The 56,886-nt window shown below is 48.6% G+C and carries 58 protein-coding genes and 1 riboswitch (2 of these 59 running past the window's edge); of the genes, 25 read left to right on the top strand and 33 right to left on the bottom strand.

The window, feature by feature from the left end; genetic code table 11:
• A riboswitch (SAM riboswitch) is annotated at positions 1-3 on the top strand (it extends 104 nt beyond the left edge of the window).
• Positions 4-92: 89 nt separating this feature from the next.
• The 10 genes from KB186_RS19085 to KB186_RS19040 all read left to right on the top strand — a co-directional run bounded on the left by KB186_RS19085 (position 93) and on the right by KB186_RS19040 (position 11,210).
• Complete coding sequence (locus KB186_RS19085; protein WP_232774179.1) at positions 93-1,397, top strand: homocysteine synthase; 1,305 nt, start codon at positions 93-95, stop codon at positions 1,395-1,397.
• Between the two features lie 153 nt (positions 1,398-1,550).
• On the top strand, positions 1,551-2,600 hold the full coding sequence (locus tag KB186_RS19080) for an ArsR/SmtB family transcription factor (protein ID WP_232774178.1): 1,050 nt from the start codon (positions 1,551-1,553) through the stop codon (positions 2,598-2,600).
• Positions 2,597-3,823: an MFS transporter gene (locus KB186_RS19075; protein WP_232774177.1), complete on the top strand. Its 1,227-nt coding sequence runs from the start codon at positions 2,597-2,599 to the stop codon at positions 3,821-3,823. The genes KB186_RS19080 and KB186_RS19075 overlap by 4 nt, the downstream gene beginning before the upstream one ends.
• A 48-nt stretch (positions 3,824-3,871) precedes the next feature.
• The gene (locus KB186_RS19070; protein ID WP_232774176.1) at positions 3,872-4,810 is read left to right on the top strand and encodes an AAA family ATPase; all 939 of its coding nucleotides are present in this window, start codon (positions 3,872-3,874) and stop codon (positions 4,808-4,810) included.
• Between the two features lie 4 nt (positions 4,811-4,814).
• On the top strand, positions 4,815-6,005 hold the full coding sequence (locus tag KB186_RS19065; RefSeq protein ID WP_232774175.1) for a DUF58 domain-containing protein: 1,191 nt from the start codon (positions 4,815-4,817) through the stop codon (positions 6,003-6,005).
• Positions 6,002-7,330, top strand: coding sequence for a DUF4129 domain-containing protein (locus KB186_RS19060; RefSeq protein WP_232774174.1), 1,329 nt, complete (start codon positions 6,002-6,004; stop codon positions 7,328-7,330). The genes KB186_RS19065 and KB186_RS19060 overlap by 4 nt, the downstream gene beginning before the upstream one ends.
• A 151-nt stretch (positions 7,331-7,481) precedes the next feature.
• The gene (locus KB186_RS19055; RefSeq protein ID WP_173611883.1) at positions 7,482-8,579 is read left to right on the top strand and encodes an ArsR/SmtB family transcription factor; all 1,098 of its coding nucleotides are present in this window, start codon (positions 7,482-7,484) and stop codon (positions 8,577-8,579) included.
• Between the two features lies 1 nt (position 8,580).
• On the top strand, positions 8,581-9,390 hold the full coding sequence (locus KB186_RS19050) for an ABC transporter permease (protein ID WP_173611882.1): 810 nt from the start codon (positions 8,581-8,583) through the stop codon (positions 9,388-9,390).
• Positions 9,391-9,411: 21 nt separating this feature from the next.
• Positions 9,412-10,398 (top strand): ABC transporter ATP-binding protein, encoded by a 987-nt coding sequence (locus KB186_RS19045; protein ID WP_232774173.1) that lies wholly within the window; start codon positions 9,412-9,414, stop codon positions 10,396-10,398.
• Entirely contained in the window at positions 10,395-11,210 is an 816-nt protein-coding gene (locus tag KB186_RS19040) for an ABC transporter permease (RefSeq protein WP_173611880.1), read from the top strand. Before KB186_RS19045 ends, KB186_RS19040 begins: the two co-directional genes overlap by 4 nt.
• Before the next feature lie 66 nt (positions 11,211-11,276).
• Here the strand turns inward: KB186_RS19040 and KB186_RS19035 are convergent, their stop codons facing one another.
• The 9 genes from KB186_RS19035 to KB186_RS18995 all read right to left on the bottom strand — a co-directional run bounded on the left by KB186_RS19035 (position 11,277) and on the right by KB186_RS18995 (position 21,413).
• Positions 11,277-11,972, bottom strand: coding sequence for a M24 family metallopeptidase (locus tag KB186_RS19035; RefSeq protein WP_232774172.1), 696 nt, complete (start codon positions 11,970-11,972; stop codon positions 11,277-11,279).
• Positions 11,973-11,992: 20 nt separating this feature from the next.
• A complete protein-coding gene (locus tag KB186_RS19030) occupies positions 11,993-12,766 on the bottom strand; it encodes an HAD-IIB family hydrolase (RefSeq protein ID WP_232774171.1) in 774 nt (257 codons plus the stop codon).
• A 103-nt stretch (positions 12,767-12,869) separates the two neighbouring features.
• Positions 12,870-14,255, bottom strand: a complete 1,386-nt coding sequence (gene pdxR / locus KB186_RS19025; protein ID WP_232774170.1) for a MocR-like pyridoxine biosynthesis transcription factor PdxR — start codon at positions 14,253-14,255, stop codon at positions 12,870-12,872.
• Between the two features lie 71 nt (positions 14,256-14,326).
• Complete coding sequence (locus KB186_RS19020; RefSeq protein WP_232774169.1) at positions 14,327-15,706, bottom strand: MFS transporter; 1,380 nt, start codon at positions 15,704-15,706, stop codon at positions 14,327-14,329.
• Between the two features lie 74 nt (positions 15,707-15,780).
• Positions 15,781-16,371 (bottom strand): TetR/AcrR family transcriptional regulator, encoded by a 591-nt coding sequence (locus KB186_RS19015; RefSeq protein ID WP_229087916.1) that lies wholly within the window; start codon positions 16,369-16,371, stop codon positions 15,781-15,783.
• A gap of 147 nt (positions 16,372-16,518) precedes the next feature.
• A complete protein-coding gene (locus KB186_RS19010; protein WP_232774168.1) occupies positions 16,519-17,547 on the bottom strand; it encodes an NADH:flavin oxidoreductase/NADH oxidase in 1,029 nt (342 codons plus the stop codon).
• A 559-nt stretch (positions 17,548-18,106) separates the two neighbouring features.
• Complete coding sequence (locus KB186_RS19005) at positions 18,107-19,210, bottom strand: citrate synthase/methylcitrate synthase (protein WP_232774188.1); 1,104 nt, start codon at positions 19,208-19,210, stop codon at positions 18,107-18,109.
• 99 nt (positions 19,211-19,309) lie between these two features.
• Positions 19,310-20,392 carry a DUF418 domain-containing protein gene (locus KB186_RS19000; RefSeq protein ID WP_232774167.1) on the bottom strand — a complete coding sequence of 361 codons (1,083 nt, stop codon included), beginning with the start codon at positions 20,390-20,392 and terminating at the stop codon, positions 19,310-19,312.
• Between the two features lie 106 nt (positions 20,393-20,498).
• Positions 20,499-21,413 carry a LysR family transcriptional regulator gene (locus KB186_RS18995; RefSeq protein ID WP_173611872.1) on the bottom strand — a complete coding sequence of 305 codons (915 nt, stop codon included), beginning with the start codon at positions 21,411-21,413 and terminating at the stop codon, positions 20,499-20,501.
• 214 nt (positions 21,414-21,627) lie between these two features.
• Between KB186_RS18995 and KB186_RS18990 the strand changes: the two genes are divergently transcribed.
• Positions 21,628-23,277 carry a DUF6583 family protein gene (locus tag KB186_RS18990; protein WP_232774166.1) on the top strand — a complete coding sequence of 550 codons (1,650 nt, stop codon included), beginning with the start codon at positions 21,628-21,630 and terminating at the stop codon, positions 23,275-23,277.
• A 165-nt stretch (positions 23,278-23,442) separates the two neighbouring features.
• Here the strand turns inward: KB186_RS18990 and KB186_RS18985 are convergent, their stop codons facing one another.
• From KB186_RS18985 to KB186_RS18975, 3 genes are all read right to left on the bottom strand, one after another.
• Complete coding sequence (locus tag KB186_RS18985; RefSeq protein ID WP_047073891.1) at positions 23,443-23,877, bottom strand: metal-dependent hydrolase; 435 nt, start codon at positions 23,875-23,877, stop codon at positions 23,443-23,445.
• 89 nt (positions 23,878-23,966) lie between these two features.
• On the bottom strand, positions 23,967-24,329 hold the full coding sequence (locus tag KB186_RS18980) for a cupin (RefSeq protein WP_173611869.1): 363 nt from the start codon (positions 24,327-24,329) through the stop codon (positions 23,967-23,969).
• A gap of 78 nt (positions 24,330-24,407) precedes the next feature.
• On the bottom strand, positions 24,408-26,264 hold the full coding sequence (locus KB186_RS18975; protein WP_232774165.1) for an SgrR family transcriptional regulator: 1,857 nt from the start codon (positions 26,262-26,264) through the stop codon (positions 24,408-24,410).
• A 72-nt stretch (positions 26,265-26,336) separates the two neighbouring features.
• On the opposite strand from KB186_RS18975, the gene KB186_RS18970 reads away from it, so the two are divergent.
• Positions 26,337-27,575, top strand: coding sequence for an MFS transporter (locus KB186_RS18970; RefSeq protein ID WP_232774164.1), 1,239 nt, complete (start codon positions 26,337-26,339; stop codon positions 27,573-27,575).
• Positions 27,576-27,636: 61 nt separating this feature from the next.
• Here KB186_RS18970 and KB186_RS28475 read toward each other — a convergent pair whose 3' ends face one another.
• Positions 27,637-29,322, bottom strand: coding sequence for a methyl-accepting chemotaxis protein (locus KB186_RS28475; RefSeq protein ID WP_232774163.1), 1,686 nt, complete (start codon positions 29,320-29,322; stop codon positions 27,637-27,639).
• Positions 29,323-29,515: 193 nt separating this feature from the next.
• On the opposite strand from KB186_RS28475, the gene KB186_RS18960 reads away from it, so the two are divergent.
• The 3 genes from KB186_RS18960 (at position 29,516) to KB186_RS18950 (ending at position 31,066) form a co-directional block, all read left to right on the top strand.
• Positions 29,516-29,929: a hypothetical protein gene (locus tag KB186_RS18960; protein WP_232774162.1), complete on the top strand. Its 414-nt coding sequence runs from the start codon at positions 29,516-29,518 to the stop codon at positions 29,927-29,929.
• Positions 29,860-30,330, top strand: coding sequence for a hypothetical protein (locus KB186_RS18955; RefSeq protein ID WP_232774161.1), 471 nt, complete (start codon positions 29,860-29,862; stop codon positions 30,328-30,330). The genes KB186_RS18960 and KB186_RS18955 overlap by 70 nt, the downstream gene beginning before the upstream one ends.
• Positions 30,331-30,430: 100 nt before the next feature.
• The gene (locus tag KB186_RS18950) at positions 30,431-31,066 is read left to right on the top strand and encodes a hypothetical protein (RefSeq protein WP_232774160.1); all 636 of its coding nucleotides are present in this window, start codon (positions 30,431-30,433) and stop codon (positions 31,064-31,066) included.
• Between the two features lie 113 nt (positions 31,067-31,179).
• Here the strand turns inward: KB186_RS18950 and clpP are convergent, their stop codons facing one another.
• The 4 genes from clpP to KB186_RS18930 all read right to left on the bottom strand — a co-directional run bounded on the left by clpP (position 31,180) and on the right by KB186_RS18930 (position 33,554).
• The gene (clpP, locus tag KB186_RS18945; RefSeq protein WP_007726172.1) at positions 31,180-31,761 is read right to left on the bottom strand and encodes an ATP-dependent Clp endopeptidase proteolytic subunit ClpP; all 582 of its coding nucleotides are present in this window, start codon (positions 31,759-31,761) and stop codon (positions 31,180-31,182) included.
• Between the two features lie 35 nt (positions 31,762-31,796).
• Positions 31,797-32,054 (bottom strand): hypothetical protein, encoded by a 258-nt coding sequence (locus KB186_RS18940; RefSeq protein WP_173611864.1) that lies wholly within the window; start codon positions 32,052-32,054, stop codon positions 31,797-31,799.
• Positions 32,051-32,644 carry a winged helix-turn-helix domain-containing protein gene (locus KB186_RS18935; protein WP_007726169.1) on the bottom strand — a complete coding sequence of 198 codons (594 nt, stop codon included), beginning with the start codon at positions 32,642-32,644 and terminating at the stop codon, positions 32,051-32,053. Before KB186_RS18935 ends, KB186_RS18940 begins: the two co-directional genes overlap by 4 nt.
• A gap of 151 nt (positions 32,645-32,795) precedes the next feature.
• Complete coding sequence (locus KB186_RS18930) at positions 32,796-33,554, bottom strand: MBL fold metallo-hydrolase (protein ID WP_232774159.1); 759 nt, start codon at positions 33,552-33,554, stop codon at positions 32,796-32,798.
• Between the two features lie 118 nt (positions 33,555-33,672).
• Between KB186_RS18930 and KB186_RS18925 the strand changes: the two genes are divergently transcribed.
• The 3 genes from KB186_RS18925 to KB186_RS28300 all read left to right on the top strand — a co-directional run bounded on the left by KB186_RS18925 (position 33,673) and on the right by KB186_RS28300 (position 34,636).
• Entirely contained in the window at positions 33,673-34,086 is a 414-nt protein-coding gene (locus KB186_RS18925; protein ID WP_173611862.1) for an Lrp/AsnC family transcriptional regulator, read from the top strand.
• 98 nt (positions 34,087-34,184) lie between these two features.
• A complete protein-coding gene (locus KB186_RS18920) occupies positions 34,185-34,475 on the top strand; it encodes a hypothetical protein (protein ID WP_173611861.1) in 291 nt (96 codons plus the stop codon).
• A gap of 26 nt (positions 34,476-34,501) precedes the next feature.
• Positions 34,502-34,636: a hypothetical protein gene (locus KB186_RS28300; protein ID WP_012684166.1), complete on the top strand. Its 135-nt coding sequence runs from the start codon at positions 34,502-34,504 to the stop codon at positions 34,634-34,636.
• A 50-nt stretch (positions 34,637-34,686) separates the two neighbouring features.
• Here the strand turns inward: KB186_RS28300 and KB186_RS18915 are convergent, their stop codons facing one another.
• The gene (locus KB186_RS18915) at positions 34,687-35,031 is read right to left on the bottom strand and encodes a cupin domain-containing protein (protein ID WP_173611860.1); all 345 of its coding nucleotides are present in this window, start codon (positions 35,029-35,031) and stop codon (positions 34,687-34,689) included.
• Positions 35,032-35,261: 230 nt separating this feature from the next.
• On the opposite strand from KB186_RS18915, the gene KB186_RS18910 reads away from it, so the two are divergent.
• A complete protein-coding gene (locus KB186_RS18910; protein WP_173611859.1) occupies positions 35,262-36,425 on the top strand; it encodes a cation:proton antiporter in 1,164 nt (387 codons plus the stop codon).
• A gap of 93 nt (positions 36,426-36,518) precedes the next feature.
• Positions 36,519-37,652 carry a glycerate kinase gene (locus KB186_RS18905; RefSeq protein ID WP_173611858.1) on the top strand — a complete coding sequence of 378 codons (1,134 nt, stop codon included), beginning with the start codon at positions 36,519-36,521 and terminating at the stop codon, positions 37,650-37,652.
• A gap of 11 nt (positions 37,653-37,663) precedes the next feature.
• On the opposite strand, the gene KB186_RS18900 is transcribed toward KB186_RS18905, so the two are convergent.
• The 4 genes from KB186_RS18900 to KB186_RS18885 all read right to left on the bottom strand — a co-directional run bounded on the left by KB186_RS18900 (position 37,664) and on the right by KB186_RS18885 (position 41,743).
• A complete protein-coding gene (locus KB186_RS18900; RefSeq protein ID WP_221866661.1) occupies positions 37,664-39,100 on the bottom strand; it encodes a glycosyltransferase family 4 protein in 1,437 nt (478 codons plus the stop codon).
• A gap of 134 nt (positions 39,101-39,234) precedes the next feature.
• On the bottom strand, positions 39,235-39,384 hold the full coding sequence (gene rpmG, locus KB186_RS18895; RefSeq protein ID WP_012684162.1) for a 50S ribosomal protein L33: 150 nt from the start codon (positions 39,382-39,384) through the stop codon (positions 39,235-39,237).
• Between the two features lie 24 nt (positions 39,385-39,408).
• Entirely contained in the window at positions 39,409-40,623 is a 1,215-nt protein-coding gene (locus KB186_RS18890; protein ID WP_232774158.1) for a GTP-binding protein, read from the bottom strand.
• A gap of 163 nt (positions 40,624-40,786) precedes the next feature.
• Positions 40,787-41,743, bottom strand: a complete 957-nt coding sequence (locus tag KB186_RS18885) for a hypothetical protein (protein WP_221866663.1) — start codon at positions 41,741-41,743, stop codon at positions 40,787-40,789.
• Between the two features lie 254 nt (positions 41,744-41,997).
• Here KB186_RS18885 and KB186_RS18880 point away from each other — a divergent pair, with 254 nt between their 5' ends.
• The 3 genes from KB186_RS18880 to KB186_RS18870 are packed head-to-tail and all read left to right on the top strand — an operon-like array spanning position 41,998 to position 45,489.
• Positions 41,998-43,362 carry a VCBS repeat-containing protein gene (locus KB186_RS18880; RefSeq protein WP_173611854.1) on the top strand — a complete coding sequence of 455 codons (1,365 nt, stop codon included), beginning with the start codon at positions 41,998-42,000 and terminating at the stop codon, positions 43,360-43,362.
• 38 nt (positions 43,363-43,400) lie between these two features.
• Complete coding sequence (locus tag KB186_RS18875; protein WP_173611853.1) at positions 43,401-44,108, top strand: response regulator transcription factor; 708 nt, start codon at positions 43,401-43,403, stop codon at positions 44,106-44,108.
• A complete protein-coding gene (locus KB186_RS18870; protein WP_229087909.1) occupies positions 44,095-45,489 on the top strand; it encodes a sensor histidine kinase in 1,395 nt (464 codons plus the stop codon). The genes KB186_RS18875 and KB186_RS18870 overlap by 14 nt, the downstream gene beginning before the upstream one ends.
• Positions 45,490-45,595: 106 nt before the next feature.
• Here the strand turns inward: KB186_RS18870 and KB186_RS18865 are convergent, their stop codons facing one another.
• Entirely contained in the window at positions 45,596-46,228 is a 633-nt protein-coding gene (locus KB186_RS18865) for a nitroreductase family protein (RefSeq protein WP_173611851.1), read from the bottom strand.
• Between the two features lie 127 nt (positions 46,229-46,355).
• On the opposite strand from KB186_RS18865, the gene KB186_RS18860 reads away from it, so the two are divergent.
• Positions 46,356-47,111: an SDR family NAD(P)-dependent oxidoreductase gene (locus tag KB186_RS18860; RefSeq protein ID WP_232774157.1), complete on the top strand. Its 756-nt coding sequence runs from the start codon at positions 46,356-46,358 to the stop codon at positions 47,109-47,111.
• 223 nt (positions 47,112-47,334) lie between these two features.
• Here KB186_RS18860 and KB186_RS18855 read toward each other — a convergent pair whose 3' ends face one another.
• From KB186_RS18855 to KB186_RS18825, 7 genes are all read right to left on the bottom strand, one after another.
• Complete coding sequence (locus tag KB186_RS18855) at positions 47,335-49,008, bottom strand: b(o/a)3-type cytochrome-c oxidase subunit 1 (RefSeq protein ID WP_221866666.1); 1,674 nt, start codon at positions 49,006-49,008, stop codon at positions 47,335-47,337.
• Positions 49,009-49,023: 15 nt separating this feature from the next.
• Positions 49,024-49,491: a cytochrome c oxidase subunit II gene (locus KB186_RS18850; protein ID WP_144618062.1), complete on the bottom strand. Its 468-nt coding sequence runs from the start codon at positions 49,489-49,491 to the stop codon at positions 49,024-49,026.
• A 23-nt stretch (positions 49,492-49,514) separates the two neighbouring features.
• Complete coding sequence (locus KB186_RS18845) at positions 49,515-49,682, bottom strand: cytochrome c oxidase subunit 2A (RefSeq protein ID WP_173611848.1); 168 nt, start codon at positions 49,680-49,682, stop codon at positions 49,515-49,517.
• A 254-nt stretch (positions 49,683-49,936) separates the two neighbouring features.
• Positions 49,937-50,719 carry an aldo-keto reductase family protein gene (locus tag KB186_RS18840; RefSeq protein WP_173611847.1) on the bottom strand — a complete coding sequence of 261 codons (783 nt, stop codon included), beginning with the start codon at positions 50,717-50,719 and terminating at the stop codon, positions 49,937-49,939.
• Positions 50,720-50,765: 46 nt separating this feature from the next.
• Positions 50,766-51,170: a hypothetical protein gene (locus KB186_RS18835; protein WP_221866667.1), complete on the bottom strand. Its 405-nt coding sequence runs from the start codon at positions 51,168-51,170 to the stop codon at positions 50,766-50,768.
• Between the two features lie 551 nt (positions 51,171-51,721).
• Positions 51,722-52,378 (bottom strand): response regulator transcription factor, encoded by a 657-nt coding sequence (locus tag KB186_RS18830; RefSeq protein WP_012684149.1) that lies wholly within the window; start codon positions 52,376-52,378, stop codon positions 51,722-51,724.
• On the bottom strand, positions 52,353-53,423 hold the full coding sequence (locus tag KB186_RS18825) for a PAS domain-containing sensor histidine kinase (RefSeq protein ID WP_229087904.1): 1,071 nt from the start codon (positions 53,421-53,423) through the stop codon (positions 52,353-52,355). The genes KB186_RS18830 and KB186_RS18825 overlap by 26 nt, the downstream gene beginning before the upstream one ends.
• A gap of 159 nt (positions 53,424-53,582) precedes the next feature.
• Here KB186_RS18825 and KB186_RS18820 point away from each other — a divergent pair, with 159 nt between their 5' ends.
• Positions 53,583-54,104 (top strand): GNAT family N-acetyltransferase, encoded by a 522-nt coding sequence (locus KB186_RS18820; RefSeq protein ID WP_232774156.1) that lies wholly within the window; start codon positions 53,583-53,585, stop codon positions 54,102-54,104.
• 41 nt (positions 54,105-54,145) lie between these two features.
• On the opposite strand, the gene KB186_RS18815 is transcribed toward KB186_RS18820, so the two are convergent.
• The 3 genes from KB186_RS18815 to KB186_RS18805 all read right to left on the bottom strand — a co-directional run.
• Positions 54,146-55,120 carry a copper amine oxidase N-terminal domain-containing protein gene (locus KB186_RS18815; RefSeq protein ID WP_232774155.1) on the bottom strand — a complete coding sequence of 325 codons (975 nt, stop codon included), beginning with the start codon at positions 55,118-55,120 and terminating at the stop codon, positions 54,146-54,148.
• A gap of 126 nt (positions 55,121-55,246) precedes the next feature.
• The gene (gene yunB, locus KB186_RS18810) at positions 55,247-55,948 is read right to left on the bottom strand and encodes a sporulation protein YunB (protein ID WP_221866669.1); all 702 of its coding nucleotides are present in this window, start codon (positions 55,946-55,948) and stop codon (positions 55,247-55,249) included.
• 30 nt (positions 55,949-55,978) lie between these two features.
• Positions 55,979-56,886: the final stretch of a calcium-translocating P-type ATPase, SERCA-type gene (locus tag KB186_RS18805; RefSeq protein ID WP_221866670.1), read on the bottom strand. The gene runs 1,897 nt beyond the window's last position; only the last 908 of its 2,805 coding nucleotides appear in the window; its start codon lies off the right edge, out of view — the gene reads right to left on this strand; the stop codon is at positions 55,979-55,981.

Raw genomic sequence — 56,886 nt, 5'->3', positions numbered from 1 at the left:
ACAAAAGCCCGTGCATGATGGAGCTTCTTCTTCTCAGGAGAATGCTCCGTTTTTTTATTTGCCGATTCCCCATAGTAAAAGGAGAGATGGACATGTCCGACCAACAACAATGGAAGCCAGAAACACTTGCGGTACACGGTGGACAGGAGGTTGACCCTGTAACAGGCTCGCGTGCTGTTCCGATCTATCAGACGACCTCCTATGTTTTCCGCGATACGGAGCATGCAGCCAACCTGTTTGGCTTAAAAGAGTTTGGGAACATCTATACACGTATCATGAATCCCACGCAGGATGTGTTTGAGAAGCGCGTTGCCTTACTTGAAGGTGGTGTTGGCGCACTCGCAACCGCATCCGGGCAAGCTGCCATCACATTCGCGATCTTAAATATTGCGCATGCAGGAGACGAGATCGTCGCTTCCAGCAGCCTCTACGGCGGTACCTACAACCTGTTCGCCCACACGCTTCCCCGCCTTGGAATCAAGGTTCATTTTGCAGATCAATCCAATCCGGAAAATTTCCGGTCCTATATCAATGAAAAGACAAAAGCCGTGTTTTGCGAGACAATCGGAAACCCGCGCATTGATGTCGCTGATATCGAGGCGATCGCCCATATTGCTCACGAAAATGGCGTGCCTTTGATCGTGGACAACACCTTTGCAACTCCGATTTTGTGCCGTCCTTTTGAGCACGGGGCCGATATCGTCGTGCACTCCACCACCAAATTCATCGGCGGCCACGGAACGGCAATTGGCGGTATCATTGTAGACTCTGGAAAATTCGACTGGAACAACGGAAAATTCCCAGGTCTGACTACACCAGACCCTAGCTATCATGGCGTCGTCTATACAGAAGCAGTCGGTCCGCTTGCCTATATTATCAAGGCCCGTGTTCAGCTCCAGCGCGATATCGGAGCAGCAGTCGCCCCGATCAACTCCTTCTTGTTCCTGCAAGGATTAGAAACTCTGCATCTGCGCATCGAGCGGCATAGCCAAAACGCCTTGGCAGTAGCCCAGTTTCTCGCCAATCACTCTGCCGTAGAGTGGGTGAGTTATCCGGGATTGGAGTCAGACTCCCAGCGTGAATTGGCACAAAAATATTTGCCAAAAGGTGCTGGCGCGATTCTGACCTTTGGCATTCGCGGCGGCGTTGAGGCAGGAAAAACATTGATCGAGTCAGTGAAGCTGTTCTCTCATCTCGCAAATGTCGGAGACTCCAAGTCACTCATCATTCACCCAGCCAGCACAACACATCAGCAGATGACGGAAGAAGAGCAGGCAGCAGCCGGAGTGACCCCGGGACTTATTCGCCTCTCCGTCGGCACAGAATCCATTGACGATATCATTTCCGATTTGGAGCAAGCCCTGCAGCGTGCGTTGCAATTATCCACGGTAGGTTAACCATACCTTTACAGAAAGAAGAATCACGTCATCTCTTTGGATAGAGATTTTGTGATTCTTCTTTTCCTTTTCTATTTTCGTTCGAAAAAGATTGAATTTAACATTCGGTATTTATAAAATACAATCATGCACAAATTTTGGAAGGATGATCACATGAAGATTTTGAACATTGGCAGTGAACGAACGACCTACCGGGTTGAGCTTTCGTATTCTCCTTTATTCGAAGCTGCCCTGGGAATCGCTGCCGCTACCTACGATCAATTGCATCACACGATGGAACACCCTCCTGCCTACTGGCGCCAACTGTTGGACGAGCTATCACCTTCTGTACGGCAAGAGGTTGAATATGCGAAGGAGCACAACACGTGGAAGACGCTTTTGCAACTGCTCGATCTTTGCCCTTTCGCTGATCTGGATTCCTTTCTCTCGTATGTCAGAGAGCTCTCAACAGAACAGCTCCGATACGAAGCCCTCCCTTATCTCGGTGAAAATATGCAGGAAGCACGGCGGAAGGCTGCACAAGGAAGCGAAGATGATTGCGCCGCTTTGCAGGAAGCGTGCCGTGCGCACCTCTTTTTTGAATCGTATATCGGCCATATTACTTCCGTTGATGCAGAAGAGCTGCGGGGCCATATTCTCCAATTGATGGAAGGCTGGTATACCACTCACATCAAGCCGCATGAGGAAGAAATCGTTCGCATGCTAGAACGGGATTGGTCGCAAAAGCAAAACAAGCTAGGAAAGCTCACCCCGGAAGCCTTGGTAGAGTATGCGACGGGTTCGAACTACCTCCCTGAGCCTGCCGTGACACGCGTCCTGCTGATTCCACAAGCGATCTATCGCCCGTGGACCGTACAGGCCGATGCTGTCGGGACGAAAATTTTTTATTACCCTGTGGCCGACGAAAATTTGCACGATGCTGTAGATCCTTATCAGCCACCCCCTTCACTGGTGCAAGCCTTAAAAGCACTCGGAGACGAGCACAGGCTACGCATGGTCAAATTGCTGGCGGAAAAGGACCTGAGTCTGCAAGAGATAACCGATCAACTCTCCATGGCGAAATCGACCGTGCACCATCACCTGTCCATGCTGCGGTCTGCCCATCTCGTTGAACAAGCAGGCTCCCGTTACAGACTACGCCGTCATACACTGGACAAGCTTCCCCTGATGTGGGATGACTTCCTGGACAGGAGCAACCCATGAACCAAACCGCGGTACAAGCCTCTGTCTGGCAGCAGCGTTCTTACCGTTGGATTCTTTTCGGTCAGCTCATTTCAGAACTCGGCGCCTCACTTGGTACCCTCGCCAATAGCTGGATAATCTATCAGGCAACAGGCTCACAAGGTGCGGTCGGACAGATGTGGCTTCTGTATTTTTTGCCGTCGCTCGCGATTCAGTTGGTAGCCGGGCCGTACATCGACCGATTCGATAAGAAGCGTGTCATGCTTTTTTCTCAATGGATGCGAGCTGCTGCGTTTTGTTTGTCCTTTGCAGTCATTACTTCCGGGACAGAATCGCTCTGGCCGCTGTATTTCACTGCTTTGATCAACGGTCTCGTCCAACCGCTGTATGTGCCAGCCAGTCAGTCGCTCCTCCCTACTCTGGTCAAAAGAGAGCAACTCCTCCAAGCCAATGCCTATTTGGATAGCGTCCTGCGAATTGCCTTGATTACGGGTCCGCCTTTGGCTGGGATTCTCGTGGCGAGTATTGGTGGTGAGGCCGTACTCGCATTGGTCGCGATCAGCTATGCGCTCAGCGGTTTCTTTCTGGTTCTTTGTCCAATCGCCCCAGCGGATACTGCCAACAAGAAGCAATCCTGGTTCGTCATGTTTAAGGCTGGTCTAGCGATTTTTTGGCAGAAACCCCTTCTGCTCTGGCTTGGCCTGTACTCAGCTCTCGTCCAATTCGCTGTCGGAGTCACACTCGTACTAAACCTGCCTTTTGTAGCCGGAGAGCTGCAAGGCACCTCGTTTCATGTAGGCTTGTTCTTGGCTGGCTATCCATTGGGATATTTCTTCGGCTCCTTGCTCGTCCCTCGCTTCCGTAGCAGCTTCGGACAGCCCCTGATCATGTTGGGATCACTGGTACTAGGTGGCTTGAGCTTTGTTGCAATAGGCTTTACCCATGACATCTGGCTCGCAATCACCATCGAACTACTGGCTGGTCTGTTTGCTCCGTTTTTCCAAGTACACAGTACTAGCCTGTATCAGCTTCACGTTCCTTCCGAGCTAATGGGGCGTGTACTGTCTGTCCGCTTGCTCATCGTGCGTGCGACGATGCCCGTCGGTATTTGGCTTGGCGGACAGCTGAGCGATCAGGTAGGGATTCGCCCTCTTTACATCTCTGTAGGTGCCGTCATCGTGATCGCTGCGCTTACGGGAATATTATTTCGAAAATTTGTAACTAACAGGATATTCCATATATAATAAAAACCGTACGACTCCTCAATTTTGAATGGGAAAAGGAGAATTTTCATGACTCATCCGACATTGGATAACCTTCAGCATGCTGTCAGCAGCGTCATCGTGGGCAAGGAAAGTCAGATCCGCCTATTAGTAACTGCATTGCTCGCTCGTGGACACGTATTGCTGGAGGACTTGCCCGGAATGGGAAAAACCGTGCTTGCCAAAACATTGGCGCAAGCAATTGGTGGCTCTTACAACCGTCTGCAATTCACCGCGGATCTACTGCCATCTGATGTCGTCGGTCTACACGTGTTCAATCAACGAACAAGTGAATTCGAACTGCGCAAGGGACCTGTTTTTGCGGATGTCTTGCTCGCAGATGAAATAAACCGGGCCACTCCCAGGACTCAATCCGGCTTGCTGGAATGCATGGAGGAACGCCAGGTTACGATTGAAGGCGTCACCCTGCCACTCCCATCGACCATGCTGGTTATTGCTACCCAAAATCCGATTGAATCGGAGGGGACCTATCCACTGCCAGAAGCACAGTTGGACCGCTTCCTTTTCAAGCTGTCTCTTGGCTACGGTACAAGAGAGGATGCCAAAGAAATTTTGCGGAGATTCCGCAGCGACTCCCCATTAGAGGCGGTCGAGCCGGTCATCACTGTCGAACAAATTGCGGCTCTGCAACGCGAGGTCACAACCGTTCACGTCAGCCAACCAGTGGAAGACTATATCATCGACCTGACGGAAGCGACTCGCCAGCATCGCTCGGTTGAGGTGGGCATCAGTCCACGCGCCATGCTCGCCCTGTTGCGCTCCGCCCAGGCTTACGCGTTCGTTTCTGGTCGTACTTTTGTCTTGCCAGATGATGTAAAAGTGGTGTTTCCAAGTCTGGCAGCTCACCGCATCCGCCTCTCTATGGAAGCAGAGCTGCATGTGACGGAGCAGGAAGTCGTGGAGCAAATCTTGACCAGCGTCCCCGCTCCCGTCGAAGAAAGCGTGTAGTGCTATGATCACCAAGCAAACCTTTCACGTAATCGGTTTTGTCTTGCTGCTCTTCGCCGTTTTTTCGGGCCACTGGTTTTTCTTTCTGTTTGGGGGCTTTTTCTTTTTTCTCCCCGCTGCACAAGACTGGTGGGCCAAGTCCATGTCCAAGTGGGTGTCGCTCGAATGGTCCAGTGATCAAACGCGCGTCCTGTCAGGGACACCCGTGCCCATTACAGTTCGCTTGCACAATCGTTCGTGGCTGCCTTTGCCTGCTACCTGGCTTCGCTTCACACTGCCGGAGCATGTTTCGGTGGAAGGCGCAGACGAGGTGCGACTCCTCAATCATCGGACTAGCGTTCGCCTGCGGTTTGATCTGCCGATGCGGCAAAGTGCTACACGCACCTTGATTCTCGTCCCGAACAAACGCGGAACAGTTTGGCTGAGAGATGTTCAATCCGAGACTTTGCCGTTATTGGGTGAGGAGCCTACCGCCATGACATTGTCGGTTTCCTTTTCCTTGCTGGTCTATCCGTTGCCTCTTGCTCTTTCTCCCGTCGTGCTCGCTGAATCGGAACCGGACGGGAATCGGCTCTCTCGTCAGCGCCAACAGGACGACCCCACTTTTCAGCGTGGTGTTCGGTCATACATGCCAGGCGACCGTTTCAAGCACATCCATTGGAAGGCAACCGCCAAAACAGGTTCACTGGAGACGCGTCTTTTCGAGTATACAGCCCATCCGAACTGGCGGATCGTCGGGCATATCCTGCCCTCCTATGAACCAATGATGCAAAAGTATAACGATATGACCAATGAACGGACGATCTCCTGTCTTGCGGCTTTGGCTGGCCTGTGCAGGAGAAAATCGGTCGGATACGAGCTGTACCTTACCGTAAAGCAACGAGGACGAGAGCATTTTCATTTGCCTGCGGGAAATGGCAAGGCACATCACTTGCACGTCATGACCCAGCTGGCGCAAATTCACCATTTTGTGACGACGCCACTGGCTCCTGTTCTTCGTCGGTTAGAGGGGGCACATGGGGAGGAAGCCATTCTCATTGTGACACCACGAATGGACCCATCCGTACAAGCCTCAGCGGAGCGCTTGATTCAATACGGTCATCAGGTTGCGGTACTGGATGTTTCTTCTGACCCTGTCACCATCCAGCGTTTTGAGCATGCTCGCTTGAAAAAAAGGAGCGTGGTGATGGGATGACACTCTCGTTGATGGGGCGTTGGACGCTCGCGTTTTGGCTGGAGGCCATGCTGACGGGCGTTTTCCTGATCTTGTTTGGGTATATGACAGCAGGCTTTACTCAACTCCTCACGTTTTGCCTGGTCGCAGCGATCCTGCTCATGGTGGGGGGCTGGTTGTACTATAGTGGTGGCGGTCGATTTACGCTCCATCTGTTGCTGTACCCCCTTGTGTTTTTCATAGGAATGGGCTGCTTCTATCTCTACGATTCTTGGCTCATCGCGCTTGTACTGGCTGCTGTTTATTTTTGGAGAGTACAAAGTGCCGCATCGAAAGGTTATCGACATGACAGTCTGCAACGCAGATTTGTTCTGGCGCTGATGGCAGGCCTGATTCAGCTCGTGATAGCAGTACTTTACACTTCCATTGTTGACCCGGGTTCCTATTCGCTCGCAGCCTCTTTTTCCATGCTCGTCCTCATTACTCTCAGCTATATGTTGGTGGCGACTGTGGCGTTCGTGCTGCGGGAAGGATCACTTTCTACGAGGCTGCCTGCACGCATTAGCTTGATGCTCGGCAGTCAAGTGCTCGGCACTCGTATTCTTTTGATCGCGGGTTATGTGGCTGTCAGCTCTATCGCACTTGGACTCATCTATTGGATCTGGAGTTGGATAAAAGGACCTGTCAGCAATGGGCTGTATACGCTCTTTGAGCCTGTGCTTATTTTCATTGTGGAAATGTTGGAACATTTGTACGAGAAGGCGAGCCAAAAACAGGCAGGCATGCAGATACTCATGGAAAATGCAGGACAAAAAGTAGATAATCCCGAAGCACAGATACCGCTCGGAGAGTCACTCTTTTCTGTTCTGCAGCCATACTTAATCATTGCCTTCATCCTCACCTGTGTGATCCTGCTCGGCCGATACATATGGAAAAAACGCTTCAAGGGGACGATTACGCTGGAAAAAGAAGTCGCGGCTGCGCAAAATACCGTGTTGTCCACTGTTCCTCCCTCTTCCAGTAAAGAAAGTTCTGAGGATGACTCTGCCAAATGGCTCAAACAGCCCGTCGGCCCAGAGGATGATCCCACTAGATACGCCTACTATCAATTCCTCGTCCTCATGGAGAAGCAAGGAGTTCCAATCAAGCTGCATGAGACACCCCAAGAGTTTTTCAATCGCCTGCGTGAACAGCTTTTGCTAGATGCAGGTCAGCTATATGCAGTCGCTCGCATCACACGTTACTATCAGCAATATCGCTATCAGGAAAAGTCGCTTCCCGAAGCGGATTTGACTGCGATGCAGCAAGCCGTGCAGACGCTCGGCTCACGTTTTTCCGAGACGTAATACATCCCACAACCACGCGCTATGTGTTAGCCGTGGTTGTTTTCTTTTTCTCTTGACATCGGGATGCCCCTCCGGCATAATTTCTTCAATTTTGCCCACTCCCAAAATGAATTCACCAAATGGTTAATTGAACAAGAAAGGAGGATGCTCGGTGCAAGATTTGCCTGATTGGCTGCGTAAGCATCTTCATGTCGCATACATACCCGGCTATGAGTTTTTCTTAAGTCTCCACGTGCTTGCAAAGCCGGAGCATCATACCTCCCGCTTGCATTGGGCGGAGGAGCTGCTCATTGCTTTACCTGCCTCGCTCTTGAAAAAGCTTCACTATTTTAGTTCCATGTCCAATCAGTTTCTCGATGCCATGGACTTCCTGGCGCCTTGGGAGGAGTGCTTTGAGCATTCTGTTGAGGCCGCATTGGAGCGCGTACAGGCGATGGATGCTGGTGAGTTTGTCCAGCTCATGATCGGTCCCGTCTATCATCCCAAACAACTTCATGCTTGGATGCAAGGGCGTACGGACGAGATTTTTGACGAACTGAAACCGGAGCATCGGGAGCTTTTGCGCCATCCGCTCTCGACTAAGCGCAGTTTTCTGGAGTTTTGCTACGACTACCTGCCTTTTTTCCAGACGGAAGAACGGCGGATTGAACCGTGGCTCGTTCGCGCCGTACATGAAGCACAAGAGCAGATCAAGCTGGAACCGATTCCGTTTTTGTCGCAGGTACATCCGCGCTTGAAGGTGCACGAGAACTTCTTGCAATTTCATAAGGCAAAAACGTACACATTTGGCTATTCGGAGCTGGCTCGTATCCATTTGCGTGTCTCTACTTTTGTCGCGCCGCATTTGTTGCTCGGCATTTACGACGACCATATCTCCGTGTGCCTATCCGTTGATGTTCCCGGCACCAGAGCCACCTCGGTGATTCCCACTGACTTCATCAGCAAAATGAAGGTGTTCAGTGACCCGACACGGACGGCGATTCTCAAATCGTTATTGGCTCATCCTTACTGCACGCAGCAGTTGGCTGACCTGCACAACATCAGTGAGCCTGCCGTCAACAAGCACTTGAATCTGTTGGTAGACACAGGCTTTATCTGGAGTGAACGGCGAGGACGGTATGTGTTTTACCGCGCGATTGCATCACGGCTGGAACAACTCGCCGTCGATCTGCATGAGTTCATCGATATGCCCGTTCCCGGACTTGTCTCTCCACCTGCTTCATCACATCTCCCAGAACGGAGGAAATAACGTGTTTCATGTCGCCAAAGCTACCTTTATCCGCAATACCCGCGTAATGATTCGTGCCTATCCGTGGTCGTTTGTCATCGGCCACATTTTTTCCGGGGTGTATACGGTGCTGTTCGCCTTTTTCGCCTATCACTATTTATTTGCCGGGCAGTTGGACGAAAATTTCGCATATCTCACCGGCTCGTCCGATTACTTGTCGTACGCCATCCTCGGCGGAGCTTTTTATGCGTTTGCCGTCTCTACCTTGATGAATGTCAGCCGTTCTCTCATTACGGAGCTACGGGAAGGGACCTTGGAGGCGGTTTTGCTCACCCCTTCCTTGCGCAGAGGATACTTTTTGGGGAATGTCGCTCAACAGCTCATGCGTACTCTGTTTGAATTTTCAGTGATTGTGTTGGTAGGGGCGCTGTTCGGACTCACGCTCTCTCACACGAACGTATGGAGCGCCGTTCTTGTCTGGATATTGTCTACAGGGGCTTTCTTTTGCCAGGCGCTCGTTTTGGGCAGTCTCATGCTTTGGTTCCGCGATACGTACATCACACAAAACACGCTGTTTGCCGTGATGGCCTTTGTCAGTGGGGTAACGTTTCCGATTCCGTATTTGCCTGAATGGGTGCAACCACTCGGTCTCATCATGCCGCTCGCGCCTGCGTTGGATGCTTTTCGGCAATGCGTGATTCAAGGAGCCCCGCTGCATGCTGTTTCCCCACAGCTATTTCATATGGCAGCCCTGTCCCTCGTCTATCTCGTCATCGGGGTGTGGGGCATACGTCGGATGGAAAAACGCGTCATGGAATCGATTTTTGGATAACAAACGAGGAGGTCAACAATCATGCTGATTGCAGAAAATGTACGGAAGGTATACCGGGTGAAGGAGAAAAAAGGTTGGTTTCGCCAACAATGGACAGAGGTCGAGGCAGTCGCTGATCTGTCCTTTCGCATGGTACCCGGCAAAATTATTGGATTGTTAGGCATTAATGGTGCAGGAAAAACAACAACGATCAAGATGTGCTCCACACTACTCACCCCGACCAGCGGCACGATCACGGTAGACGGATATGACGCGGTAAAGGACGATCGTTTCGTCAAAGCCAAGGTCAACATGATCGCCGGTGGAGAGCGCATGCTGTACTGGCGGCTGACAGGACGGGAAAACCTGCAATATTTCGGAAGTCTATACGGTTTGCAAGGGCAGGAACTGCGCCATCGGATCGATGCATTGCTTTTGCAGGTTGGCCTGTATGAGGCCGCCAACACCCCTGTCGAGCGTTATTCCAAAGGCATGAAGCAACGACTGCAAATCGCCCGTGGCCTGATCAATGACCCGCGTTACCTGTTTCTGGACGAACCGACTCTCGGCTTGGACGCCCCCATCGCCCGACAGCTTCGCAAGCATGTAAGTGAACTCGCTTCCCAGCACGGAAAAGCCATTCTGTTGACCAGCCACTACATTCATGAGGTAGAAGAGCTTTGTGACGAGGTATACATCATCGATAAAGGAAAGCTCGTGGCGCATGATACACCGGAGCACCTGACCAAATCGCTCCACCTGGATACAGCCTTACAGGTAGTGATCCCCTCTCTTTCCGACTCGCTCGATTACGATCTGCGCCAGCTGGCTCAAGATTACGGCGGCTCGCGTGAAATCGCAGAAACAGACGAGCAGACCTGGGAAGTGACATTACGAGGAAAAACGGATATGACAACTCCGCTGCTTTCCCTCTTGGCTGCTCACCAGTCCCCTGTCTTGCGTCTCTCTACCCAACAGCCATCACTGGAGGACGTCATCCTGCACATGGCAGATCGGAGGGGCGCATGAAACAGCTAGGCAGCCTGCTTTTGGCCGAAATCATCAAGGAGCATCGCCATTCGTTTCACAGCAAAATGATCTACTTCTCGCTCTTGGTCTGGCCTGTCATTAATTTCGTGACCGCTTATTATTCGTTTGCACCGTTCCGTATGGGAGCTGATTCCCCACTAGCCCGGTTCATCAGCTACGAGCAGTTGCCGCTGTTCCTGTTGACTGGTTATTTAGGCTACATCTTTTATTGGTGCTTGGTGCAGTCGTCCTGGCAAATGAGCTTTGAACGGCAAGCGGGAACCATGGAAATGATCTTCATCAGCCCGGTCAACCGACTCGCTTTTCTGTACGGGCGTTCACTTTCCTCGCTGATCGAAGGGGTCTGGCTGTTCTTTTGCTTCGCCCTGTTAGCCTTGTTTTTTGTCGATGGCATTCAATTGAGCGGCTGGTGGGCGCCTCCACTCGCCTTCCTCATTTTGCTTGTATCGGCCATCGTCTGGGGCGGCTTTCTCTGTGTGCTCTTTCTGTTTTCACGCGACGCGAGCTTTTTGTACACCGTTTTGGATGAGCCGATGCTGATCTTTTCTGGTGTCCGTCTGCCCCCGATGGCCTTTCCGGTTTGGGCCAAGGTCATTTCCTTTTGCTTTCCCTTGACCTACGCGCTTCAGTTGATTCGCGAGCTGCTGATGGAGGGAGCGTCATTGCAAACCATGCTGCCGAGTATGGGACTTCTCGCCGCTGTATTGCTGGTGCTCGTGACAGCGACCGTCTTGTTATTGAAGCAAGCGGAAAAGCATATGAAAAAGACCGGTAACATGGTGATGTATTAGTTAGACAAAGGAGAGTTACATATTAAACGCCCTTTCCTGATTGGAAAAGGCGTTTTTTTATTCCTCTTACTCCACCGTCAACAGCTTCTCCACAAATCCCCCGATTTCCCGTTCCCGATCAATAAAATGAACCTCCAAGATCCAATCGCGCGGCTGACCGTGCCGATCTGGTTCTCTCATCGGCTTGTGGTTGTCTGGATGAATGTAGTTATCGATATCATCACCTTGAATTTTTTCATGCGGGAATTCGCCGATGAGATGTCCTGCGTGTGGACCGCCGTACTCCCAACCATATGCTTTGGCAAGCTCGCACATGTAGGCAAACAGCTCGCTGCTCGTAATATCCGGCTTGGACAAAAAGTAAGTCTTGCCCTCGTCCCACGCTTTTTCAATATCGTCGCGCAGCTTCTGTTTTACCGGATCATTTCCAAGCACATACGTCCGACCAAGATCCGCTTCCCAGTCCTCAAAAATGGGCCCGAAATCGAGAAAGACAATATCTTCAGGGGAGACAGTCAAATTCGGTGGGTTTTCTCTGTACGGATACAGCGTGTTTCTGCCCGCTCGCACAATTCGCTTATGCCAATATTTTTTGATCCCGAACAATTGAAAGGCCAGCTCGTAAATCTCCTTGTTTATCTCTTTTTCCGTCACACCGCTGCGAATGATTCCCTTCTCTTCGATGGTGGCAAATAAAAACTCTGCTTTGGTCTCTGCTTCGCGCAGTGCCTGATGTCTCTTCTCCAATAATGGATTCATCATTTGATAGCCTCCTTTTCCGTTTACGGAAGAGCTAACTCATACTTCTCTCCTAGTTCTCGCAATTTTGCGACAATGGATTGCTCCACTTGATCATCCATCGTAATTTTTTCCTTTGCCAGTGGAAGAAGCGGCTCATACTCGCCAATCAATACGGAATGATGCGCTTTTTCAAACAGCGGCAAATCATTCATGTCATTGCCAAAGCAAATGAACGGCTCCCCTGCCACATCGAAACGATTCAGGGCAGCCCATTTATTCACTCCCCGATATGTGAGGTCGAGAATGCCTTCTGCGGAATGATAATGCAGCGTAACGTCTAGTTCCTTGATTCTCGTCATCAATTCTTCGTGACGGTCACACGATAAAATCAGGATTTTCAGCACGGCATTCAGTTGATCCACGTCCACGCGGCTGGCTGTCCGATTGGAATCGATATTGCTCAAAAAAGGATGCGTCGACACACAATTATGTGCGTAATTCCACGAGTCATCGATGAAATACTGCGCGCGAAAATCCTCAAGAATGCTGATGATTTCTTGCGCCAGACGATCCGGGATCGGCACGCTGCCCTGCAAGCTCCCTTGGTGATGTGTCATCGCTCCATTCGCGCCAATGAGGAGATGGTTGGCAAACCGCTCATCGAGGACAGGCAGCATGTCACGGCACGGTCTTGCGGAGGCAAAACCTACGGCATGTCCCGCCTGTTCGAGTGCAAGCAGGCTATCCAAAATGTTTGTAGAGATCGGTTGACCCTTGAAGCAGATCGTCCCGTCCAGATCAAAAATAAATTTCATTTTTCCCACCCTTTCTAATCGCTGTCCCATCCATCGTAATGGATAGCCGTCCGAGGCCAAAGGGACAGATTGTTCAAGATGAGTGGGACAGAAAGCTGCTCTGTTACTCGAACCAGGCGCTGGCCAACAAGCGAATGCCCTCCTGAATATCTTCGGGGGGCAATGCTCCGTACCCTAGTAATACCGTCGGATGCTCCCGTGTATCATGCAGCCAGTATCGGGCAGTTCCGTAGACTTTTACGCCTTTTTGATAGGCACGCTCCATGAGTTCCGCTTCTGTACACTGACTTTTTACGGTCAAAAATACATGCAGCCCCGTATCCTTGCCTTCTATTTCCACACGTCTGTCCATGTAGCGAGCGACTGCCTGAAGAAACACCTCTCGCTTTTCCACATAGTTTTTTCGCATGTGCTGCAAGTGTCTATGCCAATAGCCATCGGACAAATACGCCGCTAGCGTCAATTGGTCCAGGCGGGAAACAGGCTGATCGTATTCAGATACCCGCTGGTGAAAACGCGATAACAGCTCGTAAGGAAGGACAACGTAGCTGACGTTTACGAGCGGCAGCAATGCTTTGGAAAGTCGCCCAATGTAAACAACTTTTTGGGAAGACAGACTCTGGATCGAAGGAATGTAGCTTTCTTGATATTTGAACTCCCATTCGTAGTCATCCTCCACTAAATACGAATGCGCGATAGATTGCGCCCATAGAGTCAATTGCTTTCTTTTCTCCAAAGGCATCGTCATTTTGTTGATGAATTGCTGGGAAGGACTCACGTACATAATGTTTGCCCCGCTTTGTCTCAGCTCTTCGATGGATACACCGTCTGCTTCCAAAGAAATACCGTGTACCCGGTAGCCACCGTTGAGAAACGTATTTCTCGCACCATCATAGCCCGGATTTTCGACGCCAATCACATGCTTCTCTCTGTCCAGAAGCTGGACGATCATCGACACCAACTGTTGCGGAGTGGCTCCAATAATGATCTGCTCCGGCGTAGCGAGGACTCCTCTCGTTTCATGCAGCAATTTCGAGAGTTCTTTTCGCAAGGAGTATTCGCCCTGTGCCAGCCCCTCCACCATATACGTTCGCTGATGGTAGGCAATGAGCTTGTTGCGCAGCTTATTCCACGGATGAAAGGGGAATGCCCCCAGCTCGATGTTGCCGTAGCGAAAATCATAGCGAATCGGCGATATACGAGGGTCATCTCGTTCTGTTACATGCTGCCCGAAAGGAGGTTCTGCCTTGTACGTCACCTGATACCCTTTTTTCGGAATGCTAGTGACGTACCCTTCCGATACCAGTAGCTGATACGCGACTTCTACCGTGTTTTTGCTGACAGCAAGCGATTGGGCACAGCTTCTGATCGAGGGTAGAAACTCTTCATACGCGATTTGGTTACGCAATATTTCGTCTTTGATAAAGTGATAGATTTGGATGAACAATGGCTCTCCCTCTGTAAAACGAATGGCAGCAAGTTCTCGCACCGAGCAGGAACCCCCTTCCTTTTTTGCTTTAGTCTATCACATAAAGTATTTAAGCCTAAATGAACAAAAGATCAGCTATCCGCCAGAAGGCTATGTCTTTTAGCCCTACCGAACTGAAAGTAGTAGAAGACCATCAGACACACGTGCATCAGGGTCATCATCCAATAAATATTGCTGTAAATATAGCCGCTCGTATAAGGATTCACCGGGTTCCAATTGGTTGTCGCGCCAAGATCGATCACTTTGCTGTATACCGCAGACGCGATCCCCATGGAAATGAAACTCAGCATCGAAAAGATCCCCATGCCTACTCCTGCCTGCTCCTTCGTCAACGTCCTCGAGATCGAGTTCGCCATCGAGATTTGCATAAAAGACTGCCCCACATTGCCAAGGATCAAAAAGAATGCAATGCCTAAAACTGCGGTGCTTGTGAAAGTAGACAACAACCCAAAGCAGCTAATCAGTAAGCTAGACGCAACGAAATACAGAAAAGCATTCCCCCGCCTGTCCGCGAGCTTTCCTCCCACACGACCAAGCAATGCCGAAGCGATGGCCGCTGGAACCATCACAAAGCCGATCCAGCTCGTCGATAGCTGCTGCACCTGAGCCAAGAGCAGCGGGCTGAGATAATAAAGCGATATCCCCATTCCATTTATGAGAAATGCCATCAGAATCCCGATTGTATACTGCTTGTTGGTAAAAACCTTCGGCTGGACAAACGGATCAGCTACCGAACGAATTCGTACGACGAACAGAAGCAATGTAACCAAACTGCCCAATGCAAACCACCACGACCCATTCGTTACTCCCAAAAGCAGTGACGTCACGCTGATCGCAAGCAAGGAGCCACCCACCCAATCAAACTTCCCACCAGCTGCGATCTCTTCATCCTCCAAATATTTACGGTAGAACGGCAGCGTAAGCAAGATCAGGAGCGGTATGGAAAACAGCCAGCGCCAATGAGCAAAGCTGACGATTAAAGCCGCGACGACAGGACCAAGTGCACCGCCAAGAGCCAATCCTACTGCCGTTCTTCCTAAAACAGAACCTCTGCTCTCGGGCGGGAAATATCGCAAAGGAATGAGCATCGCAGTAGCCGGAATGACAGCCGCCCCTACTGCCTGCAAGCACCTCCCGAAAAGAGCCATCGCAAAGGAATCGGAGACCAAACCGAAAAACGAACCCGCCGTAAACACCATGAGTCCAAACGTCAACAAATTCTTGAGCTTGTATCGATCCGCCAGCTTGCCATACGTCACAGTTCCGATCGCGTATAACAATCCATATGCAGTCGATAGCCAGCTCACCTGCGCTATGCTCAAACCAAACTCCTTGCTAATTTCCGGGAGTGCAATGTTAAACACCAAAGCACTCATGGAGGATATGACCAGGGTAAACATCAAGATTCGGATTAATATGTCCCTGTTCTGCTGCGTTTTTGTCGCTTCCATGCCGCATCTTTCCTTTCACTTTGTTATTCACGTTCTGACTGTCAGTACTGACTGACATTTGGGTTGTTAAAAAACTAGGGAGTCAAACCCCTAGCGAAAACCTCTACACTCTCTTCGATAAATACATCTAGGGATACCCCTGAAAAATTGCTAGTGCCATCCAGATCGTTCAAAAACGCCCCGAAATTCATAACCATAAAGGCAGTTGCCTGTGCCTCCGGGTTTGTTTGGATCATCTTGCCCTTTTTGCCCATCTCTTTGAAGTAATCTGTAAAAAGTACCATCAATTGTCGCGGGTGCTTTTGGGTCCGCTCGCGGAATCCGGGCAAATGGGCCTCATCCTTAATGCTAATCAAAATCATTTTCCGATTGCGGTTCATCATTTCGTGATACGTTCGGCTGATTAAAAGCAAATCCTCGCGCAAATTCCACGTAAGCTTCTCCGCGAAAAGCTTTGTCAGTCCTTCCGTGTAATGAAAACGGTCAAAGGCGCTCTCCAGCAAATTCCGCTTGCTGCCGAAGTGACGAAACAACGTCTTCTCGCTCAATCCTGCCGCAGTGGCAATTTCTTGCGTGGTTACGCCGTTGTAACCTCTTTCCGCGATGAGATCGATTGCGGCTATCATCAGTTTTTCACTGCTTGTAAGACTTTTGCTGCTGCTCATTGCTATCCTCATCCCCGGGAGTGATTGTCAGTACTGACTGACATTTATCTTAAACCGACTGTAAATAAGTGTCAAGGATTCACCATAGAAAAGGGCTCTCCCCCGACCCATGCAGTCGAAAGGAAAGCCCAGCGCTCTTTTACCTGATTAAAACGCTCTCGAATATTGCTTCGGTGGCTGCAACTCATCCGCCGACAGCTCATGAATCGCATGCAGTGCCCAATAAGGATCACGCAGCATGCCGCGTCCGACTGCTACCAAATCCGTATCGCCATTGCCAATCGATGCTTCCGCTACTTTCGGATCATCGAGGTTGCCGACAGCAATGACCGGGATATCCAATGCCTGCTTAATTGTGCGTGCCAATGGTACTTGATAGCCAGGATGAACACCTGGGCGACCTGCTGAACCAATCGGTCCTTCCCCGCCGCTGGATATATGGAAAATATCCACGCCAGCTTCCTTGTAACGGCGGCAAAGCTCTGTGCTGTAATCCAGCCCATACCCACCATCCACGTACTCTACGGCTGAGACGCGCATGATCAGCGGCATGTCAGCTGGAATGACCTCTTTGATCGCCTGAATAATTTCCACGCCAAACAGCGCTTTATCCCGCCCGTACTCATCGTCTCGCTGATTGGTCAAAGGAGAGTGGAACTGGTGAATCAAGTATCCGTGCGCACCATGGATTTCAATGGTATCAAACCCTGCTTCCACCGCACGTCTCGCTGAGTCCTGGAACTTGACGACCATTTGCTTAACCTCTGCTGTCGTCAACGCCCGTGGCGTTTTGTAGCGCCCCCCTGGGAAAGCGATCGCGGACGCCGATACAGGCACTTCTGCGTCTTCCGCTTTGCGACCCGCATGAGCAATCTGTATGCCAATTTTGGCCCCATACTTTTGAACCTCGGAGACGATTCGCGCATACGCCGGAATCTGCTCGTCAGACCACAAGCCCAAATCGCCGTTGGAAATTCTGCCATCCGGCTCGACATCGGTCATTTCCACGATGATCAGACCTGTTCCGCCTACTGCACGAGAAACGTAATGAACAAAGTGCCAGTCTGTTGGTGTTCCATCGTGGGCATCCACAGAGTATTGGCACATCGGCGGCATGACAATCCGATTTTTCAAGCTAAGTCCTTTAAACTGAAACGGGGTAGACAACAACGCCATTTGCTCCACTCCTTACTTTTTTTCATTATCATGCCAAAAGTAAGCATGTTCTGCAATCCTAAGTTGCACTTTGTAAAAACGAGATATATTTCCGGCTGTTGTGGTGGGGAGGAAACAGGAGAAAACGCTCAGATTCTAGGGCCACCCCCTACGGGATTGACTGCACGACTCCATGCAAAAAGCGAAACCGCGTCCAAAGTGGTATCTTCAAGGATGCGTTTTCAGAGGTGGACGCTTAAGAGCGTAAAGACTTAAAGATTGAAGAAGATCATCAGTTACGACAGAGAAGAATATTTCAAGACGTAGCGACTTGTGGAGTCCTACCAAGCGGAGAAGGGATTCGCGGGCAAAAGAAACGCAACGTGCCCGGGCTACGTAGCGGCTACCACTTTTGCGTTTCCCCGCGAATCCCTTCGGAGCGGACAGTATCAGCCCTCAGCGGGACGGAGCCTGGAGCCTAGACTGGAAATATTCTTCTCTTCACCGCGGCCACATTCTATGTTGCACTAAGTAAAAAAGCCATCCGCATAACGGATAGCTTTTTTACTTAACGTCTTTATTATTCCGGCATCGTGCCAATGTAATTGGATTGTGGGCGAATAATGCGGTTTTTGCCTGCCTGTTCCAGAATGTGCGCACTCCAACCAACCACACGGCTCACGGCAAATGTCGGTGTAAACAAATTGTCGTCCAAACCAACCGCGCGCATGACAGCTGCGGCAAAAAACTCTACGTTTGTATTCAGCTTGCGGCCCGGTTTGTACTCTTCCAGCAGCTGCAAGCCTACTTTTTCTACATGTGTCGCCAGATCGAACCACGGATCGTTGGATGACAGCTCGGATGCAACAACGCGGAGAGCAGTTGCACGCGGATCAACCGTTTTATAGACACGGTGTCCGAAGCCCATCAAACGTCCGCCGCTCTCCAGCTTGTTGCGCAGCCACGGCTCTGCATTTTCCTTCGTGCCGATCGCCTCGATCATCTCCGTCACTTCAGATGGTGCTCCGCCATGCAAAGGCCCTTTCAGGGTTCCGATTGCTGCTGTAATGGAAGAAATCAGATCGGACTCGGTCGAACTGACGACACGACCGGCGAATGTGGAGGCATTCATGCCATGCTCCTGCGTCAAAATCAGGTACGCATCGAGCGCACGTACATGTGCCGCATTCGGCTTTACGCCTTTGAGCATATACAGATAGTTCGCTGTATGATCCAGCTCCGGATTCGGTGCCAGCGGCTCGCGGCCCTCCAGACAAGCAAAGCGATACGCGACGATTGTTGGCATTTTGGCCGCCAGCGCAATCACCTCATCGATGGTTGGCGGAAAGCCGTGTGAGGAACTGCCGAGCGCCGAAACACCTGTACGCAGGACACTCATCATATCTACATCTGCCGGGATCAGCTTCAGGATTCCTTTTACATGCTCCGGCAGCTCACGGTTTGCTTTGAGCTTATTCTTTAACTCCTTCAACTCCTGCTCGCTCGGCAAATGTCCGAACCAGAGCAGGTGTGCCACTTCCTCAAATGTGTGGTGAATAGCCAAATCACGCGCCCAATGACCGTGGTACACCAGCAGTCCATTAATCCCATCCACCAAACTAAGGTCTGTTTCTGCTACGGCGATACCATCCAAGCCGATAGCCAAAGGATGTTGTTTTGTCATCATCACCACTCCATTTTCGTCTCTTTTCTCTTCAGTATAATCGATTCATAATCGTGAAGGGAAATAAAAGAAAACCGGATTTTTGATCACGTTTTGCAATCAGTTAGCAGGAGCTGGAACTGCCTTCTTTTTACGTCCGTACGTCAGGAAGCGCCACAGCTTTTCCATCGGGCCTCGATTAAAACGCTTCAGCCACAGCCAGCTTGCGAGTAATTGAAACGCATAAATCGGCAGCGCGAGCAAAAACCAGGAAGAGAGCGGCATGGCCGTAATACCGAACAAAGCAATCAGAATAGTCATGATGACTGTCTGACCTAAATAAGTCGTTAACCCCATTTGTCCTGTGTAGGCAAATGGCTGGAGAACTTTCCTTGCCGACTCTCGATCCAGTAACAGAAACAAGCTGGCTATCAAGCACAGCGCCATAGGCAGCGTACTCAGGTCAACCAATATTTTATTCACCTGTTCAAGCTTTGGACCAAAGACGACACCGCTCGCCCACACAATCCCTGCTGCGATCGGAAGACTAATTGCCAGAGTAGTAGTAGCGATTCGTTTCAAAAACGGTTTATGCTCGCGAATTTGAGCAATCAAACCGCATTTTCCCGCGTACAACCCAAACAGGAACATCACAAAGATCGGTATCAATGTCGTCTGGAGTGATGCTACAAATGGATAGACTTCTTGACCATTGAGCGTTTGTACAAGTGCCACGCCTTGAGTAAGCATGTACACTCCTCCCAGACTGGCTGCCCATGCTAGAATCGTAGAAGACTTTCTTCGATAAAATGGCATCAGTAAAAAGCCGAGAAGCGCGTACACCGTCAAAATATCGCCAAACCAAAGAAAGATATGAATTACACCAATAGCAAACATCGCGAACAACCGTCTGCTGAAGAGACGAAATACTTTTTGTCCACGCTGTTCAGCCCGTGACATGAAAATGTAAAAACCTAAGCCAAACAGAAACGAAAAGATTCCGAAAAACTTCGTTTGAATGAATAAATCATAGCTTAAGCGAATCCACGCATCGATCCCCGCCTCTATTGGCATACGAACGTCTTCCGAATACATGATAAAGCTAGGCAAGTTCACCAGCAAAATCCCGAACAATGCCAATCCCCTTACAATATCAATGGAATAAATCCGATCCTTCTGTGTGATTGGTTCAGCCTGCTGCATACTCGTCATTCCCTCCTGCTGTCTTTAAGCAGGGTTCAGTATAGGATACATATGCTCATCAAAACTATCGATTCACCTTACATCTACCTTACAGGCTTGTTATCTTCTATGTCCGTCCCCCTGGCTGAACAAGCGGCATCGGTGGATACAAGGAATGCAGGATTTCCATAAAATGCTGCGCTGGCTCGCTGATTCCTGCTTTCGGTACCAGCAAATAAGAAGCAACCTTTGGCAAAACGAGGCCAGGTGTGGGAAGTTCAATAAAGCGGTTTTCAAATAAATCCCGATCGACAGCCGTCCGAGGCAAAAAGGAAACGCCCAATCCATCCTCGATGAATCGCTTTGTAATGTCTACTTGCGAAACAGCCATCGTACGCAAGGAAAGCCCCCTCTGACGCAAAAGCAACAGCAACTCATCCCAGTAACCCGGGTGATTATGGGTCAGCAGACGATTCGATTGCACCTCTTGCTCCCAATCAGGCAAGGGCGCCTCCATATCTCCACCGCTGTGAGGGACTGCAAAAACAATAGGATCTTCGTACAAAAGATAAGTAGACAACTGAAATTCTCCTGGCACCATCCGGGTTAAGCCCAGATCAGCCTGTCCATTTTGAACCAGCGGGCCAATCTCCACGGAGTCAACAATTTTAATCGAGATATCTACATCGGGATAGAGCTTGGTGTAACGATGCAGCAAATGGGAAAAACGAGCACGGGCGATAATCGGGGAAACAGCCAGTTGAAGCTTTTCCCGATAGCCTTGTCTCCAAGCCTGCAAGTCTTCCATACTGTTATGCCACTGTTGGAGAAGTCCTTTTGCATGTGGCAGGTAGCGTTTGCCCGCAGCCGTTAACCGAACGCGCTTGCCAACCCGTTCAAACAGCTTGATCCCCAATTCCTTTTCCAATTGTCGTATATGTTGGCTGACAGTAGGCTGCGCAATGAACAACGCTTCTGCTGTCTGGTGAAAATTTTCTGTCGTGGCCGCCACCATAAACGTTTGCAGCACGCGAAAATCCATGTGATCTCCCCCCTGCTGTCGCTTTTTCTTTGTTCTATATGCATACAAAAGTAGGAAGAATGCAACTTTTTGGGTCTTTCTTCCTCATTTTTGAAGAAATTTACTGGAAATCGTTCTGCTTCTTCCTCCTTATGGTACAATACAAAATCGAGTGCGCAAAATCATTACGCACATTGGATTCAGCAAAGAGAGAGAGCAAAAGGGGAGAGAAAAGATGGAAACTGCAACAAACGTGAACCCACCGCGCAAAAGCAAGAAAAAAGCATGGCTGATCGCGGGGACAGCGGCTGTCGTTGTGCTGGGTGGTTTAGGGACCGCCTATGCCAAGTACGATCTGTTTAAGAGTGCAAAAACGATTTACCTGCAGGCGGAAGCGGAAAGCATGATGAAGTTTTCTAGCGACGTATCCAAAGCTTACGGGGAATACCAAGACTACATGAAGCCATACCTGGAAAAACCAGTTCACTCCACCACTGAGTTGAGTGATATTGCTTTAGATGCCACCATCCCAGACCCGCAAGCACAAAAAATTCTCGACATGCTGGGCAAAGCGAAGCTCGTGATGCAAAGCAACATCGATGAACAGAAAAATCAACAATCGGGGAACCTGGAAGTTCACCTACAAGATAAAAAGCTGGCTACTCTTGAGTACTTCATGAATGATTCTGTTATGGGCTTCAAGCTGCCAGAGTTTTACTCTAAATACGCTTATATGGACCTGAAGGATCGCGATGCACTTAAGGAAAAGCTGGGCGGCGAAGAACTGCCGAAGCGCTTCGTAACCTATAGCGATTTGTATAAAGCAATCAATTTTAACCAGGATGAACTCAAAACGGTCATGACTCCGTATGCCTTGCTGTATGCTGACAACATCAAAGACAGCCAGGTAAGCATCAAAAAAGACGTTTCTTTCTCTGAAGAAGGACTCAAGGAAGATGCACGTGAGATCACCGTTACTTTCAACGCCCAAGAAGGCGCGGCTCTGTCGAAGCAAATTGCAGAGAAAGCAAAAGCTGACCAAAAGCTGTTTGACCTGATCTACAGCCGCTACCACAATGTGGCTACGCTGATGCTCGACAGCGGCTACAAAGTAGAAGAAATCAGCAAAGAAGAATTCAAGAAAAATTACGAGCAAGCCTTCGATGACATCATCAAGGATGCAAAAGATACAGACGCCAAATCAACTGAGCAATTGAGAATGGTCGTGCTCGTGAATAGTGATCATCAAATCTTGTCCCGCAAGCTCTTGGTCGATGACAAAGAGAAAAAAGATCAATTGGTCTACAGCAGTGTTTCTTACGATAAAGGCGCTGAAACGTACTACCGTTACTCCCTGCACAACCTGTCTGACCAGCAAAGTGGCGAAATGTCCTTAACCTACAAAGCGACAGAAGAAAAAGACAAGACAAAGGGCAAGTTCAGCATCCTGATGAAAGAGACCGACCAGCCAATTCTGGACCTCTCGACCACTTTTGAGACAACCAAGCAAGACAAGAAAACAACCGGAAACTATGACTTTGCACTCGTAGTGGCAGACGAATATTCCTCCAACCCTGTTGCTCTGACCGGTAATGTTACCATGAACGAGACAAAGACGGACAATGGTGTAGATTCTGACGGCACAGTAAAAGTGAAGTTCTCGAACCCTACTCCAGATATGCCAAAAGGCTTTAGCTTCAAGCTGAAGTCCAAAGCAGAATTCGGCAAAGCACTGGAAATTCCAGCTATGACTGCTGACAACTCCATCAATTTCGCTACAGTGACTGACCAACAAATGATGGAAGCGCAACAAGAAGTCATGCAAAACGCAGATAAATTCATGAATGAAAACGCTGAGCTCGTGCAACAGTTCATGATGCCTTAATTGTTTCGTGATAAGAAGAATTCGCTCATAATGCTACTAGCAAGCTGGCATCGGCCCTAAACCGGTGTCAGCTTTTTTATTAAAATCACGATTCGTTCTAAATATTCCGATTACATTCAATGCAGAGACCTCCCGAGGGAGGCCCTTTCTCCATTTCCATTCTTCTTACTGATAACCTTTGATCACAATATACACAATCGCTACATAAAATACGATTCGATCCACAGTCCGATACATCGACTTGGACACCGGAATGCCGAGCCAGCCCACTCGCAACGGCCACAATAACTGAATACGTCCAACCAGCATATCGCTGATCAGATGGGACAAAATCCCCCAAAGCCCTGCCATAGCAGCCAAAGAATCGCCGAACAGCAGGAACGGAAGGAATAAAATCACCCAGGAGTGTGTAACCGTACGATGGCCGAATCCTTTTTGCAGCATTTTGGACAAAGGTCCCATCAAGTTTCCGAGTTTGCTATTTGCTTGATCGATATCGGGTACTAGTGCCATCGTTGCACCAATAACACTGCCCTTCCACGAAGGATAGGCGCAGTAGCCTGCAATGGCACCGAGTACCATATGTGTTTTCCATGTCATTTGCCTTTCACACCGTCTTTCTTGGGTAATCTGGGGAGCTTATGTACGGTTGGTGGAATGGCAAACCAATACCATCATACATACGGATGCTACGTCTCCAATAAGGACATGAAGCTCTCTGGATCAAGCCCATCTCCTTCAATCACAATGGCTGTCATTCCGGTTTCACTGCCTGATTCATGCCCTTCACCTGTGATCCAGAATGCCGCCTGACCACTCTGGATCGGGATGCGCTCTGTACCTTCTCCACGTACCCAGCCTTCACCATTCACCACGAGAAAAAGCTGAGGGCAAGGCGCCGGATGATAACCGACAATCCCACCCGCCTCCAAATGGATACATCCTATCGAAACGGAATTCGGCGTGCGCACAACACGAGAAATCGTCGCATGGACGGAATTATAGCGATCAATCGTTTTGCCTACTTGCTGATCAAATCGAAATCGTTTCATACATTCCCCTCCGCCTTTTGACTCGTAAGCCTTATCATAGCGCAACCAGAGGGGCTGTGACAGACTCATCTTCCACGATTACTGCCGAAACCAAATATTTTTGTAATCAACAAGACCAAGCGCATTCAACGAAACACCGGCCAGAGCCGAATGGTAAGCAGAATGCTGACGCGTATGGTATAAAAACAGCATCGCGCACTGCTCACGCAGCAGTCTCTCGACCTCCTGCAAGTGATGACGCTGCCCTGTCACATCCCTCTCCAGCATTAAGGCGTCCAACTCATAATCGATTTGCTCCCGCAAGACAGGACTCCACAACTGCCGCGAAAAGCTGATATCCGACTTAAAGAACTCCACCATCCCCAACTCCCACTGTTCATCAAAAACCTCTCCCGCAACCACCATATCTGCCTGCTGAATGACCTCTGGCTTCTTCAATTCCTCAATCGGCAGGACAGTCACTTCAACTCGAATGCCCCCATTCGCCAAATGCTGCCGTAACCATTCCGCATTATTTTCGTTGCCTGCCCCTTCGTACGTAAACAACCGTATCGGTTGATTATCGGGCCAGTCTTTGAAATCCCCATCCCAGTCCACTCCACCACTAGGCACATCCTTGTTTTCAGGTAAAAATCCGTAAGCAGGCATATACCGATTGCCTCGCAGCTCCGTAATCATTTTCTCGCGCTCGATAAGGCGATCCAACGCTTGCCGGAATGCAATATCTTGTTGTGGGCCTGGGCGATTCAGGTTAAAAGCGAGATACGTGCAGCCTTTCTCCAGGCTCTGCAACTCCTGCCATTGCTCCATCGGCCCGAGCTTATTCCAAAAGGTTTGGAAGTGCACCTCTCCTCGTTTTGAAAAGTAATCCTCGTTTCGCACATCCTGTCTGTTTTCGGGAACAATCCAAATCTCTACCCGATCCAAATGAGCCCTTCCGAGAAAATACGTAGGGACAGCCTCTAAAATGAACATCTGCGAGTCATTCGTCACCAGCGAAAATGGTCCACTGCCCACAGGTAATCGACTAAATGCTTGTCCTTTTTCCTGAACGACATCTCCCGGAACGATCGAAAGCCGATTCGCTGCCAGAATGGATAGCAGTAATTGATTGGGACGTCTGAGCGCAATTTTTACTATCGTCTCTTTTTCAGCAGTGACTTTTTCTACATCTTCCAGCATCCAGCGATAGGGAGACCCCGTCTTCGGATCGGCAATGCGCTCGAGCGTCCAGACGACGTCATGCGCTGTCAGTTCACGTCCATGGTGGAAAAGTACCCCTTTGCGCAAATAAAAGGTCCATTCTGTTCCACTCTCATTTACTTCCCAATGGTGGGCGAGATGCGGGATGAATGTATCCATTTTTTCGTCATAACGAATGAGCGTATCAAATAGTTGCTTAACCATGTGTGACTCTGTGCGCCTGTTGACAAAGGCAGGGTCGAGAGCGGGAATCGGTCTGTAAAAGGACATTCGAAGCGTATCCAGTTTTCGTTCACGGATTTCCTCTTGAATAAAGCCAAACTGCCCGGAGAGCCAGTCAAAAAAGTGCTCCCGCCCCTTGGCAGTGATGGCAAAATCATTGAGGAGCTGCATAGCGCCTTCCAAATCGCCATCTTGGATACGCCCCTGAGCGATGGGCAAAACGATCTGCTCGATCCCGTATAACAAGACGATCCGCGAGACATTGCCTCGTCCTCTTCCCGGGCTCCATTCAATCCACTTCTGCTCCTCCATCTGTTTGATGACTTTTTTCGTGTTCCGAATCGTGCAACAAAATATTTGAGCCAGCTCGGCAAGCGTAATCTCCTGCTGTTCACCCTCTGGGGCAGAGGCAAAATGCTGGCGCAAGCGCAAGTAGTAGTAGGCACTTTGCATCGAGATGATCACTCTTTCTACGTAAACAGTCGCTGTCGAATCCAAAAAGGGGTCCATACTCTCCAAACACTCTACCCTTTTTCTTCCCCTTTTTCTAGCTACAATGAGATCGAAGAAGGAGGTTTTTTCATGCCAGCGCCTAACAACATCCCCGCCACGAAGCTTGAATCACACGAGAGAATATCGATCTGGCGGAATCGGCCCTTTCTCGTCCTCTTTTTCACGTCCACCTTTATCGCGTGTGGAGCAAAGGTGTACGAACTGGCCTTGCCATTGATCTTGTATGATATGACCCAATCGCCAGTTGCCATGACGACCATGAAAAGCATTGAGTTTTTGCCAAATCTGCTGCTCGCCATGTTCATTGGCGTCTGGGTGGATCGCTTCTCCAAAAAACGCTGGTCGCAATGGATGGTTTTTGGCCAGATGATCCTGTTGTTTTTGCTATATCGACTGACCGAATCCGGACATGCACAGGTCATTCATTATTATGTGGCTGGCTTTTTCCTGATGGCGTTTAACTACGGCTTTCACAACGCTCGCGTCAGCATGATCAAGCAGGTGGTCCCTACCCCTCTGTTAACCTCAGCCAATGCTCGTTTTTCTTTTATGAGCACGTTTATTGAAATTATGGGACCTGCGATAACCGGGTTTATTCTGCTTCTGTCGGCGCTGCACACTGGGCTGCTCATTACGGGTACAGCCTATTTACTGGCTTTTATCGCCATATCGTTTTTAGATCGTACAGATGCGCCTGCCCCCTCTCAGGGCGGCTTTTGGCAGGAGTTGCGAAATGGTTGGAAGGAGCTGTTGGGCAATCGACCATTATGGCAGATTACAGTACTCGTGATTTTTCTCAATGCGACCTCGGGCATGTATGACGCCATGATCATTTTCTTTGCCAAGGATCACCTTAGGTTGGACAATTCCACATTAGGGCTGGTGCTTTCCGCGGCTGGACTTGGCGGTCTTCTCGGCAGCTCAGTGGTTGCCTATTTGCGGAGACGATTTCCCATCGGTCGCATCATGGGCATGACCATCCTGCTTCTCGGTTGCTCCTATTTGCTCATGGTTTTCGCGCAAAGTACGTGGATGCTCTGTCTTTCTCTATTTCTCACGGGACTGATCAGCACGATTGAAAACGTCTGTATTTGGACCTTTCGTCAAGAGACTACCCCTGCCCACATGATTGGCAGAATTAGCGGGATCACCGGCTCTATTTTCAAGCTCGGAATTGTCTTCTCCATCTATGGTTCGGGCTGGATGACCTTGTCGTTCGGGCCTTGGTCAGTCTTTTTGGCAGCGGCAGTGGGGAATCTCGTGGTTTTTCTCGTATATCGAAGATTGGCTTTGTGGAAATTGGCGTAAACAAAAAACACCCCTTAGAATCATTCTGTCGATTCTCAGGGGTGTATCCTGTGGCGAAGCTTTATACCTTGAAATGGCCTATCAGTTTTTCCAAATCATCCGCGAGACCCGCCAGCGATGCAGCCGAGGAGTAGATTTCCTCCATCGAGGCAAGCTGTTCTTCTGTAGCAGACGAGACTCCCACCGACAGAGAGACAGCCGATTGCGCGACAGTGGCGATCATCTGCATCGATTGTCCGACCTTGCCTGTACTTTCCGTAAGGGTATGTGCAGCAGTCGATACCTCTTGTATTTCATTCGTCACGCCAACAACAGCATCACGAATTTGAGAGAACGCTTCCCCTGCTCTTGCGACGCCCCCCATCCCGTCTGCTACTTCTTGAGAGCCTTTTTCCATCGTGAGGACCGCTTCGTTCGTCTCCATCTGGATCGACGCTACCAGTTGGGAGATTTCTTGTGCCGATGCAGATGCCTGCTCAGCCAGCTTTCGCACTTCATCCGCCACGACAGCAAAGCCTTTGCCGTGCTCGCCAGCCCTCGCCGCTTCGATAGCAGCATTCAATGCCAAGAGATTCGTCTGACCTGAAATTTGTGTAATGACTTCGACGATTTGGCCGATTTGCTCAGAGCGTTTTCCCAAACCACCTACCAGTGCAGTCAAATTCTCCATCGTTTCTCCGATCCCGTTCATCTGGGAAACCGACTGCTGGATAGTACGATCCCCCTCTGTCGCCAGCTCTGAGGTACTGGCAGCTGCAGCCGACACACTTTGCGCACGTGCCGCAATTTTTTCAATGCCTGCGGATATTTCTTCGACTTCTTGCTGACTCTCCTCTACGTTTTGGGATTGCCTGTCCGTTCCTTCCGTCATTTCCTGAATCGTGATGGCAATCTGCTCCGTAGCTTGGCTCGTTTGCTTCGAGCTCGCTGTCAGTTGTTCAGCTGCGGCTGCAACCTGCTGGGCATGCCCACGAACCTGAGAAATCAGCTCTCGTAAGTTGGCTAGCATCCGGTTAAATGAGCCTGCCAACTGTCCAATCTCGTCTTTGGAAGAGACGGTCAACTCTTGCGTCAAATCTCCTTTTCCTTCAGCGATATCATGTAGCTGTTTGTTCACCCGGTGCAGCGGTGCCACAATCGAGCGAATCAGAAAACCGCCAACCACAATCGCGACGAGAATTCCCACTGCATTAAAAAACAACTGGATCATGGCCGAAGTTCCTTCGTTCTCCGCCAGCTCCTGTCTATCTACTTCGATTTCATTACGCACCTCTTCGACCAATCCACTCACAACCGAATCCAGTGCTAATCTCGATTGCCGCTCCTGACCGAAATGATGAGCGATGGCTTCTTCATGTAGCCCATTATCCTGTGCCTCTACCGCTTTCTCACTCGACTCCAGAAAGGACTTGTACAGTCCCATTGCCTCCTCCATTTTTTCACGATGGTGAGAAGACTCTAAAGAACTGTTCATTTTGGCAAACAGGCTGTCCACCTTTGCTGCCTTTCCCTTCAATTCCATCCGAAATTCTTCATCGCCTGTTAACAAGTAGGCTCGTTCGTCATTATTTCGACCTGTCATAATAAACTGCATTTCACGCAGATCCGTCAATAATTTTTCCTCTTCGATAATCTGGGTGTAGGATGCCTTCATTGCTAGCATTTGCAGGTGCATATACGTACCTGAACCGAACATGACTGCCAATATGACACCAAAAGCCAGGATGATTTTTGTTCTGATTTTCACAAGGTGTGCCTCCCGTCATCTGATACTCTTGTTCATACCCAGCTCCTCCTTCCTTCAAACAATTTGATGTGCAAACAAAAAACCGCCAGATTAAATCGAGGTAATTTTTGTATTTTTCAAAAAATCTTGAACGAACAATCAAGTAATAGTAGAATACAAACGAAGTATATACCATAATTAGGGAGATGAGTTAATGTTAGGGAATTTATCTAAGATAATTACACCTCTTGCACTTTCAATGTCATTGCTCACTGTTCCAAGTATGGCTTTTGCTGAAAAAGTTGATGCAAAATACGAGAAAGCAGTAAAACAAGAAAAACTTGAAAAACTTAACGAAAAATTAGATTACTTACGAGAGCAAGTAAGAAAAACGAAAGATTTTGATAAGGCAATGAAAATAACAATAGAAAAATACAATAATTTGAAGGTAGTAAATTCAGATGGTGAAGATGGAAAACCGATCAATGCATTATCTAACGAGGAAGGATGGATAACATTTACTGACGAATTGTTTACGATGATGAAAGTGATCAATATGTGTTTGTTGGATATTGGGAGTGGGATGAGAAAGAAGGTTTTGTCGGACGCGACCCATACGATTTCGTAGGTGTTTATACAGATAATAAAAGAAGTATGCCAATAGACGTAGATGGGGTTGTCATCCAAGGCTGGAATGGCTTGGGTGATGAAGAAGCTTACTTCGATACAAGAACTGATAAAAAACGTGGTAAGGTAGCGTTAGCAAAACGCGCTACAGACGCAGGTGTTGGCTTTTGGATTAATGATCGATATGTTACAAATGGCACAATAACAGCTGTACTTGAAAAAGTTACAACAAACAAAAAAGAGCGGGTCTATTTACAATATGACCATTCTTGGACAAGCACTTCAATTACTGGGATAGGTGGTAACGTATCAGGTGGCGGTGGAGGTTTTAATATAACATGGAACACGGGTGTGAAGTATTTAAATACACTCACCTCTACAGGTGAATATTGGAAAGGATAATGTTAAAATTTGGGTGTCCCCCTTTATGGTGGACACCTGTTTTCTTAATAAAGTAGGAAAATTCAGTCTTTTCTATATAATTAAATGAAGGGGCGACATAATGAAAAAGATACCAATCATGCTATCCTTGATTCTAGTGTTAGTGACCTCTGGATGCAATAAAGGTACAACCGACATTAGTGAAGATCAAATCCGAATGGTTGCATACACCTACTCAGAAAATGTATTTAATAACTATAGATACGTAGGATCTATCAGTGATTTTTTAGGTAATGCTAATGGAAAAGAAATCACATTGGAATCACTTCAAATGTATGTAAGTGGGTATAAACAAGGAAATGGCAGGAAGAAAATTTATGAAAGTGTAGAAAATATCATCTCTCTCTACTTTGCAAAACACTACAATGAAAAAACCATCGCAAAATTATTTGACACGAATCGCAAATTAACCCAACTAACAAGGCAACTTAATGATTTGTTGACAGAAGAACATATATCTGCAAAACTTACCGCAAATGAAATCATTGAGCTAAGAGAGCGAATTGACGATCTACTCATCTATGTATACCCTGAGCAAGAGCAGGATGAGACAGGTATAAATCTATACACATTAATTACGAAACCTGAGAAATTACTTGAAAAGCATACCGTTACGGATATCGATATCTTTTTTATGAATGTTAACAACGCTATGGAGCAATTGAACAACTTCCTAGAACAAGTCGGTAAAACTTAATCCTTTAAACACGTTCGTGTGCAGAAAAAAACGTCAGAATAAATCCTGACGGTTCAAACATTCGGTACGCTAAACTCCAAGCTTCGCAGCCACTTTATTCTCTATCCCCATCTTTACAATTTTTCGATCACTTTATCAATCAAGCCGTATTCAAGCGCCTCTGCGGCGGTAAGGAAATAGTCGCGGTCTGCATCTTTTTCGATTTGCTCGACTGTCTTTCCCGTACGCTCTGCGATGATCGTATACAGCATGTTGCGATGTCGCATGATACGGTCTGCTGCGATCTTGATATCGCTCGCCTGTCCTTGACTGCCTCCCCACGGCTGGTGGAGCATGACTTCTGCATTGGGCAACGCGTACCGTTTGCCCGGCGCTCCCGCTACGAGAAGCATCGCACCCATAGACGCTGCCATCCCTGTGCAGATTGTAGACACATCAGGCGCAATGAAACTCATCGTATCGATAATCGCCATCCCTGCTGTGACAGAGCCTCCGGGCGAATTGATATAAAGATGAATGTCTTTTTTCGGGTCCTCTGCTGCCAGGAACAGCAACTGAGCTACGACTGCATTGGCTACCTGATCATCGATGGCACTGCCGAGAAAAATAATGCGATCCTTCAACAACCGGGAGTAAATGTCATAGGACCTCTCTCCATAACTCGTTTGCTCGACTACTACCGGAATGAGATTCATGAAAAACCCTCCTTCGCTTGTTTACGCTGCGTTTTTTACGCGGCCATACTCATGCTGATTGCTTGTGGAACCGCCACTGATTTTTTGTTAAATCCTGATGAAACCTGCGTCACGACTGCCGGATTACTCGCCGGGCCCACTGACCATGTCTGAACAGCCGCTTCTCTTTCGACAGCAACCCCATTTCCGTTTCGGGCAGGCATGGCAATGACCTGGTCGGTTTGAGGCTGGACTCGACTTTCCCAAACGATTACGGGTTTGGACTTATTGGACTCCGCAGCTTGTGCTTTCATGCCTCGTCTCCTCCTTGTTTTGGATAAACCGCGAGAACCACCTGATACGTCTCTTGTCCCTTTTCTTTTGGCTGATACTTCGCCACAAGCTGATTCACCAGTTGGACGTACTCCTCTACAAAAGCACTGCGCTGTTCCGCACTGGCTAGCTGAATACTCGCATTCAGTGAGGCGCTCGGAACCTCGACCTCTTGATCGGAGCGCTCCAGCAAGAGCATGGCATCACGCTTGATTCGTTCTGCTGTCTGGACCAGATGAGACAGCGACCCTTGATCCTTCATTTGCTGAACGGTATCGTTGCCCCAGTTCAGTCCTTCCGAGAGCACATACGTCCGCGCAATTGCCAAGTAAAGCACCTCGACGAGATTGCGCACCTGTCGACTCCCTACCCGTCTGACCAATCCGACTTTTTCCAAGGCCTTCAAGTGATAATTGACACGCTGCGGGATTTCATTGATACCACGTGCGACTTCTGCTGCCGAAGCAGGCTCTGCCAAACGGCTTAAAATCTCGGCACGTAGCGGGTTCAATAGCGCCATCGCCTGTTCCGGCTTCTCGACTACATATGTTTCCAGTTGTTCGTGCGCCACAACAACACCTCATGACATTAATCATTTACGTAAAAATAGTTTATTACGTTCGTTTTTGTTTGTCAAATGATGGATAAGCCTTTTTTTCGACAACGCCAAAAGCCCCGCTATCACCTGCGGAGCTTTGTTTTTTCTTTTTTATTCGATTCGCTCAATGAATAGAGATAATTTCTCCGTCCTGCGGAACATGTACACGCCCGGATAGCTGTTTTTCCTGCAAACATTCATTCAATTCCTGGCGGCTGAGCAAGCAATGGTTCCACGTCTCCATGTGGGCAACAAGGATACGACTGTCGGGCGCGGCATTTGCGACATGGACGATATCCTCCTTCGTCATCGTGATCGGGTCTCCCGTCAAGAACCGGGCCGCACCTGCGAAAACGATGATCACATCAGGACGATACGCTGCAACAGCTTGCTCCGCTTCCTCACACCAAATCGTATCCCCCGCCACATACAGCGTCTGCTCACCAGCTCGCTTCAAGACAAAGCCAGATACTGGCCCCATCTGCTGCCCAATTTCCCCTGTTCCGTGTTGACCACCTGCTCGATGCAGGTGAACCCCTTGCCATGTATACTCCTCTTCGATGGAAATGACTTGTTCGAAGCCATGCTGCATCAGCTTATCCAGATCCGGTGGCTGGCAAAATACAGGCAAATGCTTCGGGAGGAGGCGAATGGCCGCTTCATCGAGGTGATCGAAATGAGTATGCGTCACCAAGATGGCGTCCACGCCAGCGAGTACCTCCTCCACGGATATGGGCAATTCTACTCCTGGATTCGGGCGCTGATTCGGCGTATTTGGTACTGCTGGCATTTCGCCCTTGGAGCTAAACATCGGATCGACCAAAAATGTCAGCCCTGCATATTCCACACGCAAGGTAGCATGTCGTACAAGCTGAATCTGCATGTCATTTCTTCCTTTCCTCGTTACCGTTATAATGGTTGTACGTTTATTGTATAAGGCAGTGAACGGTTGCCGCGAAACGATTGCTGGCTTCCCACTTTCGCCGTGAAAGGAGTTACGCATGCTAGACCAAATTGATCTCTCCATTCTTGCCTTGCTACGAAAAAACAGCCGCTTGCAGTGGAAGGACATCGGCGAACAGGTCCATCTAAGCGGTCAAGCCGTCGGCAACCGCATTAGACGAATGGAGGAGCAAGGGATTATTCAAGGCTACACAACGCTCATTGATGAAGCCAAAATCGCCCCGTTCCTCACTGCTCTGGTCACGATGTTCATGACTACTACTGATCATTCTCTCTTCACTCGTTTTATCAAAAGTCGCAGCGAGATCGTCGAAGCGCATCGCATTAGCGGAGAAGGCTGCTATACCATGTTGGTACATGTTCCAGATCAAGAGGCCCTCAATCATTTTTTAGATACCCTTCTTCCTTTTGGGAACTACCGCGTCAACCTATCGATTAACAAATTGAAATAGTTGGTAGTTTGTCAATGAATTCGCTCTCATGAACTTTCAGGATTGCACGATTTTGTGAACAAGAGTAGAATGATGAATACGAAAGGAGGAGAATCGCCATGGAAGATATGCTATTGCTGCTGTTTTCGCTGGAAGATTTCTTCGCCTTGGTCGCGATTTTTGTAGGATGCTTCACTTCTGCTTTTTGTCTCAGACAGTGTTGCCTGCAAAACCGGGCTCTACCGCAGAACGTCACAGATATGTACCGACCTCCCATTAACACGTTGTTGGTTGAGACTTATCCAATGGCGGCAAGGCAACCGCAGCGCCTTCGTTTCTTCAGGCGCATCCAGCATACAGACGGCGAAATGGATACATATGGTTCCTTTGTTTTGGATCGCGTAGCGTAACGAACATCCAAAAGGAGGTTGATCATATGATCGCCAAATATATCGGAGAAGCTTTGTTGTTTATTGTGGGTTTGCCTATTTTTGCTTACCAAACATTCGAAGGAATACATGCATTGGCAGATTTCTTCGCCCAAGTATCCGATTTTACCAATTTCAAATAAGCATGACACATATTAAAGCCTGACCGCATCCATTGACGGTCAGGCTTTCTTTAATTTGCTTGGATGCGATCTCCTCTTGTTGTCGGTTGCGAGATCACAAGAAATTCCACATCCTCTGCTCCCTCGTTTTTCATCTGGTGTTTGACTCCCGGAGGCACTTCTACCCCTTCCTGCCTGCCCAGCACATGACGAACGCCATCCACTTCCAGCATAGCCTGTCCTGACAGCACGAAGAAAAACTGCCGCGACCGCTCGTGATAATGGCGCACCTCTGCTGTATTTCCGGGCATCCGCTCATGAATGACGCTGAGGTCTTGGCCTTTGACCAGATACCAGCCATCGCATTGATCTCCCCAATGATAATGCTCTGCATTCTCTTTGCTGATTTTTGCCACGCCTGCTCCTCCTCCGTTTTTTGCTCTATCTTCACACGCTAAGGAGCATTTGTCACCAAGTGTTTACTTTTTCTGCTGGCTATGTTAAAATATTTGTGTATTCTAAGTGAATATTTGATTCGTTACTGGAGGAGCCTGTCATCATAGGGTTCTTTTTGTCTTTTTTTAGCCGACAAAAAGAAAGCTGTGATTGCGGGCTCTTTTTTATTTCGTAAAAAGGGGGAAACCAGATGCTTATTTTTCAGCTGGCTGTCATTTTGATCGCCTCCAAAATCGCCGGTGACATCAGCGTGCGGCTGGGACAGCCATCCGTTTTGGGGAAACTGCTCATCGGTATCGTTCTAGGTCCTACCGTTCTCGGGCTAGTCACAGACACAGAAATCCTCAAGGAAATTAGCCAAATCGGGGTTATCCTGCTCATGTTTATCGCGGGCTTGGAGACCGATATTGATGAGTTCAAACGCACTGCCAAGTCTTCAACCAGCGTAGGTGTCGCAGGAATTGTCATGCCACTTGCACTCGGTTATGGTGCCGGGATTGCGATTGGTCTCTCCAACATTGAAGCGATCTTCCTCGGCCTGTTGCTCTCTGCTACCAGTGTGAGTATTTCCGTACAAACGTTGAAGGAATTGGGCAAGCTAAAATCAAGGGAAGGCGCAACCATCATGGGGGCTGCTGTTATCGATGACGTTTTGGTCATCCTGGCACTCGCTTTCTTGATGAGCTTTGCTGGCGGCGATGTTAATCTTGGTATGGTGATTTTGAAAAAGGTCGCATTTTTTGCCATCGTCATCGTTCTTTCCTGGAAAGTTGTCCCTTGGGTTTTGAAAAAATTTGCTCCTTTGCAGGTTACAGAATCGGTCATTTCCGCGGCACTCATTATCTGTTTCCTGTTCGCTTATTTTGCTGAATATACAGGGGTTGCCGCCATCATCGGCTCCTACATCGCCGGTGTTGCGATCAGCTTAACCAATTACAAGACAGAAGTAACGCACAAGGTCGAAACCATCAGCTACGCGGTTTTCGTGCCAGTCTTCTTCACCTCGATCGGGGTAACGGCACAGTTCTCTGGCATCTTGGAAAATCTCGGACTGATTGTGCTCCTGAGCGTCATCGCGATTGTTTCCAAGCTCATCGGTGGTGCATTTGGTGCAAAAATCACGGGCTTCCCGTGGAAAAACTCGATGGCCATTGGTGCAGCCATGGTATCGCGTGGAGAGGTGGCACTCATTATCGCCGCCATTGGTTTGGAGAACAATTTGCTCACGCAAGACATGTTTGCCGTCCTGATTGTCGTCGTACTCTTGACGACCATCGTCACTCCGCCAATGATGAAAATGTTCTTCTCGAAAACATCGCAGCCAGAAGGAATGGCGTTGAAAAAGAACGCCTAGCACAACCAAGACTGTTTCTCGCCATAGACGCGGGAGACAGTCTTTTTTTATTATGGGAAAAATACCCTCTGCACTGATAGGAGGAACACCCTCATGAAAATTGTCATCGCTCCCGATTCCTTTAAAGGCAGCCTAACAGCCAAACAGGTGGGCGAAGCCATTCGCTCAGGGATTCAACGCGTACTCCCGCAAAGTGAACTCATCGTAAAACCGATGGCTGACGGCGGGGAAGGTACTATGCAATGCCTGGTCGATGCCACAGATGGCAAAATACTGACCGCCACCGTAAAAAACCCGCTCGGACAGGACATTTCTGCTGAATTCGGCATTTTGGGTGACGGTGCAACCTGTGTGATCGAAATGGCTGCTGCGTCTGGTCTTTACTTGATTTCTTCCGCAGATCGCAACCCGCTTGTCACGACGACCTTTGGCTTTGGTCAGCTGATTACGGCCGGACTCGATCAAGGCTGCCGCAAGTTCATTCTCGGACTGGGTGGTAGTGCTACCAATGACGGAGGCGCTGGCATGCTCCAAGCTCTCGGATATGTGCTTCTCGATCAAGACGACCAGCCACTCTCTTTTGGAGGTGGGGAATTATCACGATTGAGCCGTATTGATACGAGTCAGGTTGATAAGCGACTGGCTGACTGTCACTTCGTCATCGCGTGTGATGTCACCAATCCTTTTGTTGGACCCAATGGCGCTTCACACGTTTTCGGTCCGCAAAAAGGAGCCACACCGGAAATGGTGCTGCAATTGGATGATCATTTGCGCCATTTCGCTGACTTGATCGAAAAGACCCGTGGCATCGCCATTCACGATTTGCCTGGAACTGGTGCTGCCGGTGGTGTCGCCGGTGCCCTACTCGCTTTTCTGAATGGACAGCTTACTTCCGGTATTGAGATTGTGATCGAGACGACAGAACTCGCGGAAGCCATGGACAAAGCCAATCTTGTGATCACAGGCGAGGGACAAGTCGACTTCCAGACTGCCCAAGGAAAGACGCCATGTGGAGTTGCCCAAGTCGCGCAACGATACGGCATTCCCGTCATCGTCCTCGCTGGTTCCATTGGAAATGGCATCGACACCCTTTATGAAAAAGGCGTTTCTGCCGTTGTCGGCATCACCAACAAACCGATGACCCTAGATCAATCAATGCGCGAAGCCGCCTCGCTCTTGGAGCAGACAGCCGAGCAGGTTATGCGGATTTATAGCTTGAAAACCTGATCGGCCTCTCGTTAACCGTATATGAGTGCATCGACAAGCCTTTGATAGCCGATATCGGAAAAGAAATCGAAAGTGGCTTCGGCGGAGTCATTACTCCCATCGGACTCGTCATCATTTTCCGTACATAGATCAGCAAAATTTTGGAAAACCCCGGTACTGGTGATGCTTTGGGTGTCATCATCAAAGGAACTCCAATCGTGGACGATGTCAAATGATTGCGGGATGGCTGGCTCCTCTTTCATTCGCTCCGGCTGGGCGCCTTGCCCGGTTTCATTGCATTCTTGCAAATCTTGACGTTCATGGCAATGGGCAGCGGTGCAATGGTATTCATTTTGGCGCTTATCCTGTTGTAAATCTTTTTCAGATTCATAAATGTGGTTGAGTCTATCGGCTGTTGCACACCAACTGAATTTCTCCAACGCAATTTGACGAGCTTCTTGCTTCATTTTCAAATACAGGGGCTTATTCATGATCAGCGAACAGATCGCATCGGCAAAGGCTTGCGGATTTTTATATTGCTTGATCAACAATCCAGAACGGCCATGCTGAATCACTTCTTTTATGCCCCCGTTTTTCGAGGCAACGACTGGCAATCCGGAAGACATCGCTTCGACGTTAACAAGTCCAAACGATTCATGCTTTTGCGAAGGACAAATGAACAAATCGGCTTTTCTAAAAACGCGATGGATATGACAATGGGGGATCGTACCTAGGAATTCAGCATGTACGCCAAATTTACGAGAGAGCGACTGCAATTGCCTTGCATATTTGCTTGTGGGTGACCCTCCTGCAATCATTACTTTGACAGGTTGGTTTACCTGTTTATTCACGAGCTTAACTGCCTGAAGCAATACGGGAACGCCTTTGCGTGGAATAAGCCTGCCTGCGAACAATAAAGTGAAAGCACGGGGATGAGAGGTTTTTTGAATAGGGGAAAAGCGAGATGTATCAACGCCAAGCCATGCAACCCGGATTTTTCTCGACATACTGGGAAACCGAGCAGAAAGTCGCCTTTCAAGAGAGGAGCTGTTGGTGATAATCAAGTCTGCCTTTCGCAACCCGGCCAAAGTCTCTGCCCGACTGGTATGGGGAAAGTTGACAAAAGTCAGCGAGTGAAGATACAAGGAGACAGTAGCTTTCGGAAACATCGATTTAATCTGCCCGACGAACTCTGGACGGTTATCAATTTGCAAAACGTCAAATTGGCGTTTTTTCAGGATTTTTTTCACATGGGTTAAATATTTCGCAGGACTCCCGGTAGGAACGCGATAGATGTTCACCCCATCGATAACAGAATACTTTGGGTACCGAGAATGCGCTCTGCTGATGATCGAGACCGAGTGCCACTTACTCAATTCTTTGGCGATCGCCAGAATTGTAATTTCGACGGACCCCCCAAGAATGGGGGGAACGGGAATTTGCTCAGGGGCGATGATCACGATTTTCATACCGATCCCTCTCCTGTTTAAGAGCTAGGACTTGCAGAGAATTTTTCATTCGATAGACACAAGTACATTTTATGTTTGGGTGAGTAGAAGGTGTTGGGCTCGGGGCCTATTGCCCTTAGACATTTTTTTGGGAATCACTTTGTTTCCCTATGAAGGGTATAGCGCTTTAGTCGCGGGGAATATTTTTTCAGTTCCAATCGCTCGGGATGATTCCGCTTGTTTTTGGATGTGATATAGTTGCGATCTCCGGTTTCAGTGCATTGCAGGGTAATGTTCACGCGCATGGATGTCAGCCTCCTCTTTTTTGGTTACAATGTCGTCTCGATTACAGCATCTGCTGTTGGGAGTGGATCGGGCAGCTTACTCCAGTCCGCCTCGTATTCCTCATCGTTCAGGAGACATGCATCGAGATGCTTCACGATTTGCTCCTGGTTCAGATCGATCCCGATAAAGACGAGCTCTGTGGTTCGATCCCCATGTACGGGATGCCATGTTTGCTGCCAGTCTGGGTCCTCTACCAAAATGGCTTGTTGCTCTTCTGCCGATAACGCTGCTGTCCAATAGCCTGCCGTTCCGATTTCGATGGATGGCCCCGCCTGACTGAGTGTCATCGCCACGTCATTTCGTGTCGCCAACCAGAAAAAGCCTTTGGCACGCACGATTTCTTCTGGCCAAGCCTCTAACCACTTTTCAAAACGGGCTGGATGAAACGGTCTGCGACTGCGATAAACGAAGGAGGAAATTCCGTACTCGTCCGTCTCAGGTGTATGCACTTCCTTTTGCAGCTCAGCAATCCATCCCGCTGATTGACTGGCAGTCTCGAAGTCGAACAGATGGGTATTCAAAATTTCTTGCGGGTCCACCTGCCCACGAACAGCGCGGATGAAGCGAGCCTTTGGCTGTAGCTTGCGCAGAACGGCTTCCAGCTGGATTAAATCGTCTGGAGCGACGCGATCGCATTTGTTCAGAATCAACACATCACAGAATTCAATCTGGTCGATTAAAAGATCCGCGACCTCACGAGTATCCTCTGCGCCAACTGCCTGCCCTCTGTCCAAAAGGTTTTCGCCGGAAGAAAAGTCATACCAGAAGCGGTACGCATCCACTACGGTTACCATCGTGTCCAGGCGGCATAAGGACGACAAATTAATGCCATTTTCTTCGTCTACGTATGTGAAAGTCTGGGCGACAGGAACCGGCTCGCCTACTCCCGTCGATTCAATCAGTATGTAGTCATACCGTCCTTCCACAGCCAGACGCTCTACCTCCGTCAGCAAATCCTCTCGCAAGGTGCAGCAAATGCAACCATTCGACAGCTCCACGACCTTTTCGTCCACGCGTGACAGACCACTGCCTGCGAGAATTAGAGAGGCGTCTACGTTTACTTCGCTCAAGTCGTTAACGATCACGGCGACTCGTAGCCCCTCCCGATTGTTCAGGATATGGTTCAGTAGCGTCGTTTTGCCTGCTCCCAAGTACCCGCTCAGGACTGTGACAGGGATTTTCTTTTCGTTTATGCTCATGCTAGATCTCCTTTTCAGTTTGTTAAAACGTAATTATTACGATTTGTTGGTTATCATAACGCGTCAAAATATCTAAAGTCAATACAAAACGTAATTATTACGATTTAAGAGGCAAAAAAATCAGCCAGTTTTCACTCTGACTGATTCGTCCACGCCTACTCCACTATTGTTTTTTCGCCTTATTCATCCCAACTGCTTCACCATAAACCCCAATGACTGGCTGGTACGACTGACGATCATTTAACTTCCCCTGCTCGACGACTGGCTGCGGGCGATTGTCTTTCCACGTAAGCTGGCTGTACACATGACCTGTCGCAGTCGGCATCGTGACGAGGATGTCTTTTACCTGATCAGCATTGCCATCCGTGATGGCGAGCTTCGGAAGAATACCACTGTCACGTTTTCCTACAGAGATAAACGTCTGCTGATTATCCTTCCCTTCGCGAACTACGACACGCAGGTTATGAGCCGTCTGATTCATCGATACGCCCATCTTATCGCCTACAAGCAAAATCAGATCCTTGATATTGTCTCCCGTTACGTCTGCATACTTCGTATCAAGGACAAAGGTACTATCGCTGCTCATACTGAAGCCGCTATTGATCGTCACATCTGGCGACGGCATATTGTCCCAGTCTGCTTTTTGAACCGTTACCTGTAAAAGCTGCGGCTGTTTGTCGACGACGTTCCATACACTGGTCGCCACCGCCAGGCGATCCTCCGTATTCAGCCCCCACAAGATTTGCTTGCCCATGTAACGCAGGTTGCCTTTCGCATCCCGGAATGGCACCAGCTCCACCAGCTTTTGCGTATATCCATTGGTTGCCTTTTGCAACTTTCCATTGGCATGATAAATCCCTTGCTTCACGTACGTAGCCTTATTGTCCGATATATCTACTGTACTCGTCGCTTTTGTTTTTGTGTTCGTTACTTTTGCCACAAATCCATCGGCAAATTGTATGTTGAACGGGATATTTTGCTCTGGTTGCAATAAGACTACCGGCGCGTACGCTTGCGACTGGGTGCCGCTCGCTTGAACCGGGTTAGCCCCAACGCCTGAAGCCATGAGAACCGCGCCGCTGCAAAGAACTGCCGCCATCGTTTTGTGCCATGCTTTCATCCTATTCTCCTCCTTCGTATAGATAACATCCAACTCCTATCCTACATTTTTAAACGAATTTGCTAGGTCAATTGTTGCTAGTAAAATGTTCCCTGTTCTCTCGCACTTTTTTCCTGTATAAGGTAGCTTAGAGCATGTTCGTTCGTTCTTGAAAAGCTCCAAAACGGGTTTTTTTACCGTTTTGCAACAAATTTGCGGGATGGGCAAGCTACAATATAGTCAAATGGATGCAGCAACAGAAAGGAACATTTGAAATGAAAAAGGCTTGGCTCGTAACGACAGCACTCTGCGCCTCGCTTGTTAGCGGTTGCGGACTCACAGATACACCCAATGAATTGATGCGCGCCCCGTCAGCAGACGGCGATCAAAAATCAATCAATCAGGCCGTCATGCAATTTTTGCCGGCTGGGTCACAATTATCTGTTCCTCTTCATCCCGCAGAAGCCAGTGCCGTCTCCCTACAGGACCTAAATGGAGATGGAGTTGCAGAGGTCGTCGCTTTTTACAAAACCGAAAAAACCGATTATGAAATCGGTGTGCTTGTGCTTACCCAAAAGCAAGGAAACTGGGAAAAGCTCTCCTCCTTTACTGGAGTCGGCAGCGAATTGGATTACGTCTCCTTTCAAGATCTCACAGGGGACAAAATTCCAGAAATGCTGATCGGAATGGGAGGCGGCGAAGATTTAAACAAGGAGCTCTCCATCTATTCGCTAGCGAATAATATGACCCAGGAATTAATGAAGCAGCCCTATACCATTATGGCAGTAGGCGATTTGACAGGAGATGATCACGCGGATCTCGCTCTCGTTGTTCTCGATAAAAATAACTTCACATCCAAAGCCGAGTTGTACGGGGCGGCGAATGGAACAATCGCCAAAAAGACAGAGATAGCCCTTGACGGATATGTGAATGGTTACTATCAGGCTATCATCGGAAAAGCTTCGTCAGCCCGAAACGCACTATTTATTGATGCTGGATTAGGTGCTCACTCTGCTTCCACTGAACTACTCCTCTGGGACAATGGACAACTGTCCAACCCTTTGGCAAAAATAGAAGGAGAGATGGACCTGACCTTCAAGCCTTATTCTTTGGAAAGTGAAGATATCAACGGTGATGGCATCATCGAGATCGGCACAAAGATACAACCCGCTGGGACAGAGGATTTGGCCATGGCAGAAATCCCCTGGGTGTCCTCCTACTTCCAATGGGACGGGAAAACGGGCTTGAAACACATCGAGGATCATTATCAAAATTATACACAGGGCTTTGACCTCAAGATTCCGGCAAAATGGGGCGAAAAGTACACCATCTCCATCAACCATGATACGAATCCACTTCTTGTCCGATTCCAATATTACGGTGCGAATGGGAAAAATAAGGCAGAATTACTAACGCTGCAAAGCATTCCACAAAACGAATGGACCAAATTTGAAAGCGGATTGAAGCAAAAGCAAGTTCCCTACATTTTGCTGAAGGAAGAGGGAAAACAAGTCTTGATCGCCATTTTACCGCAAACGACACCTACCCTTGGAAAAGCTGCGCTCGCAGAATATCGATCCATGCAGCTTACCGCAGAGGAGGTTCGTCAGCTCTACAAACCGGTGACGAGCCGGGAATAAAAGTGAAATAGTAAATCCTTATCAAGGAGATTTGCCCTATGAAGGTTCTATTACTGGAAGACGAGAAATCCATCCGGGATTTTGTGCGCATCAATCTCAAGCGCGAGGGCTATGAGGTAATCGAGGCTGGGACCGGAGAAGAGGCACTTGATCTCGCAGATCAACAATCGGACATCGTCATCGCGATTCTCGACGTCATGCTCCCCGGCATTGATGGCTTCGAAGTATGCGGGCAGCTACGAAAAAAATATCCGCGCCTCGGGATCATTATGTTGACGGCGAAAAGCCAGGAGTTGGACAAAGTCATGGGTCTCGAATTCGGGGCGGACGATTACGTCTCCAAGCCATTTAGCCCTGCGGAACTGCTGGCCCGTGTCAAAGCGTTGCAACGAAGATTGACACCCATTCCTGAGGCTGAGGACAAAAATGAAATTAACATTGCCCCCTTCAGGCTATTGCTAGATGAACGGAAGCTGATTCGGGTGGAACAAGAAATTGACCTCACGCCAAAAGAATTTGCCATCATCAAATTACTCGCTGAAAATGCGAACAAAGCCATCAGTCGAGACGAGATTTTGACAGCAGTTTGGGGTCAATTTTTTGTCGGGGACTTAAAAATCGTTGATGTGAATATCCGCCGAATCCGGCAAAAAATCGAGGACGATCCGGCTCATCCAGCTTTCCTGGAGACTGTCTGGGGGTATGGCTACCTGTGGCGAAAGGACGTCCCAGATGAAAGGCATTAAGAGTAGGCTGGTTCTTCATTTCGGCCTGATCCTCCTTCTGATCGTGCTGCTTTTGGAAGGACTGTTTTACTGGGCCGTTCATACATATTACATCGGGACTGCGACCGAAGCGTTAGTGACCCGCAGCACGACCTTCACCAATTTTATTAACAAGTACGCCACTGGCTATCGGTTAAAAGACAAAGCACGTTACATTTTGGAGAATGTTTCGAATCAGGAATACGCCAAAATTGAGGTCTTGGACCCGGGAGGAAAAGTCATTCTCAACTCCTACGGCTTTCAGACCAGCGAGATCATCAATACCCCTGACGTCATGGATGCGCTCAAGGGACAAAGTGGTCTCTACATCGGGAAAAGTCCACAATCGCGGGAGCGTGTCATCGCGGTGTCCAATCCGCTTACGTACAGCGGAGAATTTGTAGGCGTTCTTCGGTACACGATCTCTGCTGAACCGCTCTATCAAGCAGTAAATCGCATTGCCTTGTACGGCGCTGGCGTTGGGACAGGCGTAGTCGTCCTTGCTTTTGCACTCAGCCTGCTCATGGCAAAACGAATCGTTGACCCTATTGAAGATTTAACGAGTGCGGCCAAACAAATGGCGGAAGGAAATTTCGCTGTCCGCGCACCAAAACGATTCGATGATGAGGTAGGAACCCTCGCAGATACTTTCAATTACATGGCAACGGAGATAGGGAAAAACGAAAAACTGAAAAATGACTTCATCTCCTCGGTCTCCCATGAGCTGCGTACCCCACTTACGTCGATTAAAGGGTGGGGCGAAACACTCATTTCGGGTGGTTTGGAAGAACCTGAAGAGACAATGCTCGGTCTGGAAGTCATCTCCAAGGAGACAGATCGTCTGATTGGTCTGGTCGAGGAATTACTCGATTTCTCGAAGTTTCAATCCGGTGAGATGAAATTGTCTCGAGAACGTATGGATGTCCGGGATCTTCTTCATGATTTGCATCTTCAATTTTCAGTACGTGCCAACGCCAAACAAATCGAGTTGAAACTGGAGACTCCCCCTACTCCACTCATAGTTATGGGAGACCCGAATCGGCTGAAGCAAGTATTTGTGAATCTATTGGACAACGCGTTAAAATTCACGCCACAAAATGGCTCGATCGTCATCGCAGCTTCTTTGTCAGGCGATAGGCTCCTTGTCACCGTCACGGATACTGGTGAAGGCATTAACCCGGAAGACCTGCCACATGTCACAGAAAAGTTTTTCAAGGGGCGCTCCAAGCTCTCCGGCAGTGGTTTGGGATTGGCAATCTGCAAAGAGATCATTCAACTCCATGCCGGGAGGTTTTCGGTTAGCAGTGCCCTTGGTCAAGGAACATCGATTATGGTGGATTTACCGTTGTTGGCGAATCAATAAGGCAGGAAGAGCGGGTTGCTCTCCTGGAGAAGATATTGCAAAAAAACTCACCCTTGCCGCATTGAAAATGAGGCGTGGATGAGTTTTTTGCTGTTAGTACACGATATTAGAAGCTGTTTTGAATGACCAACTGATCCAGACCAAAACGGGAAGTCGAATAAGCTTGCACGCTTGCTTTCCCCAAAGTCAGCATGAGTGTTGGCAAATAGCGGGATGGGATGTTCAGCTCTTTAATGAGCGCATCACGGTTGTATCCACCCATCGGGCACGTGTCGTATCCTTTTGCTTTTGCCGCCAGCATGAGCTGCATCGCTGCATAGGACGAATTACGGATTGCTTCATCGCGCGCGATTTCCGGGTTGTTATTGTAAGCCCCTTCGATTTGCGCGATCATGGTCTCCCGTACTTGCTCTGTAACGTAACCTTTTGCCAATGCTTCATCATAAACAGGGCGAGCAGACTTGTAAGCCTCCAGATCGCCGAGAATGATGATCGTAGCGTAAGCATCCACTACCTGCTGCTGGTTGTAAGCGATTGGGAGCAGTTTTTCTTTGATAGCAGGATCGGTCACGACGAGAAAACGCCAATGCTGCAAGTTCCAAGACGATGGCGCACTTGCTGCAAGACGCAGGATTTCGTTCAGCTCGCCTTGTGGAATTTTTTCATTCGGGTCGTATTTACGCACGCTGTGACGGGCTTCCATTACCTGTTCAGCGGTAATTTTCAGTTCTGAATTCATGGTTGAATCTCCTCCATACGGTATAGTACGCTGTTAAAAAGATACTACTTACTTTATTATCGTTACAAACATTTTGCAATTAATTTTTACATTTTGCTTCATACCCTATTGTTTGGAGGCACTCTCGATGAAATACACGGATAACATTGTCATCGTCACTGGCGGTGGCCAAGGCATCGGACGGGCTGTGGCCACCATGTATGCTGCCGAAGGAGCACATGTCGTCATCGCCGAGTACAATCGCGCAGCGGGAGAAGAAACGGCCTCGCTAATCAACACAACAGAAGCAGTGAAAGGCACGGCACACTTCGAGCACATCGACGTCAGCGTACCAGCGCAAATCGAACAGTTGATGAGAACCGTCGATGAACGCTGGGGGCGGCTCGATGTTTTAATCAACAACGCGGGCTTGTACGTATGGGAATCTCCCTATGAACTGACCGTGGAAGCATGGGACCATATCTTGAACACAAATTTGCGAAGTGTTTTTCTCGCATCGAGAGAAACAGCCAAAATCATGCGTCGCCATGGTGGAGGCGCAATCATTAATCTTTGTTCGACGCGGGCACATATGTCTGAGCCACACTCGGAGGCATACGCGGCTTCCAAAGGAGGTATTTTATCCTTAACACATGCGCTTGGTGTCTCACTCGGCCCCGATGGGATTCGGGTCAACGCGATCTCTCCCGGCTGGATTGAACACCGCGATTATGCCGCTCTTCGTCCCGGTGATCATGCCCAGCATCCGGCAGGTCGCGTAGGAACACCCGATGATATTGCCCGTGCGTGTCTATTTTTGACGCAAAAGGACAACGATTTCATTACGGGTACTGAGCTGATTGTAGATGGCGGAATGACTCGCAAGATGATATACGAGCCATAAGCTAAACCAATGCCCTCCCTCTTGAATATGCTGTGCTAACAAGAGAAAAAGGAGGAGTTGTATGCCATTTGAAGAGGAAGACCTCAGAATTCTCGCCCTATGGCTTTTGGCAATTGGGTATCTGATTCTTGCCTTTACCGAATTGGCAGCGCTAGAGTTTTTTTAAAAAAGGAGAGCCGCTCGCTTCCAAACGGAATGAGCGGCTTTTTTCGTACGTATCGTCTTACCAAGTTACAAAAGGCGGCGAGCCTGGTGCCTGGTGCTGAATTTGTTGCAAAATCGGATAACCGTACGCGAGAATAATCAGGAAGGCAACCAATCCGATCCAAACTGGCCAGCGTTCCAAAATTTTTGGAACTTCTTGCGTTGTCTCTGTCTCGGCAATCGGATATTCTGTATTCCCTTTTGGTGCGTAGAACGTCAGGTACAGCAAGATCAGGATCAAGAGAATCGCAGATACGAACAACAGTCCTCCACCGAAAGCCATCACGCGCTGGTAATCCATCCAGCCCAGAGCTAACGGGTGATCCATATACGTTGTGTAGTCTGTGCGTCGTGGCGCTCCTTGCAAGCCCATTGTGTGCATGGCGAGCGACATCAAGAACATTCCTACTGCCCAGAATACCGTTTGCACCATTGCCATCCGATTCGCAGTCTTGGTCAACTTCCGTCCGGTCAATGCTGGAATCAGCCAAAAGGTGACACCGAAGAAGGTGAGCGCAACAGCTGCCCCTACCGTGATGTGGAAGTGACCGGTAACCCAAATCGTATTGTGAACGACCGCGTTAATCTGGTTACTTGCGTTAATAATTCCCCCAGCTCCGCCAGGAATGAAGAACAGCATCCCTACAAAAGGAGCAAAGAAACGTACGTCTGTCCAAGGCAGTTTCTTGAACCAACCGAAAAGTCCAACTCCGCCTTTTTTACGTCCAGTCGTTTCAAAGATGGCAAACATCGAAAATGCTGTCATCAGTGATGGGATTACAACAATCAACGTCAGTGTAACGTGAATCATTTTCCAAGCTGGTGAGATTCCCGGCTCCATCAATTGGTGGTGGAACCCGACAGGGATCGAGAACAACAGCAGGCAGATAAAAGCGAGTCGACTGAGCGAGTCACTGAAGATGTGACCGCCAATGATTCTTGGTAAACATACATACCATGCCATATAAGCAGGCAATAGCCAGAAATAAACGAGCGGATGTCCGAAAAACCAGAACAGCGTACGGCTGAGCATGACATTTATCGTTGGCACCAGCCCGAGTGACCACGGGATGAGTTGGAACAGAACCTCCACCGCTACAGGAATCGTAGCAGTAATCCACAGGATGTAAGTAGTAACCCCCATGTAGAGGAAGAGCGGAGACGTTTTCCCTTTATTTTCACGTTTCCATTTGCGATAGCTGGCAAAAACACCGAATCCAGCTAGCCAGCTACCTACTACGAGCAAGGCAGAACCAATGTAAAAGTACGGAGATGCTTTCAGTGGTGCGTAGAACGTATAAAGGACAGAGGCTTCATTCAACAGAATGGTGACAACAGCCATCAACGTCCCTAGCGTCATGAGAATCCAGCCTGCCCATCCGAATTTCAGAGCGGCTCCGTGCAAGGAACCACCTGTCGTGCGGGCAACTCCTGAGAATATAAATCCGACGATGAAGTACGTGGTAAAAATAAGTGCCATCAACACGCCATGGGCAGTCAAAATTTGATAGTAATTTGTCCAGCTCGGCAGTTCCATGATTCCACCGCGAACCATGCCCTGTACCATCCCTGCCACAGCTGCCAATCCGAATGCAATATAAGCTACCCACACATAGGCCAAACTAAGCGTTGCCGCAGAACGCTGAACCGGAACATGTGGGAGTTTATCGTCGATCTTCCGTTCGATTACCATAGGATTCACCTACCTTTATTTCACAATAATCGTGGTCGCCATAACCTGATGACCTGCGCCACAGTATTCGTTACAAAGGATCAAATACTCACCTGGCTCGTCAAACGTGTGTGTCGCCGAGCTGATGTGTCCAGGCAGAACCATGAAATTAATGTTGGTCTCTGGAATCTGGAATCCGTGAATAACGTCTGGACTCGTAACGTGGAAATTCACCGTTGCGCCAACTGGTATTTCCATCTTGGTCGGAGAGAAGCCGAACGCAAATGCTGTCATATAAGCGTCGTATTCGTTGTCCCCCACCTGTTTCAAACCTGGTTTATCAAAAGGAGGCGTCTCCGTAACCTTCTCCGGATCAATCATTTCCATATTACTTGGCGGAGCCATCCCCATGGCAAACGCATTGACGCACAACAATACAATAAATAAGGCCAAACCGCCTGCGCCAAGCATCAACCAGATTTTTTCATATCGATGCAAATGCATAAGTACCCTCCTTTACTTCCTTATTACGCCCTATCCAGAAAAAGCCCGAATACACCCAACCAACCGACTAGAATGATACCTCCGACGATCAGAACCGCGACAAACGTTCCCTTCAAGTCTTCCTGTTCCGTTTGCAGCTTGCTGGATTTTAATTTCTTGCCTTTCTCCGCCTTGTCAACTTGCGTCTCCATCGCGCTCATCTCCTTTCCTACGTGCCTCATGGGCGCGGTGTAGTTTTCACGCCTTCATTCTAACGCTGGAACCCCTTGGAAGTAATTCGGGGAAATCCCCTAAAATGTTCCGGGAAACCCCTGATTTCGACCGTTTTATGACCATTTTTGGTCACAGGTTCGACACAAAAAAAGACGACCCCGTATGGGGGTCGTCCTTGGACTTGTTGTAGCAAGAGCGTTTCAGCACTCTGGCCTATTTATTTTCAAGTCTCTTATTCTTTATCCTCGATTGCCTCATGATTGGAGATCAATTCAAATTCTCCAATTTGAGTTTCTCCATCCACGTCATAAAGGGGGATAATTTGAACATTGCCCTTATCGTGATTCTGTTCAAGCGCTTCTTGAATTGTCTTGACTTTTGGGGTTAAATCCTCTGCTCGTACGTACCCTTCTTCCCCATTTGTGCCGACCGCAGAAATCAGATCTGGGAATTCGCCTACTGACTCTTCAGACAATCCAGAACCGTAAGTTTCGCCGTTCTCGTTTACATCGTATTCATCCCGTGATAGCAATTCCTCTATAATTGGTGAAGTTTCAGTTTCTTTTGCAAAAGAAGACCCTATTAGTTCTTGTTTGGGAGATTTATATCCAGTCACTTTGGTATATCCATTCCCATTATAGAACTCCGCTCTACTTTGGGCATAGTATCTTCCAGGAGTTATTATACGAGGGGAATATCCAATCCAACCTGCAACTTTGGAGTCATTGTACTCCATACTACTTGCTGTTTTCAAAGTTCCATTATCATCATACAGAAATGCTTGTCCACCCATATAACCGATAGGTACACTCCGAGCGGTATCGATAGAGACAACGGCTTCCACTGAATCATCACGTCCACCCGTCCCAAAACGCTCCCATACTGCAGATGTAAACGAATAGTCAATTCCCTTTACCGTTACATTATACGGATCTGAAGAAGTGTCTGCGGATGCTGGTGTGGTTATCAGAAACAATGACAAAGCTGAGCCTAATAAGATATTGCTCTTTTTCACTTTTCGCTCTCCTCACCATATTTAGTTGGATTTATGTTGTGTTACATTAATCCCTTCTTGAAGAATACAGTCTAAATTCTCCAATGACAGTTTTGCCATCTGATTTATACAAAGGTATTGATTTATAACCGAGCTCCTCCATCGATTTCTGGTAAGCATAGGCTTCTTCAGGTGAAGAAACATTTGTATTCAAATCAGAGGCTTTTACATATCCATTGACACCATTTTCACCAGTTGCACTAATTAAATCTGGTACTTGTGTTGTGCCCACAGGGTAAGGTCCTTCTCCATAAGTTTGTCCCTGCTCGTTTATTGGATAGTTAGGAGTGTTTTGACTTAATGCACCTTTGTAATTCATCGTAGAAAACAAAGCCCCGCTCTGATTTATTACAAGCGCAGCCACGAGACCAATTACGACCAGTGCAGCACCAATAAATACCTTTTTTTTCATTTGATGACCACTTACCCTTCTTTTGATAGTTGGCTCTGTTTGTTATGACGCAAAAAGGGTTCTAAATGTTCTATTTCAGCGCATAATGTGAGGAAGATGTGATACTTATGTTAGAATAAAAAGGAATTATTACCCATTTTTCATAAATAATAACATATCATTGCGTTGACGTGTACTTTCATCTAGTGAATTTGTAAAATAGGGTCTTTATGATTAGTGCTAGAGTACCGAACTACTCCCCCACAATGGAAACTTTCTGTTACGGCTGAAAGCAAATAAGACTCGCAGCTAGCGAGTCTTATTTGCTTTCACCGATTATTCACTTGATTTTTGCTCTTCAACCGCAGTTGCAACTTCCCCGGTTGTAACAACAGAAACATTACGGTTTCAACAGCCATTGTTGATATTTGTGATCAGCTATGTTGGCAATATCAATCGGAATAATAGCAGACGGATGAACAGGAATCATCGTTATTCAGGTTTTTCACGCCTAATTTTCCATCAGCGATTTTGATAAAATCCAATCGACAAAATACAAACCAAATCCATATCTACTCAAAATCCAGCCAGCCCTTCTTAATCGCATACCGCACCAAATCAGGCCGCGTGCGCAGGTGGAGCTTTTCCATAATATGCGCTTTATGCGATTCTACCGTCTTGACGGAAACAGTGAGCTGCTCCGCAATTTCCTTATTGCTGAAGCCCTTTGCGATCAAGACCAGCACTTCTTTTTCCCGATCTGTCAGGATGTCGTACTTGGCCTGCTCCTCACCGTTCTTGACCATTTGCAGGAATTCCTCGATCAGCGATTTCGTCGCAGATGGATACAAATAGGCCATGCCCTGATTGACCGAGCGAATCGCCGTGATCAAATCGAGGTCTGGGGCGCTTTTTAAAATATAGCCGGCAGCACCAGCTTGCAGTACCCGAAACAAGTATTCCTCGTCATCATGCATCGTAAGTACAAGCACCTGAATGTCTGGTGCCGTTTCCTTCAGTCTGGCTGTTGCCGTCAAGCCGTTTTCCCCAGGCGGCATGCTCAAATCCATCAGAACGACGTTGGGACGGACTTCCCATGCTTTTTCACATGCCTCTTTTCCGTCAGCTGCATAACCGACGACTTCCATGTCCTCCTGGGCGTTGATCAGCATCCCCAGCCCAGAGCGTACAATCGCATGATCATCAGCGATCAAGACGCGAATGCTCATCCTCTACCCCCTCCTTCGGCACCGGAATTCGGACGATCACCGTCGTTCCTTCCTCGGGTGCGGAGCGAATATCAACGGTACCACCAAGCAGCTGGGCACGCTCCTTCATGCCAAACACACCGAGACCTTTGCCGATGTTCAATGTTTTCTCTACTTCAAACCCTACGCCGTCATCCACAATCGTGACGACAATTTCCTTCTCCCGATTCTCGAACATGATTCCTAGATGGCTCGCCTTTGCGTATTTTGCCGTATTAGTCATGGCTTCCTGTACAATCCGGTACAGTGCTGTTTCCATCGCAGCGGAGTATCTGCGTTTCTCCCCCTGAACATGCAGCTCCACCTGGATATGAAACGTCTTTTCTACCCGTTTCATCAACGAACGTAATGCAGGCAGTAAACCGAGATCATCCAGTGCAGACGGACGCAGCTCCAGCGCCATGCGCTTCACTTCCTCCATCGCCTTCGAAGTCATATTCACCAATTCCGTGACATGCTGCATAACTGGCTCGCTCAATTCTCGTTGTCTGACTACGTTTAGTCCCACTAAAATACTATAAAGCGCCTGCCCTACGCCATCATGCAGCTCTCGGGCGATGCGCTTTCTTTCTTCTTCTTGTGCCTGGATCGCAAAATTCGTCAGCTTGTACTGATAGCGCTCTTTTTCCACTCGCTGTTGCGCAGACATATCACGCAAAATCATGACCAGCTTCCCCTGCGATTCATCCTCTAGTCTCGCAGAGCTGGCAGCGACAGGGTAATCCACACCCGATTTCGTTCGGAGCCTCATTTCGAATGAAGGCATTTGCACGCGCTTAAAAAAGCAATCCGTGCAGCTCGTTTCTTCCATACACGTTGCCATTCCGAGACACAGCTCGCAAATATGTTTATCTCGAATCAGCTCTTCTTCTGTCCAGCCCGTCATCTGCTCAAACGCAGCATTGGCCTTTACGATTCGTCCCTCCTGATCAATCACCAGGATCGCATCGCTGACGTTGGCAAAAATGGACTGCATCAGGGAAAGCACTTCACTCGACGTACCCATGGCTCCTCCTTTTGAGACAATCATCCTAACGTTATTGTAAAGTTTCCATAAAAGAAAGTGTATCAGGGAATTCCCTGAACATCATCGGATTGACTTTTTATGAGATTAGAATATCATCTAATTAAATTAATGACAAATTGACTGAAAGGAGCTTTTGACATGCCTAGCACTACTCGCTTCCCAGACCATAGCGCTCGATTGGTTTTTCAGCCCGTCACGGAACACGATTTCCCCGAACTGCTGACGGTGTACAATTCAAACCCCGATTATATGGAGTTTGCCTTCGGAAAACGAGTCGTCACTTTGCAAACAGTAGAAGATGACCATCAAGATAATCTGGCTTTTGCGGACTCCTACAGCTTTTCGATAAGAGAAGTACACGGTACCGAAATCATCGGGATCGCCCAGTTCATTTTGCGTAATCCGCGGGATGGCCAGCCTTGGCTCGGCCTCATCATGCTGCACAGCGCCTACCAGAGTCACGGCTACGCTAGAGAATTCCTGGATACATTAATTGCCTGGTACCGGGAAAACGGCTACACCTCTCTGCATCTGGCCGTTTTGGAGAAGAATAGCCGGGTCGTGCCTTTTTACGAGAGATACGGTTTTGCTGTCTACGAGGAAAGAGAGACGGAAAAGATCGGTCGCGTCATCTGTATGAAATACTCGATCCAGTCATGAACGTAAAAAACGGGACAGCAAATGCCATCCCGTTCTTTCTCTTACTCTACTACGATTTTCTCAGCTGTGCCGATAGGCGGCAGGCTCTTTGTCATCATTGGGCCGTAAAAAGCCACTACTTGCATATCCTCTTTCAGTTCAGCTGGCGAGAGTACTTTGTTGTCTCGCGCATTGATGATCACCGTTTTCTCGGTAATGTTCAGGTTGATTTTTTCTTGGGAGGTGGCAGTAATACCGCGACCTTCTACGAGCATTTTGTAGTTGCCGTCTTTGTCAGCAGAGATGTTCGCTACTTTTCCCGCTGTCCCCAGGACGTCCTGAGTCTCCAGTCCACCTTTTACCGTGATGCTGAGCGCGCTCGTTTGTGGCGGCAAGCTCATCGCCATGAATTTTTCGGTCGTAGCATCTACGGCCATACCCAGCTTCAAATCTTCTGGCTTCAGCACTTTACCAGCTTCATCCGTAATTTTGGTGTCTTCTGTCAGGTGCAGGATGATGCCAGACTCATAGATGTTCAGTGTAACCGAGTAGCCTTTATCGGATTTGTTGATGTTCGTAATGGTACCTGTGCGCATAGGAGCGATTTCGTCCTCCACTACTGTCACTGTATCATCGGTTACATTCACGTCTGCTTGCAGGATTTCGTCTACGAATTTAACTGGCACATAGGTGCTGCCATTCAGTACGCGAGGCTCTGCTCCCAGCGTTTTGTACATTTTTGCGAAAGGATAGCGATCCTCTCCTTCTTTTGCGTAGCTGGTGATCGCGCCTCTTTGCACTTCTGCTGCTTTTTCCTTGTCGTTCCAGCTTACTTTGAAACCAAGGGCTTCAGCAACAGGACGAAGTGGAACCAGTACGGTTTGTTGACCTTTATCGAAGATCGCATCTTGTGCGATTGATTGACCGTTAATGTTAACAGAAAGTTCTTTTACTGGTTCGGAGGTTGCAGATGCCACGCTAGTTCCCAAAACGGCCAGTGCCGCGATTGTCATCATACCTGTACGGAATGTTTTCATATTGTTTATGCCTCCAATGTGCTTGCTTGTTTTTGTGTGTCTCTATTCATTGGACGGCACCCTTTCAGAAACGTTTCAAATTAATTTTCATAGATGTGTAAATCGTTCGCGTAAAAGCGAAAAACATCACGGCTGGCTTGGGATTTGGCTGTTTTGTGGCATCGGCACATCGGGCTTACCAGACTGGTTGTCGTACAAATAAGTCGGTACCTTGCCGACAATCAGGGCTTCGGAGACCGGGATTTGTGTGGTGACCGTCTGTTGTTTAGTCGCGAACGGGATAATGACCCGCAAATCGACCTCGACATGAATGTAGACAGTCACCAGCACCATGTTGATCCCGGCTTGCTTCAGGCCTGTTTCCAGCTTCGTTTTGACGGCTCCAATCGGGACGAACGACACCGGAATATCAGGCCCAAAGTGCTCCAGAAAGACGTTTTTCGTAGCCAAGCCTAGTGGTATGGTTGTCTGGACGTGCTCCTGCTCGAATTCCTTCAAGCGATTTTGAATACGGGCTGTCGTTTCCCCCACAATCCGGGAGTACTCTTTGAAATTAAAATTCACCGCTTTGATGCTGCCATTCTCGTCTTTCTCCATGATGACAACTTCATTGACGTCGACACCCTGCTGGGTCATGCGTTTGGTGACTGCATCGGTAATGGCGAGCTTGGCAACCTGCTCTGCCTTGGCTTGGGCAATCAACATTAGCGTCGGCTCTACCCTGCGTTCCACAACGATAAACAAAACGATAAATACCACAATAATCAGCAGGAACCCCGCGAAAATTCTCCGTCTACGTCTTTTCCAGCCTCCCCTTCTCAAGCGCACGATGGCTCCCTCTCCCCTTTTGCGGCTCGGTTAGTCAGGACGAACCGTACGCATAGCTGGGCGTTTTTCTTTGCTTGTGCGCTGTCTGCTGCCGGTAAGCACCCCGCCGATTCCCGCGACAAACGTAGGAACTCCCGCCGCGACCAAAATTAATGCCCAATCGCGCAGATTGAGATCCGTTGTTTTAAAGATCGGCTGGAGCGCCTCCATGTACACGACACCGATCACGAGCACAATCGACGAAAGTACGGCCCAAACGAGATATTTATTTTCAAATACATTGCGGTGAAAAACGCTGTATTGACTCCGGCAATCGAAAACGTGAATCAGCTGCGCCATAACCAATGTGACGAAAGCGACAGTCTGGGCGTGCACCAAGTCATTCGGATTCTCTTTGAGTGTCAGCCAGAACGCCAAGAGCGTCATGGCCCCGATGAGAAAGCCGCGGCTAATAATCTTCCAGCCCAACCCTCGGCTGAATATGTTCTCTGCCTTGTTGCGAGGCTTCTGATACATCGTATCTTTTTCCGCCTGATCGATGCCCAGCGCCATGGCTGGTAAGCCATCCGTCACGAGATTGACCCATAAGATCTGGATCGGCACCAAAGGCAAGGGAAGCCCGAGGAGCATTGCAAAAAACATGACGAGAATCTCACCTACGTTGGACGCCAGCAAATAACGGATGAATTTTCGAATGTTGTCATAGATGTTGCGCCCTTCCTCTACTGCGGCGACAATCGTGGCGAAGTTATCGTCGCGCAGCACGAGATCGGCGGCTTCCTTCGTCACATCCGTACCGGTAATCCCCATCGCGATCCCAATGTCTGAGGTCTTGATCGCAGGCGCGTCATTGACACCGTCTCCAGTCATGGCGACAACATGGCCTTGGCTTTGCAGAGCACGGACGATCCGCAGCTTGTGCTCAGGAGACACACGGG

It is taken from the genome of Brevibacillus sp. AF8 (genome assembly GCF_021270385.1).
Classification (GTDB): domain Bacteria; phylum Bacillota; class Bacilli; order Brevibacillales; family Brevibacillaceae; genus Brevibacillus.
Note: the sequence above shows the minus strand (reverse complement) of the source record. Positions and strands in the feature narration are given on the sequence as shown.

What these genes read in the sequence shown, in the direction of transcription:
- KB186_RS19085 (WP_232774179.1), top strand. Translation starts at nt 93, where the DNA reads ATGTCCGACCAACAACAATGGAAGCCAGAAACACTTGCGGTACACGGT.
- KB186_RS19080 (WP_232774178.1), top strand. Translation starts at nt 1,551, where the DNA reads ATGAAGATTTTGAACATTGGCAGTGAACGAACGACCTACCGGGTTGAG.
- KB186_RS19075 (WP_232774177.1), top strand. Translation starts at nt 2,597, where the DNA reads ATGAACCAAACCGCGGTACAAGCCTCTGTCTGGCAGCAGCGTTCTTAC.
- KB186_RS19070 (WP_232774176.1), top strand. Translation starts at nt 3,872, where the DNA reads ATGACTCATCCGACATTGGATAACCTTCAGCATGCTGTCAGCAGCGTC.
- KB186_RS19065 (WP_232774175.1), top strand. Translation starts at nt 4,815, where the DNA reads ATGATCACCAAGCAAACCTTTCACGTAATCGGTTTTGTCTTGCTGCTC.
- KB186_RS19060 (WP_232774174.1), top strand. Translation starts at nt 6,002, where the DNA reads ATGACACTCTCGTTGATGGGGCGTTGGACGCTCGCGTTTTGGCTGGAG.
- KB186_RS19045 (WP_232774173.1), top strand. Translation starts at nt 9,412, where the DNA reads ATGCTGATTGCAGAAAATGTACGGAAGGTATACCGGGTGAAGGAGAAA.
- KB186_RS19040 (WP_173611880.1), top strand. Translation starts at nt 10,395, where the DNA reads ATGAAACAGCTAGGCAGCCTGCTTTTGGCCGAAATCATCAAGGAGCAT.
- KB186_RS19035 (WP_232774172.1), bottom strand. Translation starts at nt 11,972, where the DNA reads ATGATGAATCCATTATTGGAGAAGAGACATCAGGCACTGCGCGAAGCA.
- KB186_RS19030 (WP_232774171.1), bottom strand. Translation starts at nt 12,766, where the DNA reads ATGAAATTTATTTTTGATCTGGACGGGACGATCTGCTTCAAGGGTCAA.
- KB186_RS19020 (WP_232774169.1), bottom strand. Translation starts at nt 15,706, where the DNA reads ATGGAAGCGACAAAAACGCAGCAGAACAGGGACATATTAATCCGAATC.
- KB186_RS19015 (WP_229087916.1), bottom strand. Translation starts at nt 16,371, where the DNA reads ATGAGCAGCAGCAAAAGTCTTACAAGCAGTGAAAAACTGATGATAGCC.
- KB186_RS19010 (WP_232774168.1), bottom strand. Translation starts at nt 17,547, where the DNA reads ATGGCGTTGTTGTCTACCCCGTTTCAGTTTAAAGGACTTAGCTTGAAA.
- KB186_RS19005 (WP_232774188.1), bottom strand. Translation starts at nt 19,210, where the DNA reads ATGACAAAACAACATCCTTTGGCTATCGGCTTGGATGGTATCGCCGTA.
- KB186_RS19000 (WP_232774167.1), bottom strand. Translation starts at nt 20,392, where the DNA reads ATGCAGCAGGCTGAACCAATCACACAGAAGGATCGGATTTATTCCATT.
- KB186_RS18995 (WP_173611872.1), bottom strand. Translation starts at nt 21,413, where the DNA reads ATGGATTTTCGCGTGCTGCAAACGTTTATGGTGGCGGCCACGACAGAA.
- KB186_RS18990 (WP_232774166.1), top strand. Translation starts at nt 21,628, where the DNA reads ATGGAAACTGCAACAAACGTGAACCCACCGCGCAAAAGCAAGAAAAAA.
- KB186_RS18985 (WP_047073891.1), bottom strand. Translation starts at nt 23,877, where the DNA reads ATGACATGGAAAACACATATGGTACTCGGTGCCATTGCAGGCTACTGC.
- KB186_RS18980 (WP_173611869.1), bottom strand. Translation starts at nt 24,329, where the DNA reads ATGAAACGATTTCGATTTGATCAGCAAGTAGGCAAAACGATTGATCGC.
- KB186_RS18975 (WP_232774165.1), bottom strand. Translation starts at nt 26,264, where the DNA reads ATGGACCCCTTTTTGGATTCGACAGCGACTGTTTACGTAGAAAGAGTG.
- KB186_RS18970 (WP_232774164.1), top strand. Translation starts at nt 26,337, where the DNA reads ATGCCAGCGCCTAACAACATCCCCGCCACGAAGCTTGAATCACACGAG.
- KB186_RS18960 (WP_232774162.1), top strand. Translation starts at nt 29,516, where the DNA reads ATGTTAGGGAATTTATCTAAGATAATTACACCTCTTGCACTTTCAATG.
- KB186_RS18950 (WP_232774160.1), top strand. Translation starts at nt 30,431, where the DNA reads ATGAAAAAGATACCAATCATGCTATCCTTGATTCTAGTGTTAGTGACC.
- clpP (WP_007726172.1), bottom strand. Translation starts at nt 31,761, where the DNA reads ATGAATCTCATTCCGGTAGTAGTCGAGCAAACGAGTTATGGAGAGAGG.
- KB186_RS18940 (WP_173611864.1), bottom strand. Translation starts at nt 32,054, where the DNA reads ATGAAAGCACAAGCTGCGGAGTCCAATAAGTCCAAACCCGTAATCGTT.
- KB186_RS18930 (WP_232774159.1), bottom strand. Translation starts at nt 33,554, where the DNA reads ATGCAGATTCAGCTTGTACGACATGCTACCTTGCGTGTGGAATATGCA.
- KB186_RS18925 (WP_173611862.1), top strand. Translation starts at nt 33,673, where the DNA reads ATGCTAGACCAAATTGATCTCTCCATTCTTGCCTTGCTACGAAAAAAC.
- KB186_RS18920 (WP_173611861.1), top strand. Translation starts at nt 34,185, where the DNA reads ATGGAAGATATGCTATTGCTGCTGTTTTCGCTGGAAGATTTCTTCGCC.
- KB186_RS28300 (WP_012684166.1), top strand. Translation starts at nt 34,502, where the DNA reads ATGATCGCCAAATATATCGGAGAAGCTTTGTTGTTTATTGTGGGTTTG.
- KB186_RS18910 (WP_173611859.1), top strand. Translation starts at nt 35,262, where the DNA reads ATGCTTATTTTTCAGCTGGCTGTCATTTTGATCGCCTCCAAAATCGCC.
- KB186_RS18905 (WP_173611858.1), top strand. Translation starts at nt 36,519, where the DNA reads ATGAAAATTGTCATCGCTCCCGATTCCTTTAAAGGCAGCCTAACAGCC.
- KB186_RS18900 (WP_221866661.1), bottom strand. Translation starts at nt 39,100, where the DNA reads ATGAAAATCGTGATCATCGCCCCTGAGCAAATTCCCGTTCCCCCCATT.
- rpmG (WP_012684162.1), bottom strand. Translation starts at nt 39,384, where the DNA reads ATGCGCGTGAACATTACCCTGCAATGCACTGAAACCGGAGATCGCAAC.
- KB186_RS18890 (WP_232774158.1), bottom strand. Translation starts at nt 40,623, where the DNA reads ATGAGCATAAACGAAAAGAAAATCCCTGTCACAGTCCTGAGCGGGTAC.
- KB186_RS18885 (WP_221866663.1), bottom strand. Translation starts at nt 41,743, where the DNA reads ATGAAAGCATGGCACAAAACGATGGCGGCAGTTCTTTGCAGCGGCGCG.
- KB186_RS18880 (WP_173611854.1), top strand. Translation starts at nt 41,998, where the DNA reads ATGAAAAAGGCTTGGCTCGTAACGACAGCACTCTGCGCCTCGCTTGTT.
- KB186_RS18875 (WP_173611853.1), top strand. Translation starts at nt 43,401, where the DNA reads ATGAAGGTTCTATTACTGGAAGACGAGAAATCCATCCGGGATTTTGTG.
- KB186_RS18870 (WP_229087909.1), top strand. Translation starts at nt 44,095, where the DNA reads ATGAAAGGCATTAAGAGTAGGCTGGTTCTTCATTTCGGCCTGATCCTC.
- KB186_RS18865 (WP_173611851.1), bottom strand. Translation starts at nt 46,228, where the DNA reads ATGAATTCAGAACTGAAAATTACCGCTGAACAGGTAATGGAAGCCCGT.
- KB186_RS18860 (WP_232774157.1), top strand. Translation starts at nt 46,356, where the DNA reads ATGAAATACACGGATAACATTGTCATCGTCACTGGCGGTGGCCAAGGC.
- KB186_RS18855 (WP_221866666.1), bottom strand. Translation starts at nt 49,008, where the DNA reads ATGGTAATCGAACGGAAGATCGACGATAAACTCCCACATGTTCCGGTT.
- KB186_RS18850 (WP_144618062.1), bottom strand. Translation starts at nt 49,491, where the DNA reads ATGCATTTGCATCGATATGAAAAAATCTGGTTGATGCTTGGCGCAGGC.
- KB186_RS18845 (WP_173611848.1), bottom strand. Translation starts at nt 49,682, where the DNA reads ATGGAGACGCAAGTTGACAAGGCGGAGAAAGGCAAGAAATTAAAATCC.
- KB186_RS18835 (WP_221866667.1), bottom strand. Translation starts at nt 51,170, where the DNA reads ATGAAAAAAAAGGTATTTATTGGTGCTGCACTGGTCGTAATTGGTCTC.
- KB186_RS18830 (WP_012684149.1), bottom strand. Translation starts at nt 52,378, where the DNA reads ATGAGCATTCGCGTCTTGATCGCTGATGATCATGCGATTGTACGCTCT.
- KB186_RS18825 (WP_229087904.1), bottom strand. Translation starts at nt 53,423, where the DNA reads ATGGGTACGTCGAGTGAAGTGCTTTCCCTGATGCAGTCCATTTTTGCC.
- KB186_RS18820 (WP_232774156.1), top strand. Translation starts at nt 53,583, where the DNA reads ATGCCTAGCACTACTCGCTTCCCAGACCATAGCGCTCGATTGGTTTTT.
- KB186_RS18815 (WP_232774155.1), bottom strand. Translation starts at nt 55,120, where the DNA reads ATGAAAACATTCCGTACAGGTATGATGACAATCGCGGCACTGGCCGTT.